Origin of the sequence: Salmonella sp. 741265116_PST (genome assembly GCF_046567715.1) — a bacterium.
GTDB classification, from domain to species: domain Bacteria; phylum Pseudomonadota; class Gammaproteobacteria; order Enterobacterales; family Enterobacteriaceae; genus Salmonella; species Salmonella enterica.
Genome location: NZ_JBKFPH010000003.1, coordinates 56,639 through 113,616 on the forward strand (window position 1 = coordinate 56,639; position 56,978 = coordinate 113,616).

A 56,978-nucleotide genomic window follows, 5' to 3' on the forward strand; every position below is an offset into this window, starting at 1 on the left:
GGCGCGCATACTGGTGCGCGTGCCGCCCGGGTTAATGCAGTTAACACGCAGAGAACGGTTTTGATATTCGTCCGCCAGCACCTGCATCATTCCTTCAGTAGCAAACTTCGAGGTGGCATAGGCGCCCCAGTTGGCGCGTCCCTGACGGCCAACGCTTGATGACGTAAAGACCAGCGAGCCGGCATCGGACTTCAATAATAACGGTAACAGCGCCTGGGTAAGCATAAAGGTGGCGTTAACGTTTACCTGCATGACATCCTGCCAGATCTGCGGATCTTGTTCGCTCATTGGACCGATTTCCCCCAGTAACCCGGCATTGTGCAGGACGCCATCCAGGCGGGGATAGTGCGCGGCGATGCGGTCGGCCACTTGCCGGCACTCTTCAGCGGTGCAGGTCAGCAGATCGAGCGTAAACCACTGTGGTTGAACATGTTGCTCGTCAGCAATGTGCTGCGCGACCCGACGCAGTTTCTCTTCGTTGCGTCCCAGCAGAATCACCGTTGCGCCGTAACGCGCATACGTGAGTGCGGCTTCCCGCCCAATGCCATCGCTGGCGCCAGTGACCAGAATAATGCGGTTTTGCAATAGATCTTGTTTCGGTTGGTAATGCATGGCTACTCCTCAACGGCGTGGTGCGCCGTCCTGCCAGGTTGTCTTATCTTCGCGTTAACTTTTCGGGTTTATGCCTGAAAGCGCCTTTTTTTTCAATCAGACAGGGGCGATAACGCCGTAAAATGAACGCCTTGTCATACTTTTTCTTCCTCAACAGGCATACGGATGAAGAGAGACTGGCTTCGATGCCTGTTGTACACTGAGCGCAAGTCGCGTTATTTAATCAAGGTGGGAGTCGTGGAATTGTTGTCTGAATATGGCTTATTTTTGGCAAAAATCGTCACCGTTGTGGTGGCCATTGCCGTCATTGTGCTGCTGATCGTGAATGCTACCCAACGCAAACGTCAGCGCGGCGAGCTGCGCGTGACCAATTTGAGCGAGCAGTATCAGGAGATGAAGGATGACCTTGCTGCGGCGTTGATGGATGGCCATCAGCAAAAACTGTGGCATAAAGCGCAGAAAAAAAAGCATAAGCAGGAGGCGAAAGCCGCTAAAGCAAAAGCGAAGCTGGGGGAGATTGCGACATCGGACAAACCGCGCGTATGGGTGATAGATTTCAAAGGCAGTATGGACGCTCACGAAGTTAATGCGTTGCGCGAAGAGGTCACGGCGGTGCTGGCAGTGGCGAAACCCGGCGATCGGGCGGTTGTGCGTCTGGAAAGCCCCGGTGGCGTTGTGCATGGCTATGGCCTGGCGGCATCGCAATTGCAGCGCCTGCGTGATAAAAATATTCCGCTGACCGTGACGGTGGATAAAGTCGCGGCAAGCGGAGGCTACATGATGGCCTGCGTGGCGGAAAAAATTATCGCGGCGCCGTTCGCTATTGTGGGGTCAATTGGTGTTGTCGCGCAAATCCCGAACTTTAACCGCTTTCTCAAAAGTAAAGACATTGATATTGAACTGCATACCGCAGGGCAGTACAAACGTACCCTGACATTGTTAGGCGAGAATACGGAAGAAGGGCGGCAGAAGTTTCGTGAAGATCTCAACGAAACGCACCATCTGTTCAAAGAGTTTGTGCAGCGGATGCGTCCGGCTCTGGACATTGAACAGGTCGCCACGGGCGAACACTGGTACGGTCAGCAGGCGCTGGAGAAAGGACTGGTTGATGAGATTAACACCAGCGATGAGGTTATTCTCGGCCTGATGGAAGGGCGCGAGGTGCTGAATGTGCGCTATATGCAGCGTAAAAAACTGATCGATCGTGTTACCGGCAGCGCGGCGGAAAGCGCGGATCGGCTGCTGCTGCGCTGGTGGCAGCGTGGACAAAAGCCGTTGATGTAAACCGCTATTGCCGGATGGCATTCAGCGCCATCCGGCATGGATTAATCCACCAGGTGATACTTCTCAGACAGCACATGCGCCAGGTGTTTAAACATGTTAAACACCGCGGTGCTTTTAGGGGTCGGTAACCCTTGCTCGTCTAAAAAGTAATCGCCGCTGAAAACCAGCACGCCATTTCTCTGCGTTACGCCGGTGGCGACAATACCTGCCATCGTGTCTTCATGTGCCCGAATAATTTTGTTGGCTTCAAGCAACAGTGTTTCGCGATCGATAGGTTGCGTCTCTTTATGCATTTTTTACTCCTTAAACAAGGAGATTAGTCTACTCTGAGCACTTCTGATGGGCAAATATTCTCACAGGAAATTGATGGATTTGTCATGTTGCGTTCACTGGCAAGATTTAGTTTTGCATGCTAATAAAGTTGCGTATCGAATTTTATCAGGTACAGTGTGACGCTTTCGTCAATCTGGCAACAGAATTGCTTGACATTCGACCAAAATTCCGTCGTGCTATAGCGCGTGTGTGCAAAAAAGCCTGTTAACTCAGTCACCTGAGGGTTACATTTCGTACACAAAGCCAGTACAAGGGGTTGATATCCGCAGACGCAGAGACCATATATCGTTGTCTCGTCGCCAGTGGAAGGTGAATCAACGTGCGACGCATTCCTGGAAGAATCAACTTAGGTAAAGGTGAATATGGGTAAAGCTCTTGTCATCGTTGAGTCCCCGGCAAAAGCCAAAACGATCAACAAGTATCTGGGTAATGACTACGTGGTGAAATCCAGCGTGGGTCATATCCGTGATTTGCCGACCAGTGGCTCAGCAGCTAAAAAGAGCGCCGACTCTACCTCCACCAAAACGGCTAAAAAGCCCAAAAAGGATGAACGTGGCGCTCTCGTCAACCGTATGGGGGTTGACCCGTGGCACAACTGGGATGCGCACTATGAAGTGCTGCCCGGTAAAGAGAAGGTCGTCTCTGAACTGAAACAGTTGGCGGAAAAAGCCGACCACATCTATCTCGCAACCGACCTTGACCGCGAAGGGGAAGCCATTGCATGGCACCTGCGGGAAGTGATCGGCGGCGATGACGCGCGCTACAGTCGCGTAGTCTTTAACGAAATAACCAAAAATGCCATTCGCCAGGCGTTTGAACAGCCGGGCGAGCTGAACATTAACAGGGTCAACGCCCAGCAAGCGCGCCGCTTTATGGACCGCGTGGTAGGCTATATGGTCTCGCCGCTGCTGTGGAAAAAGATTGCCCGAGGTTTGTCGGCAGGTCGCGTTCAGTCTGTCGCGGTCCGTCTGGTCGTTGAGCGCGAGCGCGAGATTAAAGCGTTTGTTCCGGAAGAGTTCTGGGAAATTGACGCCAATACGACGACGCCGTCTGGCGAGGCGCTACCGCTACAGGTCACGCATCAGAACGACAAGCCATTCCGTCCGGTAAATCGCGAGCAGACGCTTGCCGCCGTCAGCCTGCTGGAAAAAGCGCGCTATAGCGTACTGGAGCGTGAAGACAAACCGACCAGCAGCAAACCTGGCGCGCCGTTTATCACCTCCACGCTACAACAGGCGGCCAGCACCCGGCTGGGCTTTGGCGTGAAGAGAACCATGATGATGGCGCAGCGTCTGTATGAGGCGGGCTACATCACCTATATGCGTACAGACTCCACCAACCTGAGTCAGGATGCGGTCAACATGGTGCGCGGTTATATTGGCGATAATTTCGGCAAGAAATACCTGCCGGATAACCCGAACCAGTACGCCAGCAAAGAAAACTCTCAGGAAGCGCACGAAGCGATCCGTCCTTCCGACGTTGCTGTCATGGCGGAGTCGCTGAAAGACATGGAGGCTGACGCGCAGAAGTTGTATCAACTAATTTGGCGTCAGTTTGTTGCCTGTCAGATGACGCCAGCACAATATGACTCTACTACGCTTACCATTGGCGCAGGCGAGTTCCGCCTGAAAGCGCGTGGGCGTATTTTGCGCTTTGACGGCTGGACAAAAGTGATGCCGGCGCTGCGTAAAGGCGATGAAGATCGCACATTGCCTGCCGTGAATAAGGGCGATGCGCTGACGCTACTTGAATTGACGCCTGCTCAGCACTTTACTAAACCGCCAGCCCGTTTTAGCGAGGCTTCTCTGGTTAAAGAGCTTGAGAAGCGCGGTATTGGTCGTCCGTCTACCTATGCGTCGATTATCTCGACCATTCAGGATCGCGGCTATGTTCGCGTTGAAAACCGTCGTTTCTATGCGGAAAAAATGGGTGAAATCGTCACCGATCGGCTGGAAGAAAACTTCCGCGAATTGATGAACTACGATTTTACCGCGCAGATGGAAGATAGTCTGGATCAGGTTGCGAATCACCAGGCCGAGTGGAAAGCGGTACTGGATAACTTCTTCAGCGATTTTACTCAGCAGCTCGATAAAGCCGAGAAAGATCCGGAAGAAGGGGGGATGCGTCCTAACCAGATGGTGCTGACCAGCATCGACTGTCCAACCTGTGGCCGTAAAATGGGAATTCGTACTGCCAGTACGGGGGTTTTCCTTGGATGTTCAGGTTATGCGCTTGCGCCGAAAGAGCGTTGTAAAACGACCATTAACCTGGTGCCGGAAAATGAAGTTCTGAACGTGCTGGAAGGCGACGACGCCGAAACCAACGCCCTGCGCGCCAAACGTCGCTGTCAGAAGTGCGGTACGGCGATGGACAGCTATCTGATCGATCCGAAGCGTAAATTGCATGTGTGTGGTAATAACCCGACCTGTGACGGCTACGAGATTGAAGAAGGCGAGTTCCGCATCAAAGGGTATGACGGCCCGATCGTTGAGTGTGAGAAATGTGGTTCCGAAATGCACCTGAAAATGGGGCGTTTTGGTAAGTACATGGCCTGTACTAACGACGAATGTAAAAATACCCGTAAGATCTTGCGTAACGGCGAAGTTGCGCCGCCGAAGGAAGATCCTGTTCCATTACCGGAACTGCTGTGTGAAAAATCGGACGCGTACTTTGTGCTGCGCGATGGCGCCGCAGGGATATTCCTGGCGGCCAATACGTTCCCGAAATCACGCGAAACGCGCGCGCCATTAGTCGAGGAGCTTTACCGGTTCCGCGATCGTCTGCCGGAAAAACTGCGTTATCTGGCGGATGCGCCGCAGCAGGATCCGGAAGGCAATAAAACCGTTGTTCGCTTTAGCCGCAAAACAAAACAGCAGTACGTTGCGGCGGAAAAAGAGGGGAAGGCGACGGGATGGTCAGCGTTCTTCGTCGACGGCAAGTGGGTTGAAGGCAAGAAATAACCCCTGCCAGTCGCCACAATAGTCAATCGGGCCGCGTAAGCGGCCCTTTTTTATATCCCCTTCATATTTCAAGTGGCTTATGTGTTGGCTACGGATTACTCGGCCCATCCATGGGCCCCGCCCTGACGGGCCGTCGCACGCGACGTTCAAATTTGCTCCCGGCAGATTTGTCACTCACCCCAGTCACCTGGTTATCTATGCTCCTGAGAACTCACTCCCTTGTCGCCTTTAAGCAGCTCGAATTATTTTGGGTATAGCGGTCTTATTATTTTATCGCGCTGGCTATACAGTTCAGATATAAATGATATAGTGGTTATAGTTAACACCTTTTTTATTATTAAATCGTATTAGCAGCCCAATGATGTCTGCAGATAAACGATGGCCTGATGGCGCTAATCTGGATGATGTATTATGAAATTGCAGCAGCTTCGTTACATTGTTGAAGTGGTTAATCATAACCTTAACGTCTCCTCTACCGCTGAGGGGTTGTATACTTCTCAGCCGGGGATCAGCAAGCAGGTTAGGATGCTGGAAGATGAGCTTGGCATCCAGATTTTCGCCCGCAGCGGTAAGCATCTGACTCAGGTGACGCCCGCAGGTCAGGAGATTATTCGTATTGCGCGTGAGGTGCTTTCCAAAGTCGATGCCATTAAGTCGGTCGCCGGCGAGCACACCTGGCCGGATAAAGGCTCGCTCTATATTGCCACTACTCATACTCAGGCGCGTTACGCATTGCCAGGCGTGATTAAAGGCTTCATCGAGCGTTATCCGCGCGTTTCGCTGCATATGCACCAGGGGTCGCCAACGCAGATTGCGGAAGCGGTATCGAAAGGGAACGCCGATTTCGCGATTGCCACGGAAGCGCTGCATTTATATGACGATCTGGTGATGTTGCCATGCTATCACTGGAACCGTTCGATAGTGGTGACGCCGGATCATCCATTGGCGGCAACGTCTTCCGTAACGATCGAAGCGCTGGCGCAGTATCCGCTGGTGACGTATACCTTCGGCTTTACCGGGCGTTCCGAACTGGATACCGCTTTTAATCGCGCAGGATTAACGCCGCGGATCGTCTTTACTGCAACCGATGCGGATGTGATTAAAACGTATGTCAGGTTGGGGCTGGGCGTTGGTGTCATTGCCAGCATGGCGGTCGATCCGCTTGCCGATCCTGATTTAGTGCGGATTGACGCGCACGATATTTTTAGCCACAGCACCACAAAAATTGGTTTTCGCCGTAGTACTTTTTTACGCAGCTATATGTATGATTTTATCCAGCGTTTTGCGCCGCATCTGACGCGTGACGTGGTGGATACGGCGGTGGCGTTGCGTTCTAATGAAGAAATTGAAGCGATGTTTCAGGATATAAAGCTGCCTGAAAAGTAATAGCATCGTCGGTTTGTGTCGTAGTGGCATGGCAGACAAAGCCGCCTTTTGCAATATCCCTCGAAGTATTACGGGTAATGATCAGCAAAATAGTGTTGAATTACCCGTCCCGCCAGTTTCTTTTTCCAAATAGTTATCTTGAGTCAAAAGATTGATTTATTCACTGGCAACGATTCGTAAATTGACTGGATTTTTGACTAAAGTTTATTTAGGATTTGTCTCATCTGATGATTAATTGTACCGATTGTTTGGTGCTGAAATGATAAGTGATACCGATAGCATGAGGTTAGTAATGCCTTCTGAAAACCAGGAACCGCGCCGCGACCCTGAGCTCAAACGTAAAGCATGGCTGGCGGTTTTTGTGGGTTCTGCGTTGTTCTGGGTAGTGGTAGCGCTTGTTATCTGGCGTTGGTGGGGCTAAGTGAGCATGACGTCGGAACGCGAGCGCGTGGTCGCGCCCCCGATTCAATCTTGTGACGATGATAACACCCCGGATACGACCGTTTTTCGGTCTGTTCCGCAACACTGGACGCTCACACCGCAGCAGCGGGCATTTATTGATGCTTTTGCTGATGAGGTGTCACAAAAATAATATCCGTCTTTTTATTGGCGTTACTGTTTTATTAACGCTGTCTTATTACACCGCAGCAACCGTGTGCTGAGCGCCTCTCAGTATTGATTAAACACAGTTGGTGTCGCCTATGTTAACGTCAAATATAAAGTATTGGTCATGGACTGGCGCGTTTATATTATCGCTACTGTTCTGGGCCGAGTTAATCTGGATTGCCGTCTAATCTCGTCAAAGCCCGGTAATGCGTTATTTATCGGGCTTTTTCATCTTCGCTCCTCGCCTGTTAGGTTTCTCCTCTTTTAGCAATTTGGGTTGTTATCAAAACGTTACATTTTGTTTGTGTTATCTTTAATACAACCCTGTGGAGAATCAGGGTAACGCAACCCTGTCATTTAAGGAGGAGCTATGTCGTCAACCCTACGAGAAGCCAGTAAGGATACATTGCAGGCCAAAGATAAAACGTATCATTACTACAGTCTGCCGCTGGCTGCCAAATCCCTGGGCGATATCGGCCGTTTGCCCAAATCACTTAAAGTGTTACTGGAAAACCTGTTGCGCTGGCAGGACGGCGAGTCTGTGACTGATGAAGATATTCAGGCGCTGGCCGGTTGGCTTAAAAATGCCCATGCCGATCGTGAAATTGCCTGGCGGCCCGCCCGTGTTCTGATGCAGGACTTTACCGGCGTGCCTGCCGTTGTCGACCTGGCGGCGATGCGTGAAGCCGTTAAACGCCTTGGCGGCGATACGTCGAAAGTGAACCCGTTATCGCCGGTTGATCTGGTTATTGACCACTCTGTGACGGTCGATCATTTCGGCGATGACGATGCGTTTGAAGAAAACGTGCGGCTGGAAATGGAACGTAACCATGAGCGTTATATGTTCCTGAAATGGGGAAAGCAGGCATTCAGCCGTTTCAGCGTGGTGCCGCCCGGAACCGGCATTTGCCATCAGGTTAACCTGGAATACCTGGGTAAAGCCGTCTGGAGCGAATTACAGGACGGGGAGTGGATTGCTTACCCGGACTCGCTGGTGGGGACTGACTCCCATACGACCATGATTAATGGTCTGGGCGTATTGGGGTGGGGCGTGGGTGGTATTGAAGCAGAAGCGGCAATGCTTGGTCAGCTCGTGTCGATGCTTATCCCGGATGTCGTCGGCTTTAAGTTAACCGGTAAACTTCGGGAGGGAATCACCGCTACTGACCTGGTGCTCACCGTCACGCAAATGCTGCGTAAGCATGGCGTCGTGGGTAAATTTGTTGAATTTTATGGTGATGGTCTGGATTCGCTGCCGTTGGCGGATCGCGCGACCATCGCTAATATGTCGCCGGAATATGGCGCAACCTGTGGTTTCTTCCCTATTGACGCCATCACCCTGGAATATATGCGATTAAGCGGACGTAGCGACGATCTGGTCGAGCTGGTTGAAGCCTACGCGAAGGCGCAGGGAATGTGGCGTAATCCCGGAGACGAACCGGTATTTACCAGTACGCTGGAACTGGATATGGGCGATGTCGAGGCCAGCCTGGCCGGGCCGAAACGCCCGCAGGATCGCGTAGCGTTAGGCGATGTGCCGAAAGCCTTTGCCGCCAGCGCCGAGCTGGAGCTGAATACCGCGCAAAGAGATCGCCAGCCGGTTGACTATACGATGAACGGACAGCCATATCAGCTTCCGGATGGCGCTGTCGTCATTGCCGCCATCACCTCCTGCACGAATACCTCGAATCCCAGCGTGCTGATGGCGGCGGGATTACTGGCGAAAAAAGCAGTAACGCTGGGGTTGAAGCGTCAACCGTGGGTCAAGGCTTCTCTGGCGCCGGGGTCAAAAGTGGTATCTGACTATCTGGCGCAGGCCAAACTTACGCCTTATCTGGATGAGCTCGGTTTTAACCTGGTCGGTTATGGCTGTACGACCTGTATCGGGAACTCCGGTCCGTTGCCTGAGCCTATTGAGACCGCGATTAAAAAAGGCGATCTGACGGTAGGGGCCGTGCTTTCCGGTAACCGAAATTTTGAAGGGCGTATCCATCCGCTGGTGAAAACGAACTGGCTGGCGTCGCCGCCGCTGGTGGTCGCGTATGCGCTGGCCGGAAACATGAATATTAACCTCGCGACAGACCCGCTGGGGTACGATCGTAAAGGCGATCCGGTATACCTGAAGGATATCTGGCCTTCAGCGCAGGAAATTGCCCGCGCCGTTGAACTGGTATCATCGGATATGTTCCGTAAAGAGTATGCGGAAGTGTTTGAGGGCACGGAAGAATGGAAATCGATTCAGGTTGAATCTTCCGATACCTACGGCTGGCAGTCGGATTCAACCTATATTCGCCTGTCGCCTTTCTTTGATGAAATGCAGGTCCAGCCTGCGCCCGTCAAAGATATCCACGGCGCGCGTATCCTGGCGATGCTGGGCGATTCGGTAACGACCGACCATATTTCCCCGGCCGGCAGTATCAAGCCGGACAGTCCCGCCGGACGCTATCTGCAAAATCACGGCGTTGAGCGGAAGGATTTTAACTCTTATGGATCACGGCGCGGTAACCATGAAGTGATGATGCGCGGTACGTTCGCCAATATTCGTATTCGCAACGAAATGCTGCCCGGCGTCGAAGGTGGGATGACGCGGCATTTGCCGGGTACGGAAGCGATGTCGATTTATGATGCCGCGATGCTCTACCAGCAGGAAAAAACGCCGCTGGCGGTAATTGCCGGGAAAGAGTATGGGTCGGGATCGAGCCGTGACTGGGCGGCAAAAGGTCCGCGGCTGTTAGGTATTCGCGTGGTGATCGCCGAGTCGTTCGAACGTATCCACCGCTCAAACCTGATTGGGATGGGGATCCTGCCGCTGGAGTTTCCACAGGGCGTAACGCGTAAAACGCTGGGACTGACCGGGGAAGAGGTGATTGATATCGCGGATCTGCAAAATCTGCGCCCTGGCGCGACCATTCCGGTTATGTTAACGAGAGCGGACGGCAGCAAAGAAACGGTGCCTTGCCGCTGTCGCATTGATACCGCCACCGAGCTGACTTACTACCAGAATGACGGCATATTGCACTATGTCATTAGAAATATGCTGAACTAAAGCCGTTTATCGGGCCTGCCGTAAACAGGCAGGCCCGCGCTTTAATACCGGTGGCTTACTTACTTAGCAGGTGGCCCATTTTGGCCGCTTTAGTATCGAGATAATGCTCATTATTTGGATTACGACCCACAATGAGCGGAACGCGTTCCACGATATTAATTCCCGCCTCGGTCAGTATTTCGACTTTCTTCGGATTATTGGTCAGCAGGCGAACTTCATCCACGCCCAGTAATTTGAACATATCCGCGCACAGGGTGAAATCACGCTCATCGGCGGCAAAGCCGAGCTGATGATTGGCCTCCACCGTGTCATAGCCTTGATCCTGTAACGCATAAGCGCGAATTTTATTAAGCAGGCCGATATTGCGGCCTTCCTGACGGTGGTAAATCAGAATACCGCGTCCTTCTTCCGCAATATGCGTCAGCGCGGCTTCCAGTTGAAAACCACAATCACAGCGCAGACTAAAAAGCGCGTCCCCGGTAAGACATTCGGAATGAACGCGAGCCAGTACCGGCGTTTTACCTGAAATATCGCCAAAAACCAGCGCGGCATGGTCGTGTCCGGTTGCCAGTTCTTCAAATCCCACCATCAGAAAGTCACCCAATGGGGTTGGCAGTTTGGCTTCTGCCACACGTTTAAGCTGCATGTATTTCTCCAGATTATGCTGACGCCTGCGGTGTCGTCGCCTGTTGGCTTGTATCCCGCTATTTTGCCATAAGGCGGCGGTCATCACCTAATCACTACCACGTAATTGCTCAGGAATGGCACAAATTTGTCAATTTTCCAGTCCAGCGAGAATTTTCAGTTATGATTGTGATACTTACTTATAAAAGGAGCATCCATGCTTTCAATTGCGAGGCGCACCGCGGCAGGCGCCGCCCTGTTGCTTATCATGCCGCTTGCCGTATGGGTATCAGGCTGGCAGTGGCATCCAGGACATCAGGTCTGGTGGCTAAAAACGCTATTCTGGATAACGGAAACCGTGACCAAACCCTGGGGCGTTATCACGCATGTGATTCTTTGTGGATGGTTCTTATGGTGCCTGCGATTTCGCCTGCGCGCCGCCATTATGCTGTTTGCGATTCTCGGCGGGGCGATTATCGTCGGGCAGGGCGTGAAGTCATGGGTAAAGGAACGCGTACAGGAGCCGCGGCCATTTGTGGTCTGGCTTGAAAAAACACACCATATTCCCGTCGATGAGTTCTACACTTTAAAGCGTACAGAACGCGGACATTTAGTGAAAGAGCAGTTGGCCGGGCAACAGAACATCCCCGTTTTCCTGCGTCAGCACTGGCAAAAAGAGACGGGCTTTGCGTTTCCCTCCGGACACACCATGTTTGCAGCGAGCTGGGCGCTTTTGGCCGTGGGTCTGTTATGGCCGCGCAGACGGACTTTCACCATCGCGTTTTTGTTAGTCTGGGCGACCGGCGTAATGGGCAGCCGTTTGCTTCTGGGAATGCACTGGCCGCGAGATTTAGTGGTCGCCACGCTCATCTCCTGGCTATTAGTTACCCTGGCGACCTGGCTGGCGCAGCGAATTTGCGGGCCGCTTATGCCGCCTCGTGAAGAAGCGCAAGAAATTGCTGAACGCGAGCAGGAAAGCTGACAACGGTTGATTTTCTGACTATTGCCCTTAAATCATCTGATGGCGGGCGCATTTCCATTTCGCGCGAGGCGGGAAAATGGTAATTTAGAAGGCTGGATGCGGTAAGTTGGACACGATTTATTCGCGCAAACCACATAACGGGAAGTAATGTGAAATATTTACTCATTTTCTTACTGGTATTGGCGATTTTTGTTATTTCGGTGACGCTGGGCGCGCAGAATGATCAACAGGTGACGTTTAACTACCTGCTGGCGCAAGGGGAGTATCGTATCTCCACGTTGCTTGCTGTGTTGTTCGCCGTCGGTTTTGCGATTGGCTGGCTGATTTGCGGCCTGTTCTGGCTGCGGGTCCGCGTTTCCCTTGCCCGTGCTGAACGTAAAATTAAACGACTGGAAAACAAGCTTTCGCCAGCAACCGACGTTGCGGTCCCTGCCGATTCGTCGGTTGTAAAGGAATAATCATTTATGTTGGAGTTGTTATTTCTGCTGTTGCCTGTAGCCGCTGCCTATGGGTGGTATATGGGTCGCAGAAGTGCGCAACAAACAAAACAGGATGAAGCTAACCGCCTGTCGCGCGATTATGTCGCAGGGGTTAACTTCCTGCTGAGTAACCAACAAGATAAAGCGGTGGATCTGTTCCTCGATATGCTTAAAGAGGATACCGGCACCGTTGAGGCTCATCTCACTCTCGGTAATCTGTTTCGCTCACGCGGCGAAGTCGATCGCGCCATTCGTATTCATCAAACGCTCATGGAAAGCGCTTCATTGACCTATGAACAGCGTTTACTGGCTGTTCAGCAACTGGGGCGCGACTATATGGCCGCCGGTTTATATGACCGCGCGGAAGATATGTTTAACCAACTTACCGACGAAACGGAGTTTCGCGTAGGCGCGTTACAGCAGCTCTTGCAAATCTATCAGCTAACCAGCGACTGGCAAAAGGCGATCGAAGTAGCAGAACGGCTGGTGAAACTGGGCAAAGATAAACAGCGTATCGAAATCGCCCATTTTTACTGTGAGTTAGCGTTACAGCAGATGGGCAACGACGATATGGATCGCGCGATGGCGTTGCTGAAAAAAGGTGCCGCCGCAGATAAAAATAGCGCCCGGGTGTCTATCATGATGGGGCGCGTTTATATGGCGAGAGGGGATTACGCCAAAGCGGTCGAAAGCCTGCAACGTGTGATCGTTCAGGATAAAGAGCTGGTCAGCGAAACGCTGGAGATGCTGCAAACCTGTTATCAACAGCTCGGTAAAAATGCCGAGTGGGCGGAGTTTTTACGCCGCGCCGTAGAGGAGAATACCGGTGCTGGCGCTGAGTTAATGCTTGCCGATATTCTGGAAGCGCGTGAAGGTAGTGACGCAGCTCAAGTCTATATCACGCGTCAGCTACAGCGACATCCTACCATGCGGGTGTTCCATAAGCTGATGGATTACCATCTCAACGAGGCGGAAGAAGGGCGAGCGAAAGAAAGCCTGATGGTACTGCGTGATATGGTTGGCGAGCAGGTGCGCAGTAAACCGCGGTATCGTTGTCAGAAATGCGGTTTTACCGCCTATACCTTGTACTGGCACTGTCCGTCCTGCCGGGCATGGTCGACCATTAAACCTATTCGCGGACTTGATGGGCAGTAGTATATAAAAAAAAGCCTCACTTTAGTTACAACATACTTAATGACATAAAGAAAGCTAGAAACGACGCTGGCATCGGCAGCCAGGGCTTATCAGGTTGTCAATCGAACCTGTTAATTTCCCTGCGCCGCAGGTAGAATGCACGCCGTTTATCCAATTTGCGCCACTTCCGGTGCCCCTCATCAAGAAGGTCTGGTCATGACGTTTACTGCTTCATCTTCTTCCTGCGCTATTACTGAATCGCCTGTCGTTGTGGCGTTGGATTACCATGAACGCGATAAAGCCCTGGCGTTTGTCGACAAAATCGATCCTTGCGATTGTCGCTTAAAAGTGGGCAAAGAGATGTTCACGCTGTTTGGTCCACAGCTCGTTCGGGATCTCCAGCAACGTGGGTTTGATGTCTTTCTTGATCTAAAATTTCATGATATTCCCAACACCACGGCCCGGGCAGTCGCTGCAGCGGCAGACCTGGGCGTCTGGATGGTAAACGTTCACGCGTCTGGCGGGGCGAGAATGATGGCCGCAGCGCGCGACGCGCTGGTGCCATTCGGTAAAGATGCGCCGTTGCTCATTGCCGTGACCGTGTTGACCAGTATGGAAACCAGCGATCTGCGCGATCTGGGCGTGACGTTGTCACCGGCGGAACATGCGGAGCGGCTGGCGCGCCTGACGCAGCAATGCGGGCTGGATGGCGTGGTCTGTTCCGCTCAGGAAGCGGTCAGATTTAAACAGGCCTTTGGCGCTGCATTTAAGCTGGTGACGCCGGGCATTCGGCCCGCAGGCAGCGAGGCAGGCGACCAGCGACGCATTATGACGCCCGAACAGGCATTATCCGCCGGCGTCGACTATATGGTGATTGGCCGCCCGGTTACGCAATCGGTAGATCCGGCGCAAACGCTGAAGGATATTAACGCGTCACTGAAACGGGAGGCATAATGAGCGATTCCAATAGTCGTCTGGTTTATTCAACACAGACGGGGCGCATTGAAGAACCTAAAACGGCGCCGGTTCGTCCCAAAGGGGATGGTATCGTTCGCATTCAGCGTCAAACCAGTGGCCGTAAGGGTAAAGGCGTATGTTTGATTACCGGTATCGAGATGAATGATGCGGAATTAACCAAACTGGCGGCTGAACTGAAGAAAAAATGCGGCTGCGGCGGGGCAGTAAAAGAAGGGATTATTGAAATTCAGGGTGATAAACGCGACTTGATAAAATCATTGCTGGAAGCTAAAGGAATGAAAGTAAAATTAGCTGGCGGCTAATGAAAACGCCACGGTTGTAAATTACCGTGGCGTAAAAGTCAACTTTGTCTATTTTTGTAATCCTGACCTGAAAAGAATATACCCCAAATAATTCGAGTTGCTTAAAGGCGGCAAGGGAGTGAGTCCCCAGGAGCATAGATAACTATGTGACTGGGGTGAGTGAGCGTAGCCAACACATAAGCGACTTGAAGTATGAAGGGTATAAACGTATTATTTTGAGCCGTTCAATATTTAAACGTCTGGATTATTTTCCGACCTGGTGACCAATCACGCCGCCGACCGCCGCGCCGCCCAGGGTGCCTAATGTACTGCCGTCCGTTAACACTGCGCCGCCTAACGCCCCCGCACCTGCGCCAATAGCCGTGTTGCGATCGCGCTTGGACCAGTTTGAGCAGGCGCTCAGAGACATTGCTACAGTGATTGCCAGCACAGCAGCGGCCATTTTTTTGCTCGTCATAAACATAATACTCTCTCCTGAATTAACGATTCACGGAATTAAGCTCACTATAACTATAGTTAAAATAAAACCTGTTAAGAGATTTTCCGTAAAACCTGATTGCGCAGGGGTATATCACGCAGGTGATAGTCACTTCCTGTTATTTCGCTAATATTAATTTTACGACGTTACGCTCGTTACAACAGGTAAATAGTCTTAATTGGGATGTCAGAAAAGTCTTAGAGAGAGGATGGTTTGCCATAGGGCAAACCATCGGGAAATATTTTAAACGGATGAGCCAATAACATTGACCAGCAGCCCTGCATGTTCTAACTGCATTTGATCGCTGGCGGAAATTCTGGAATCCGTAATGACACGATGGAAGCGAGAGAGCGGGCCCAGGGGATAGGGATGCACACAGCCAAATTTAGAGCTGTCGGTGAGGACAATCGCTTCTGAGCCTTTTTCCAGAACAGCGTTAACCACATCCGATCGCATCATATCGCGTCCGGTAAAGCCGGTATCAGCCTGCCAGCCATCAATACCGATAAATGCTTTGCTGAAATGCACTTGATGGATAAACTGTCGCGTCAACGGTCCTACCATGCTTTCACTTTTTTTCTGATAGATTCCACCGAGGAGAATGACTTCGCAAGGGGTTTCTTTGAGTAGGTGCGCGATATAACTGCTCACGGTGATGATCGTGACATCTTTTTGTTCCGCCAGCGTCCGGGCCAATAGCGCATTGCTGCTGCCATTTTCAATAAAAACGGACTCCCCTGAACTGACCAGAGAGGCGGCGAACTCCGCCAGTCGGCGTTTTAGCGTGTAGTTCGTCATCATGCGAGTCTCTACGTCATCGCTCTCAAGCGAAACGGCGAAACCGTGCGCACGGCGTAAATAGCTCTGCTTTTCCAGGGTATTCAGATCCTGACGAATCGTGACTTCAGATACGCCGGTAATTTTCGCCAGTTCAGCAACGCTCATCTGGCCTTTATCAACTACCATTTGCAAAATTGATTGTTGTCGGGAGTTCATAGTATTAATTTTATACGTTAAGAGGAGTCAACAGACAGTCAGAGAGCCGGGAAGGGCTAGCGGCCATCCCGGACAAATAATCGCTATCAGATTTCCCAGGGCGACCCGGGAGCCTGGGATGGCGGGGTGCCGTCTTTAACCTGATCTAACAGCTCTGCTCTCAATATTTCAAGGTTATTGATGGCCGAGTGGTAATCGCCAGCAACAAGGATATCCAGCACGGTATCAATGCGTGCGGCAATTCGTTGTGCTTCGATATCAGACATGTTTGTTTGTCATCCTTAATGTCAGAAAAGGTTTGAATTCATGATGCAGAAATTAATCTGAAAAGAGAAGGGAAAAATAGGGTTACGCCTGCCTGCACAGGCTGTTTTCTCTATTATCGCCACCATTAACGCATTTTTTTCGTCTGATAACGTTTGTACCAGCGTTCAAAAGAAACGGCGGGCATAGGTTTGGCGAATAAAAAGCCCTGTCGTTCATTGACGCCGTTTTTTGTCAGGAAGGCATCTTCTTTAGCATTTTCTACGCCTTCGGCAATCACTTGTAAATTTAGCGCCTGAGCTACTGCGACAATCGCCCGAACCAGAGATTGCGACAGCGGTTGCTTATGGATATCTCTGACGAAAGCCTGATCCAGTTTAACGGCATCAATAGGGAACCGGGCGAGTTGAGAAAGCGAAGAATACCCGGTGCCAAAATCATCCAGATGAATCTGAGCGCCGAGCTGACTAAATTGCTGGATAACCGATAGCGCCAGCGTGTCGTTTTCAATCAGGCAGCTTTCTGTTAGCTCGACATCGATCGGGCAATACTCAAAATTCAGATCGTACAAAGCCTGTTTAAGCGCAGTAAAAAGCGTCTGGTCGGCCAGTTGTCGCGCCGAAAAGTTAACGGCTACGCGCAAGTTAATCCCTTTATCGCGCCATTTCGCAATCTGGCGAACCACATCCAGAATCACCCAGCGGCCCAGCGGGACGATGAGTCCTGACTCTTCGGCGTATGAGATGAACTCCAGCGGCGGAATTAATCCGCGTTCCGGCGATTGCCAGCGTACCAGCGCTTCTAGGCTACGTACTTCGCCGCGCCAGGTAATTTTGGGCTGATAGTGAATAAGTAACTGGTCGTTTTCCAGCGCTTTTCGCAGGTTTGTATCCAGCCAGTGATAGTCAAATACGCGCTGATTCATTTCCGGCGAAAAAACGCAAAACTGACCGCGGCCGCCTTCTTTGGCGTTATACATTGCGGTGTCGGCAGTGCGAATGAGACTTTCGCTGTCCTGTCCGTGCCGGGGGGCCAACGAAATGCCAATGGCGCATCCTGTGTAAACTTCAATGAGTCCAATACGAAACGGTTGCCGCAGACGGGTAAGGATTCGTGAGGCTACTGCTTCCAGCGCGGCCTGAGATGTATGGGCAGCGAGGACAATGAATTCATCTCCCCCCAGTCTGGCCAGCAATTGATCTTCCTCCAGACAACTCAACAGCGCCAGCGAAACGGCCTGTAAGAGCTGATCGCCAAACATATGCCCATAGGCGTCATTAATTTTCTTGAAGTTATCCAGATCGAGATAAACGATACCCACCTGCGACTCGCCAGCCGAGGCAATAGCATGATTAATAAATTCATGAATAGCATTGCGATTGGGCAGGCCGGTGACGGTGTCTGTATTCGCCAGTATGCGTAAACGCTCCTGAGCCAGCCTTTCTTCGGTGATATCCGTGCCTGCGCAGATCAGGAAAATTTCGTTTTTTCCGCTGCCGTTATGGACGAATTTATTACGAAATAAGAACAGGCGTTGGCCTTTACGGGTCTTTATCCAGCGTTCGATTTCATAGGCATTGCCATTGCGAAAAAAATTCTCAATGTAGTGCCGGGATGCAACCGCCTCCCGGCGACTCATAAATAATTTAAAGACGCTTTGACCCATTACGTCTCGCTCTTTTAAGCCCGTGTACTCTTCGCATAACCGATTAAATCGACAGATTTTTCCCCGACTATCCAGTATCGCAATGACTGAGTTGGCTTCTGATACGATTTGCTCGGCAAAAGAGAGCTCCTGCGCCTGCGTTGGCGCGACGGCAGGCGTATCAGGCCAGGTTGCCAGGCTGCCAGCCCATTCACGGTTATTAACCTTACGGCCTACCAGGTGCACTGCGGTAACCTGTTTTTCTATCAACAACGTTATCAGCAGACTGGACGTAATCGCCGTTATTTCCCGGATACGCCCGGCTTGTTCCGGCGATAGCTCGACCGTTTTTTCTGTATCCGTTTCACCTGTCGGGGAGAGATACAGCACGTTGCGGTCATCAGCCAGACGCCAGTGAGAGTGAAGGGGATTTAGCGCCGTTTGTTCCTGAATCTGTTTCATCATGCGTACCATCCCATTTAAGCGCCAGGTGCCTGAAAAGAAAGGTTAGCCATGTTATAAATAAGGGTAATTATGGCTGAACGTATTGTTTTATCTATGTATTCATATGTAATCCAGATTCTGGAAAAAGCATAGTCGCCAGCTAAAAATAACAAGAAATGGGGCGCTTGAATAAGATTAAACTTAGAGCATGACGGAAGGGAGAAGAAGAAAAGAAACGGCCTTTGCCTTCTCAGCAAAGGCCGTTGAGCGAGCTAAGCGTGGTTACGCTGCCGGTCGGGCAATAATGCTGCGGGTTTCCATGCGAACTTCCGCAATAGTGACATCAATGACATCCGTCACTTTATAAACCGTCTCACCTTTAATCTGTACCGTACCGTTTTCCTGGCTGCATACCAGTTCATCGCGAACGGCGTGCAGGAACGGGGCAGGGATAAAGGCGATAGCGCCGTTATCGACCAGTCGCACACGCATACCACCGCGGCTGACGTCAATAATTTCTGCCGCGAAACGGGTATTTGTTCCCGCCTTATCGTTAAGGAAGCGTGCATATAACCAGTCGCCGACATCGCGCTCAGCCATACGGTTCAGGCGGCGACGTTCCGCCATTTGCTGAGTGATATCTTCCTGCGGACGCGCAATAGCTTCCCCCTTGATGACCGCTTTCAGCAGGCGATGGTTAATCATATCGCCATACTTACGGATGGGAGAGGTCCAGGTGGCGTAAGCCTCAAGACCAAGACCGAAATGCGGCCCCGGCTCGGTGCTGATTTCCGCAAAAGACTGGAAGCGACGAATGCGGCTGTCAAGGAAACCGGAGGGCTGCGCATCCAGTTCGCGACGCAGTTTACAGAAGCCTTCCAGCGTCAGCACCTCTTCGGCATCGACATGCAGACCATGCGTTTTAAGCAGCGCGGCCAGCGCGTCGGCATTCGCGGGATCGAAGCCCGTATGTACGTTGTAAATACCGAAACCGAGCTTATCGCGCAGTACGCGCGCGGCGCAAAGGTTAGCGGCGATCATCGACTCTTCTACGATACGGTTAGCGATACGGCGCGGTTCCGCCACAATATCCAATACTTCGCCTTTTTCGCCAAGCACAAAGCGGTAATCCGGGCGGTCTTTAAAGACTAACGCATGATGATGACGCCACTCACTGCGGCTTAGACAAATACGGTGCAACAGACGAATCTGCTGGGCAATGCCTTCGTTATCCGGCTGCCAGGTGCCGTTATTTTCCAGCCAGTCGGAGACATTGTCGTACGCCAGCTTGGCCTTCGATTCGATCGTGGCCGCAAAAAAGGCGATATCATCGTCAATGGCACCGTCCGCGGCGATAATCATGCGACAGGCGAGCGCCGGACGCACTTCGTTGGCGAGCAGCGAGCACAGATCGTCAGACAGCTCACGCGGCAGCATAGGAATATTGAAGCCCGGCAGGTAGTTGGTGAAGGCGCGAATTTTCGCGGCGTTATCCAGCTTACTGCCTTCGGCAATCCAGGCGGTAGGATCGGCGATAGCCACCGTAAGCTGGAGTCTGCCGTCCGCTAATTCCTCAGCATAAAGCGCGTCATCCATATCCTCAGTGCTTGCGCTATCGATAGTGACGAAATTCAGCGCGGTCAGATCCTGACGCTCCAGCCCTTCGTCAAGCATCTCCGTCGCTACGCCGTTCGGCGCTTCTTTTTCCAGGTTGTGGCGGGCAAGCGTAACCCACCAGGGAACAAAGTGATCGTCGGCAAAGGTGATGTACTGCGTTAAATCGGCGTAAAACGAACGGTCGCCTTTAAGCGGATGGCGGCGCATTTCGGCAACCGCCCAGTCACCTTCTTTGAACTCATGCTGAACGCCGCGCGCGGCGCGGCAGGGAATCGCGTCTTTCAGCAACGGATGATCCGGCACGATGGACAGGCGGTCATTTTTACCCTGAACTTTTCCCACAAAGCGCGTCAGGAACGGTTCGATCAGTTCTTCCGGCTCGGCAGACTCCCGTTCTTTTTCCGTGTGAATGACCGCGACGATACGATCGCCATGCATCACTTTTTTCATCTGCGGCGGAGGAATGAAATAGCTTTTTTGCGCGTCAACTTCAAGGAAGCCAAAGCCTTTTTCCGTGGCTTTTACGACCCCTTCAGCGCGCGGCGTCTGGGAATGCAGTTGCTGTTTAAGCTGCGCTAGCAGCGGGTTGTCCTGAAACATATTCGTCTATTTTCGTAGCCAAAAGAGCGGCTGACAGTTTTACGCGATTCTGCCTGGCGCAGCAAGCGCTCTTTCAGTAATGGATGAGTTAATTGGTTTCGCCCAACGCGATTTTTAAACGATTTAACCATCCGCACACGCCGCACCAGCCTAACATATTAATGGCCTGCTCCGATGAAACTCCCCTGGTGAGTAGCGGGAAAAAATGCGCGGCGCTAAAGCGATCGGGCGCCCTGGTGAGCCATTGTATCGCCTGTGTCAGCGCAGGCTCAAGCTCCCAACGAGCGATATCGTCGTCTTCCTGGCGTAACGTGATAACAGCGCGGCGCCACGCGCCAGATTGGGTTGCCTGTTCGTTAAAGCAGGCGGCGCTGCCGTTGATACGTGATGTGAGGAGCGTGATAAGTGGAAGTAAAGAAGGGGGCAACGCGGTGTGTAATGTGCTGGTCAGTATGCGTTCGAGTAACGCGAATGAAGACGGATCGCGGATGAGTACCGGCGCCATCATTTGGCATTGTGAAGACGAATATTGCCGCCGAACTTTGGTATGGGCGGGAGGATATTCTACCAGACTGGCGGCGGGCCGCCATGTCGTCTGAGGGTTTTGAAACCGCGCGGCCCTGGCAAAGCGCTGCATCTCCTGGCCGGGCAGCTCGCGCACGGGCAGACGGCAAAACGCCTGAAATATCGCCGCTACCCGCGCCTGAAAACCGATAAACCCAATGATCTGATTGATGAGTACGGTATCCCGGGCGGTTAATCCCACCTCTGCAAGCTGTTCGCGGGCTCGCGTATTGATAACGGAGGGGGAGCCGGCAAGCTGACGAGCGTATTGCGTAATTTGCGCCCGCCGTTGATTGCTCTCTCTTGAGGCGTCAGGGCCAGGTAGTGGCGCCAGACGCGCGGCATAATAGCGGCACAAACGCTGAACTCCAAATACCTGAGCGGCGGTCAGGGCGGTGCTCATACGTTCATAGGCGCTAAACGTATGAAGCCGGTCGTTGAGAACCGTGCGGGGAAATAAGACATCCGCCAACTGGTGAGCTGGCTTTAACCATGATTCAAAAGGCGTCAACGCGGTTTCTGCTACCCTTAAATCCAGTAAAAAACGATCGTTAACATACGCGGGTTCCGGCATCAGCGAAAGCGGGGTTTGTGACGACATAGTGGATTGTGTTTCATGATACCAGTGGCTTTTACCCGCTTTTCGGCATTGTTCCATAGGGTTTCCCGAGGATGAAATGGCGATCGATAATGATTCGACGTCGGATCGTTTATGCTGGATTATCCTGGCGTATGCGGGAAAGGGATGAAAGATTGTTAGGTGATAACAAATATCAGAACGCTATATAACGAGATGAGCGGTGAGTGAGGGGAATGGGGCGGCACAGCCGTGCCGCCCGCTAATAAACTTAATGCGCTTACTTCAGTTCCAGTTCATTCATTGCCGCAATGCTGAACCCGCCGTCAACATGGACGACTTCGCCAGAAATGCCTGCCGAGAGATCGGAGCACAGAAACGCCGCTGAGTTACCCACATCTTCAATGGTCACGGTGCGACGAATTGGCGTAACGGCTTCACAATGCGCCAGCATTTTACGGAAGTCTTTAATACCGGACGCCGCCAGCGTGCGGATTGGACCCGCAGAGATGGCGTTGACGCGAACGCCTTCCGGTCCCATAGCATTTGCCATATAACGCACGTTAGCTTCCAGAGAGGCTTTCGCCAGACCCATGACATTGTAGTTCGGGATGGCGCGCTCCGCTCCCAGATAAGACAAGGTCAACAGCGCAGAACCCGGATTCAGCATGGCGCGGCAGGCTTTCGCCATGGCAACAAAGCTGTAAGAGCTAATATCGTGAGCGATTTTAAAGCCTTCGCGGGTAACCGCATTAACATAATCGCCGTCCAGTTGATCGCCAGGCGCGAAACCGATCGAGTGTACGAAACCGTCAAATTTCGGCCAAACGTTACCCAGCTCTGCAAACATAGCGTCAATGCTGGCATCTTCAGCGACATCACACGGTAAAACGATGCTGGAACCCAGCTGGGCAGCAAATTCTTCTACGCGGCCTTTCAGTTTGTCGTTCTGGTAGGTGAACGCCAGTTCAGCTCCTTCGCGGTGCATCGCCTGTGCGATACCGTAGGCGATGGACAGTTTACTGGCCACGCCAGTGACCAGAATGCGCTTACCGGAAAGAAAACCCATAGCTTTAATCCTTATAGTCATTGCTTATTTTTTGCTTTTACGAACAATGGTTAACAGCAACTTTTCAACATTATTCGAAATTAGTCTGAAATTATATCCCACTCCTGGCCCCGTGTGTCACGCTATTTTTCCGCTGCTATCTCCAGCAGGTGACGTTCTAAAACCACACGGTAACGAAGTCCCTGAGGATTTTGAGCGTTCCCCAGGGCCAAACAGGCAAATCAAAGAGTCTAATGGGACAGGCTCTACGGTGCAGTATACCAGCTAGTGTAAGGTTCGCCTCATCCAACCAGAGACACCGGGACGGACAGTAAGTACGATAGCGATGCGCCTTCCACCAGACAAATAAAGGTTCTGTAGGAAGCCAGAATATTCATCCGAATGGTTTTCCTCACCTATTAACGATGTCATGGACATGTAACTTTAACCAGCAAATGCTTAACAAAAATAATTTCTTTTTTAGGTGTTGTAGGTTTTCTCTATTTATTGATACAGAGTAATGCTGAATATGAAAATTTTTGGAAATCAGGTGATTGCAGTAGTTACAAATCGGGTTTTTATATGTTTGCATGTTTATTATAATAAATTTTAGAGGGGGTGATACATATGCCGTTTACATTTCATATCGGAAATCGTAGCTGCCAGATATCAGAAAGGTATTTAAGAGATATCATCGATAATAAAAGAGAGCATGTTTTTTCAACGTGTGAGAAATTTATAGATTTTTTCAGGAATATATTCACCAATCGAAGTTTGATTTCTGATTATAGAGAAATATATAATCTACTGTGCCAAAAAAAAGACCATTCCGATATTAAAGGGCCTTTCTCTCCGGGACCATTTTCGAAGCGAGATGACGACTGTACACGATGGCGACCCCTTCTTGGATATATTAAACTTATTGATGCCTCCAGACCTGAAACAAGAGATAAATATACTGTAGAGGTATTAGCATTTCAAGAGAATATGTTACTGCTAAAACTGTTTTACGATGGAATATTAGTGACCGAGACGGAGTGTTCTGAGCGTTGCGTCGATTTTTTAAAAGAAACGATGTTTAATTATAATACCGGGAAAATAACGCTTGCCGCTTTGGATAATGATAATCTGCCGCCGAACGAAGCAGGTAGTAATGGGATCTATGACACTTTTGAGCAACGTTTGATAGACTTCCTGACCACGCCCGCCACGGCGTCTGGTGATGAGAGCGGCGCTATTGATCAGACGGATACATCACAACCAGCGGCAATAGAGGCGTTTATTAACTCGTCGGAGTTTCAGAAAAATATTCGCATGACTGATATTGAAAAAAATAAAATAGGTAGCGGAAGTTATGGGACTGTTTATCTGTTAAATGATGACTTTGTTGTTAAGATTCCAATTAATGAGCGGGGAATAAATGTGGATGTTACCTCTTCAGAACATCGTAATTGTCATCCTGAGCGAGTCAGTAAGTATTTGAATATGGCCAATGGCGACAAGAATTTTTCTCGTTCGGCCATCATGAATATTAATGGTAAAGACGTTACGGTTTTAGTTTCAAAATATATTAAAGGTCAGGAGTTAGATGTTGAAGATGAAGATAACTATCGCATGGCGGAGGCACTTCTTAAATCCCGAGGGGTTTATATGCATGATATAAATATCTTAGGTAATATTCTGGTTAAAGAGGGGGTTCTTTTCTTTGTGGATGGCGATCAAATCGTGCTGTCACAAGAATCCCGGCAACAGCGAAGCGTTTCTCTTGCAACAGCACAACTGGAAGAGCAAATTAAGACCCATCACATGATAAAATTAAAGCGGGCCGAGACCGAAGGAAATGATGAAGATGTTGAATATTATAAGTCACTTATTACGGAGCTTGATGAATTAATCGGAGAGCAAACACAGGCACCTGCGCCAGGAAGACGTTTTAAACTAGCCGCACCTGAGGAAGGGACTCTTGTGGCTAAAGTATTAAAGGATGAATTAAAAAATAGCCTTTAGTTCCGTTCTTTTCTGCGAATCGCCGGGGGCTCATTCGCTACAGATTTACCGATCAACTATTAAGTAAGAGTTGCTATTCGCTTAAAGGTTGTTCGCGGGATCTGGACAGCCTGCAACGGAGATGCAACTCGCAACCAGGGTTGGCGATGCCGTGCTGCCATAGTGGGTGAAATGCCTCGTGATTACGCATTAACACTCACTCGCCTTGATTTCTCCTCTCTGCCAGGCAAGAAGAACCTGGCTTTACGGATGGTCTCATTCCGTCGTATTAGCATTGTTTGGCGTAGTATGTAAATTTCATTATAGCAAGAGAGGAACATTCTCAAAACATAAAATTAGCAAGTTATCATAAAGTTAACGTATATTGTTTTTTTCGATCATTTTTTATATATTGATCGTTTTTATTGATTGATTTGCGTTAAAAGCGCATTATCAGGGAGTTAAGATCAAGTGGAGTGGTCACATGCGCTATTTTTTTATGGCAGAGCCGATAAGGGCAATGGAGGGGGATTTACTGGGTGTCGAAATTACTACCCATTTTGCATCGTCGCCCGCTCGTCCGCTACACCCTGAGTTTGTTATCTCGTCATGGGACAATTCGCAGAAGCGCCGTTTTCTGCTTGATCTGTTGCGGACAATCGCGGCTAAACATGGCTGGTTTCTACGCCACGGCCTGTTCTGTATCATAAATATCGATCGGGGTATGGCGCAGCTTGTCCTTCAAGACAAAGATATTCGCGCGTTACTACACGCCATGCTATTTGTGGAACTGCAGGTCGTTGAACATTTTTCATGTCAAGATAACGTCTTAGTCGATCCTTTAATACACGCGCTTCATAAACAACCTAATCCATTATGGCTGGGCGACCTGGGCGTAGGGAACGCAACCGCTGCGCCATTAGTTTGCGGGTGTTTTAGTGGCGTAAAACTTGACCGCAGCTTTTTTGTCTCACAAATTGAAAAAATGACGTTTCCGCTGCTTGTCAAACATATCCGGCGTTATTGTGACAAGATCGTGGTGGGTGGCCAGGAAAACACGCGCTATTTGCCGATGTTAAAAACGGCAGGCATTTGGGCAACCCAGGGCACGTTATTTCCTTCCGTTGCGTTAGAAGAGGTGGAAACATTGCTGTTGGGCAGTCGCGTGAACACCCTCAGAGAATCGAACTGAGGGTATTTGTTTCGCTTAGCGATCCTTTCGCCATGCGTCAGCAGTCAGCGCCTCGCCAAAATGACCTGCGATTAAACGGCGGGTAAGCTCATGTAGCGGAGAGGCGAGCACATCGGCGGTGCTGCCGCGTTCAACCACTTCCCCCTGATGCATCACTAATACCTGATCGCTAATATGTTTCATCATGCCGATATGCTGCGTGACATAGATATAGGAGATGCCTTGCTTTTCCTGCAATTCAAGCATGAGATTGATGAGCTGCGAGCGCATGGACATATCAAGCGAAGCCAGCGCTTCGTCCGCGATAATGACTTTAGGGCGTAAAATCAGCGCGCGGGCCAGGCCCAGACGTTGTTTCTGCCCCGGCGCCAGCATATGCGGGTAGTAGCTCACATGATCGGGCAATAGCCCTACCATACGCATCGTCTCGACAATCTGTTTGCGCCGCTGTTCCGGCTCCAGATCGGTATTAAGGCGCAGGGGGAAGTCAAGGATCTGTGAAATACGTTGACGTGGATTCAGTGACGTTGAGGGGTCCTGAAAAATCATTCGAATACGTTGGCTTCGAAACGAATAGTCGCCGTAATGCAGGGGATGATCGTCAATAAGAAGCTCGCCGCTGGTAGGTTCAATCATGCCGGCCAGCATCTTTGCCAGCGTGGATTTGCCGGAACCGTTTTCGCCGATAATGGCCAGGGTCTGACGCTCACGAAGCGTAAAGCTTAATGGTTTCACGGCGTCTACGGTCTGGCGGCGAAACCATCCTGTCCGGTAGCGAAAGGTTTTACTCAGGTTGCGCACTTCAAGCAGAGTTTCCACCATATCACTCTCTCTCCATATTCAGCGGAAAATGACAGGCATAGAGATGATTTTTCGCGCCGGTTAAGCGTGGCGTGATAATGCATTCTCGTTGCGCGTAAGGGCAGCGCGGCCCCAAACGACAACCTATCGGTAACTGCTCCAGTAGCGGGATCGCACCCGGCAGCGTATTCAGACGGCTTTTATGCGGCATCGCGCTGCCAAAATCCGGAATCGCACGGATAAGCGCCTGCGTATAAGGATGATGTGGCATCGTCACCAGATCTTTACTTGGCGCGGTTTCTACCGTCTGGCCGCAGTATAAAACGTTGATTTTGTCAGCCCACTGACTCAGCATTTGCAGGTCGTGGCTAATCAACAGAATGGTGGTATTACTGTTTTGATTCAGTCGGGTCAGCAGGCGAAAAATTTGCGCCTGTGTCGTCGGTTCCATTGAGTTGGTGGGTTCATCAGCGATCAGGAGTCGCGGTTGATTCGCCAGCGCGATAGCGATCATGACTTTCTGACACTCGCCATCGGTCAGCTCATAGGGAAAACTGCGCATCGCGTCTTTATGATCTTTAATTCCCACCCTGTGCAGTAATTCAATTGCACGCCGTTTACGCCAGCCTAAACGCTGCCACCAGCGGCCTTTATAGGTCCAGGCGGGAATATTTTGCATTAACTGGCTGCTGACGCGTTCGGAAGGATCAAGGCACGACTGCGGCTCCTGGAAGATCATCGACACATTATGCCCGACCAGCTTACGCCGTTCACGAGAGGAGAGGCGCAGCAGATCGATATCATCAAAACGCATACGGTCGGCAGTGACTCGCCAGTTGTCTTTCGCGACGCCGCAAATAGCTTTAGCAATCAAGCTCTTTCCGGAACCCGACTCACCTACCAGGCCGCGAATTTCGCCTTCGCTTAATGTCATACTGACGCGATCGACCGCTTTTACCCAGCCTTCGCTGGTTTTAAATTCAATGGTGAGATTGCGGATATCCAGTAACGGCATTATTCCACCCCCGCAATAATCGCACGACGAATCCCATCTCCGAGCAGGTTTACCAGTAAAACACTGAGCGTTATCGCCGCGCCGGGTAGCATAACGGTCCACGGCGCGACATAGATTAGCTCCAGCGCATCTCCCAACATGGCACCCCATTCGGGAGAGGGAAGCTGCGCGCCGAGATCTAAAAATCCCAGCGCGGCGATGTCCAGAATCGCCATCGACAGCGCCCGGGTAATTTCGGTGACCAGACCGGCGGTAATATTCGGTAAAATGGCGAACCACAGAATATTCAGCGTTGTCGCGCCATCCAGACGGGCGGCAATGACGTACTCTTTTTCCAGTTCATCATGCACCATGCTGTAGACGGAACGTACCATTCGCGGCAACAGGGCCAGCCAGACGGCAAACATCGCGTGTGATAGATGTGGGCCGGCAAATGCCACGACGATAATCGCCAGCAAGAGCGAAGGGATGGAAAGCAGCGTGTCCAGAATATGGTTCAGTACGGCAGAGCGTAAACCGTGCGTCGCGCCTGCCACTACGCCGAGGACTAATCCACATAGCGTAGCCGCCAGCGTTACGATAAACGCGCCGCCGACCGTGGGCGCCGCGCCGCTTAACAGGCGGCTCAGCACATCGCGTCCCAGATCGTCAGTCCCCAGAAAAAAGGAGACTTCACCATAGCGTGACCAGGAGGGCGGCAGTAGCTGATAGCCCAGAAATTGCTGATCGATACCATAGGGCGCGATCCAGCCGCCAAAAATACACAGCAACGCCAGACCGGCGCATCCATATAGGCCCACCATCGCAGGCGCGTCGCTATAAAATTTGCGCCAGGCCGTACGCAGGGTGCCTGGCGGGCGCTTTTCGCTGTATACGCTATCGTAAGGCATACCATTCCTTATGTTTCAGAGGGTTAGCCATAGCACCCAAAATATCGGAAATCACATTAACCACAATAACCAGCGACCCAATGACCATCACGCCAGCGGAAATAGCGGCATAGTCCTGCTGACGAATGGCGTGAATTAACCATCGTCCCAGTCCTGGCCAGCTAAAAACCATTTCGGTAATCATCGCCAGCGTTAACATGGTTGAAAACTGCAGGCCAAGACGGGGAATGACCGGCGGCAGCGCATTATGCAACACGTGGCGACGTAAAATCGTAAAGCGCGACAAGCCGCGCGTGGCCGCCGCTTTAACGTAGTTCTGATCGTAGACTTCAATAGTGCTGATTCGCATCAGGCGGATCACTTCTGTGGTCGGCGCGACGGAAAGCGTGAGCACCGGTAAAACCATATGTCGTATGGCGCTCATCACCATTTCATCGCGCCACGGCGAATCTGAAATCCAGGCGTCAATGATGGCGAAACCGGTAACCGGTTTAACTTCATAAAGCAGGTCAAAGCGCCCGGATACCGGCAGCCACCCCAGCGTGAGCGAAAAGAACAGTGTGAGCAGAAGCGCCAGCCAGAAAACCGGAATTGAGAAACCTAATAGCGCCAGCGCGCTGATAAAACGATCCGGCCATTTGCTACGCGTCACGCCAGCCAGCATCCCGACCGGGATGCCGACCATCAGCGCAAAACCAAAAGCGAGAATGCACAGCTCCATCGTGGCGGGAAACACCTCTTTAAGCTGTTCGGAGATCAGCTGGCCGTTAATGCTGGACACGCCAAAGTCCCAGTGCAGCAGACCGTTGAACCAGAAAACCCAGGCATTCCATAATGATGCGCCTTGTAGCGGCGCGTGCGGCGTAAAATAGCTCAGGCTAAAGCCGATAAAGGTCAGGAAGAACAGCGTCACCAGCAACAGCAATAACCGACGCAGGGTGAAGATAATCATGGTTTTTTCACCTCTTCGTGTTTTTCGCGGGAGACGCCGGCAAAAGACGCATTGCCGAACGGGCTTAACACCAGCCCTTTAATATCGTAGCGGTAAGCCTGCAGGCGTAGTGATGATGCCAGCGGCAGTATCGGCAGCTCTTTTTCCAGGATATTCTGCGCTTCCTCATACGCTTCTATGCGCGAAGCCAACTGCTGCGACGACAGTGCCTTACGCAGCACGCTGTCAAATTCAGGGTTACACCAGTGGGCGAAATTGGTTTGCGAATTGATGGCTGCACAGCTTAACAGCGGTCTGAAAAAGCTATCCGGATCGTTGCTGTCCGTGGCCCAGCCGGATAAGGTCAGATCGTGATTCATATCCATCAGGCGCGCCTCCTGAAAGCGGCCTTCAACCGGCACAATGACCACTTTTACGCCAACCTGCGCCATATCCGCCTGAATAAGCTCCGCCGTTTTTAGCGGACTTGGGTTCCAGGCCTGAGAACTGGTCGGCACCCAGAGATGCAGCGTAAGATTCTCAATGCCCAGCGCTTTTAGCTGTTCGCGCGATTTTTGCGGATTGTACTCCGTAATTTTGGCATCGTTATCGTAAGCCCATGAGGCTCTCGGTAAAATGGAGGCTGCGGTTTCTGCCGTGCCGTAATAAATCGACTGCATCAGACGCTGGTTGTTGATCGATAAGGCCAGCGCATGGCGCACTGCGGGATTATTCAACGGCGGCTTATCGGTGTTAAAGGCCAGATAGGCGATATTCATCCCCGGGCGCAACGTCAGACGCAAACGCGGATCGTCGCGTAAAATAGTTAGCTGGCTGGCGGCGGGCCAGGCCAGAACATCGCATTCACCGGTCAGTAATTTCGATAAACGCCCGGTACCGCCAGAGCCTAAATCCACCACCACTTGCGGCATCAGCGGTTTGCCGCGCCAAAACCCATCGTGGCGCTGGAGACGAATAAACTGCCCGGCACGGTACTCCGAAAGCTGGAAAGGCCCGGTGCCGACCGGTTGGCGGTCTAGCAGTTCCTGACGATCTTTTCGGCTAAGCTGCGCGGCGTACTCAGCGGACATGACGGAAGCGTAGTGTGTGGCCAGATGCCATAAAAAGGAGGCGTCTGGCTGCGTCAGGCGAAACTCAACGGTGTTATTGTCCAGCTTACGCACGCTTTTTACATTGTCGGCGAACTGTAGGCTATCAAAGTAGGGGAAGCTACTACCGTTGATGTTATGCCACGGATGTCGACGATCGAAAATTCGCTGAAAGGTAAAGACGACATCATCAGCATTGAGTTTTCGGGTCGGCGTAAACCAGGCGGTTTTTTGAAAGGAAACGTCGCGGCGCAGGTGAAAACGGTACGTTGCCCCGTTATCCAGCACTTCCCAGCTTTCTGCCAGCTCGGGGACTAAACGATAAGTATAGGGATCGACATCCAACAGGCGGTCATATAACTGGGCGGCCAGGGTATCGACGATGAGGCCGCTGCTCGCTTTTTGCGGATTAAAGGTGTTGACCTGCCCGCTGACACAATACACAAAGCCGCTATCGCGAATATCTGCACTCGCGGTTTGTTCGGGCGCAGTCGCAGCCGTAGCCTGACTACTCAGTAGACCCGCTATCACGATCAGAGACGATAAAACCAGGCGCATAATAGTTAAGTTTTTGAAGTTCAATTTGCAAAGTGTATCGCACTTCGGCCCGCCACGTAAAAATGTCGGTGGATAACTGGCGTAAATGTCGTCAATTAGCCGGAGAAATAGCTAAAGCTGATGCTTTTTAAGCAAGGCGCGAAACTGGTGGTAGGTGAGTGCCAGCAAATCGGCGGCTCGTTTCTGGTTAAATTTCGCCTGCTGTAAGCTACGTTGCAGCAGCGCTTTTTCCTGTTGCAGTTGAAACTCACGTAATTTGAGCGGCAGGTCAGGCGTGGCGGATGCCGCTGGCAGGGCGGGCGCGGGCGGTTCGGCGGGATGGCGTTGAAAAGGATCGATAACAATTTCATCCAAAGGATGTTCACTACTGCCGTGGCGATACACTGAACGTTCGACTACGTTTTTCAGCTCGCGGACATTACCCGGCCAGGCGTAATGCAACAACGTTTCTTTTGCCCGATCGGTAAAACCGGGAAATAAGGGCAGACGTAGTTCACGACACATCTGAATAGCAAAATGCTCGGCCATCAGCATGATATCGCTCTGGCGTTCGCGCAGCGGCGGCAGTTGTACAACATCAAAAGCCAGCCTGTCGAGCAGATCGGCACGAAATATCCCTTCCTTCACCATGGCGGGTAAATCGGCATTGGTGGCGCATACTAATCGCACATTAACCTGTAACGGCTGGCTGCCGCCGACGCGCTCTAGCTCGCCATATTCAATCACTCGCAGCAGCTTTTCCTGTACCAGCATCGGCGCTGTCGCCAGTTCATCCAAAAACAGCGTGCCGCCATCGGCGCGTTCAAAGCGACCGGGATGACGTTTTTGCGCCCCGGTAAAAGCGCCCGCTTCATGGCCAAACAGTTCGGAGTCCAGCAGGTTTTCGTTAAGCGCCGCGCAGTTAAGCGAGATAAGCGGCCCCTGCCAGCGTGAAGAGAGATAGTGCAGGCGATTGGCGATAAGTTCTTTACCCGTCCCGCGTTCGCCAATGATCAGAACTGGCTTATCCAGCGGCGCGAGCCGGGAGACTTGTTCCAGTACTTCAAGAAAACGGTTTGCCTCGCCGAGCAGGTTATCTTTAAATTCAGCCATGATGAAAATCGCCACTTGTTAGTGTTTTTCACCACTTTATCCTTTTTTGCTGGCGAGGTAAAGCGAAATAATTCCTTTATTATCAGTGATATGAAAAGTTGGCACGCAAATTGTATTAATCATGTAGCAGGGCATCGCCCGTTATCAGAACATTATGTGAGGATTGAATTATGGGTATTTTTTCTCGTTTTGCCGACATCGTGAACGCCAATATCAATGCGTTGTTGGAAAAAGCGGAAGATCCGCAGAAGCTGGTGCGCCTGATGATTCAGGAGATGGAAGATACGCTGGTGGAGGTTCGCTCGAACTCCGCGCGTGCTTTAGCGGAAAAGAAACAGTTATCCCGTCGTATTGAACAGGCCACGGCTCAGCAGACCGAGTGGCAGGAAAAAGCGGAACTGGCTCTGCGCAAAGATAAAGACGATCTGGCGCGCGCCGCATTGATTGAAAAACAAAAGCTGACCGATTTAATTGCTACGCTTGAACAGGAAGTCACGCTGGTGGATGACACGCTGGCGCGCATGAAGAAAGAGATTGGCGAGCTGGAAAACAAACTCAGCGAAACACGCGCTCGCCAGCAGGCGCTGATGCTGCGTCATCAGGCGGCGAGTTCTTCCCGTGATGTCCGTCGTCAGCTTGATAGCGGCAAACTGGATGAAGCCATGGCACGGTTTGAATCCTTTGAACGTCGTATCGATCAAATGGAAGCGGAAGCGGAAGCGGAAAGCCATCGTTTTGGTAAGCAGCAATCGCTGGACCAACAGTTTGCCAACCTGAAAGCCGATGATGAAATCAGCGAGCAGCTGGCGCAGTTGAAAGCCAAAATGAAGCAAGATAATCAATAATGACAATGGCGGCGCCGGTACGCGCCGTCGCTCATCAGCTTTAGGTGTAAGGAGAACGCATGAGCGCGCTATTTCTGGCCATCCCGTTAACCATTTTTGTGTTGTTTGTGTTACCGATTTGGCTGTGGCTGCATTACAGCAACCGCGCCGGTCGGGGAGAACTTTCGCAAAGCGAGCAGCAACGCTTACTGCAACTCACAGACGATGCGCAACGTATGCGCGAGCGCATTCAGGCGCTGGAAGACATTCTTGATGCAGAGCATCCGAACTGGAGAGAGCGCTAATGGGTGGAATCAATCTGAATAAAAAACTATGGCGTATGCCGCAAAAGGGCATGATGCGGGGTGTTTGCGCCGGGATCGCCGACTACCTTGATGTACCGGTAAAACTGGTACGTATTCTGGTCGTGCTGTCGATTTTCTTTGGGCTGGCGTTTTTTACCGTAGTGGCCTATATCGTTCTGTCTTTTGTACTGGACCCTATGCCGGATAATCTGGCCGCAGGCAAACCGCAGCCGACCAGCGGCGAACTGCTGGATACCGTAGACAGAGAGCTTGCCGCAGGCGAAAAGCGTTTGCGAGAAATGGAACGCTACGTCACGTCAGATACGTTCACACTGCGTAGTCGTTTCCGTCAACTTTAAGTGTTATATCGGGAAGGTGAAGATGAATACTCGCTGGCAACGCGCCGGGCAGAAGGTGAAGCCCGGCTTCAAAATAGCAGGTAAGCTGGTTCTGTTGACCGCGTTACGCTACGGGCCTGCCGGCGTGGCGGGATGGGCGGTAAAATCCGTCGCCCGTCGTCCGCTAAAAATGTTGCTGGCGTTTGCGCTGGAGCCAGTACTTCGTAAGGCGGCGAATAAAATTTCGCAGCGTTACAAATAGCGAGTCTGGTCATAATATTTTGTTAAGCTCTGGCGTATAGTGTATGCGAAATACATTACGTGTCAGGACGGAAGTATGTTGAAAAAAGGAATATTTGCGTTAGCGTTATTCGTAGCCATGCCGCTTTATGCCGCAGAATACTGGATAGATGTCCGCATTCCGGAACAATATCAACGTGAGCATATTCAGGGCGCGATTAATATCCCATTGCAGGAGATTAAATCTCATATCGAAACGGTAGTTCCAGACAGGAACGATACGGTAAAGTTATATTGCAACTCCGGGCGACAGTCGGGCATGGCAAAACAAATGTTGCTTGATATGGGGTATACGCACGCGATGAATATGGGCGGTATCAGTCGTCTTGATATGCCGAAAGTAAAAAAATAGATAATCTATTGCTCAATACTCATACTAACCGCGGCGCTTAATGCGCCGTTGTTGATCTCTCCGGGTAGTTGATAATAACGTTTTTGCACATATCTATAACGCAGGCTCGTTATTATTTTTTCTTCTCTTCAGGCTCAACAGGATGTCAATGAAGCGACTTAAAACTGAACTCAACGCGCTGGTCAATCGTGGGGTAGACAGGCATTTGCGTCTTGCCGTAACCGGGTTGAGCCGCAGCGGTAAAACGGCGTTTATCACGGCGATGGTTAACCAGTTGCTTAATGTCCACGCGGGCGCGCGCTTACCGTTGCTCAGCGCGGTACGCGAAGAACGCCTGCTTGGCGTAAAGCGCGTGCCTCAACGTGATTTTGGTATTCCCCGTTTTACCTACGACGAGGGGATACTTCAGCTTTATGGCAATCCTCCCGCATGGCCCACACCGACGCGCGGTGTCAGTGAGATTCGGCTGGCATTGCGCTATCGCTCAAACGACTCGCTGCTGCGCCATTTTAAAGATACCTCGACATTGTATCTGGAGATTGTGGACTATCCAGGGGAATGGTTACTCGATCTGCCCATGCTGGCTCAGGATTATTTAAGCTGGTCCCGTCAGATGAACGGCTTGTTACAAGGACAACGCGCTGAGTGGGCCGCAAAATGGCGGCAACTTTGCGACGGGCTCGATCCGCTGGCGCCCGCCGATGAAAACCGGCTGGCGGAGATTGCCGCCGCCTGGACGGATTATTTGCATCAGTGTAAATCGCAGGGATTGCATTTTATTCAGCCTGGACGGTTTGTTTTGCCGGGCGATATGGCGGGCGCGCCAGCGTTGCAGTTTTTCCCGTGGCCGGATGTGGACGCCTTCGGCGAGTCAAAACTGGCGCAGGCGGATAAGCAGACCAACGCTGGAATGCTGCGCGAACGCTTTAACTACTATTGTGAAAAAGTGGTCAAAGGGTTCTACAAAAATCATTTTCTACGCTTTGATCGCCAGATTGTGCTGGTCGACTGTCTACAACCGCTTAATAGCGGACCGCAGGCGTTTAATGATATGCGTCTCGCCTTAACGCAGCTGATGCAAAGTTTTCACTATGGCCAGCGGACTCTGTTTCGCCGCTTGTTTTCGCCGGTGATTGATAAATTGCTGTTCGCCGCAACGAAAGCCGACCATGTCACCCTCGACCAACATGCCAATATGGTGGCCTTGCTCCAGCAGCTTATTCAGGATGCCTGGCAAAATGCCGCGTTTGAAGGCATTAGTATGGATTGCCTGGGGCTGGCGTCGGTACAGGCGACCACCAGCGGCGTGATTGAGGTCAACGGTGAAAAAATCCCGGCTTTACGTGGAAACCGTTTGAGTGACGGCGCGCCGTTAACCGTGTACCCCGGCGAAGTGCCTTCGCGTTTGCCGGGGCAAGCGTTTTGGGATAGTCAGGGTTTTCAGTTCGAAGCCTTTCGTCCGCAGGTGATGGATGTTGATAAACCGTTACCGCATATTCGTCTGGACGCTGCGCTGGAGTTTTTAATAGGAGATAAGCTGCGATGAGCGAACCGTTAAAACCGCGTATTGATTTTGCAGAACCGCTAAAGGAGGAGCCTACGTCGGCCTTCAAAGCGCAGCAAACTTTCAGCGAAGCGGAGTCGCGTACATTTGCGCCTGCGGCTATCGATGAGCGTCCGGAAGACGAAGGCGTGGCAGAAGCGGCGGTCGATGCCGCGCTGCGCCCCAAACGCAGCCTGTGGCGTAAAATGGTGATGGGAGGACTGGCGCTGTTTGGCGCGAGCGTGGTCGGGCAAGGCGTACAGTGGACAATGAATGCCTGGCAAACTCAGGACTGGGTCGCTTTAGGCGGCTGTGCCGCAGGCGCGCTGATCATTGGCGCTGGCGTGGGATCGGTGGTCACGGAGTGGCGGCGATTATGGCGCTTGCGCCAGCGGGCGCATGAACGCGATGAAGCGCGTGAACTGTTACATAGCCATAGCGTCGGGAAAGGTCGCGCATTTTGCGAAAAACTGGCGCAGCAGGCGGGGATTGATCAATCACATCCGGCATTACAACGTTGGTATGCCGCTATTCACGAAACGCAAAACGACAGGGAAATCGTCGGTTTGTATGCGCATCTGGTACAGCCGGTACTTGACGCGCAGGCGCGACGTGAGATTAGCCGTTTCGCCGCGGAATCGACTCTGATGATCGCCGTCAGTCCGTTAGCGTTGGTGGATATGGCGTTTATTGCCTGGCGTAATTTACGCCTGATTAACCGTATCGCAACGCTGTATGGCATTGAACTTGGTTATTACAGCCGCCTTCGTCTGTTCCGTCTGGTGTTGCTGAATATCGCATTCGCGGGAGCCAGTGAGCTGGTGCGTGAAGTCGGTATGGACTGGATGTCTCAGGATCTGGCCGCACGTTTGTCCACGCGCGCGGCGCAGGGGATTGGCGCAGGCCTCCTTACCGCTCGACTGGGAATAAAAGCGATGGAGCTATGTCGACCATTGCCGTGGATCGATAACGATAAACCACGTCTCGGTGATTTTCGTCGTCAGCTTATCGGTCAGCTAAAAGAGACGTTACAAAAGAGTAAGTCGTCGCCTGAGAAATGACCTTTCACAGGGCGTTGACTGCCTGCCTTTACGCCGCAGCGCCCGTTTTTCCGCCATGCTGTCAATATTTGTTGACAGAATCCTTCCTGCCAGCCGAATAGTGGCTTATCATCTATTTAATGGTTCATTATTCAGGTGAAGGTTCCCATGCGTCTGGAAGTCTTTTGTGAAGACCGACTTGGTCTGACCCGCGAATTACTTGATTTACTGGTGTTACGTAGCATTGATTTACGCGGAATCGAGATTGATCCCATTGGGCGAATTTATCTTAATTTTGCTGAGCTGGAATTCACCGACTTTAGCAGCCTGATGGCCGAAATCCGCCGTATTTCCGGCGTAACGGATGTCCGTACCGTTCCCTGGATGCCGTCCGAACGTGAACATCTGGCCCTGAGCGCGCTGCTTGAGGCGTTGCCGGAGCCGGTGCTCTCATTGGATATGAAGAGTAAAGTGGAGATGGCGAACCCGGCGAGTTGTCAGCTTTTTGCCCAGAGCCAGGAGCGAATGCGGCACCATACCGCCGCACAATTAATTAACGGCTTCAATTTTCAGCGCTGGCTGGACGGTAACCCGCAAAGCTCCCATAACGAGCATGTCGTGATCAACGGGCAAAACTTCCTGATGGAGATTACGCCGGTACATTTACAAAACGAAAATGACGAATACGTGTTGACCGGGGCGGTAGTGATGTTGCGTTCCACGATTCGTATGGGGCAGCAGCTACAGAATTTGTCCACGCAGGATCTGAGCGCGTTTAGTCAGATTATTGCCGTGAGCGCAAAGATGAAGCACGTTGTTGAGCAGGCGCGCAAACTGGCGATGCTCAGCGCGCCGCTGCTGATTACCGGCGATACGGGAACCGGCAAAGATCTTTTCGCCTATGCCTGTCATCAGGCAAGCCCTCGTTCAGCGAAACCGTATCTGGCGCTCAACTGCGCTTCAATCCCGGAAGATGCGGTAGAAAGCGAACTATTTGGCCATGCGCCGGAAGGTAAAAAAGGCTTTTTTGAACAGGCGAATGGCGGTTCGGTGCTGCTGGATGAAATTGGCGAAATGTCGCCGCGTATGCAGGCGAAGCTGCTACGTTTTCTCAACGATGGTACGTTCCGTCGCGTCGGCGAAGATCACGAAGTTCATGTTGATGTCCGCGTTATCTGCGCCACGCAGAAAAATCTGGTGGAGCTGGTGCAAAAAGGACTGTTCCGCGAAGATCTCTATTATCGACTTAATGTTCTTACGCTTAATTTGCCGCCGTTGCGCGATTGTCCGCAGGATATTATGCCGTTGACCGAACTATTCGTGGCGCGTTTTGCCGACGAACAGGGCGTTCCGCGACCGAAACTGTCTGCCGATCTGAGTACGGTCCTCACTCGTTACGGCTGGCCGGGTAACGTTCGCCAGCTTAAAAATGCGATTTACCGGGCGCTGACGCAACTGGAAGGGTATGAGCTGCGTCCGCAGGACATCCTGTTGCCTGACTACGATGCCGCGACGGTGGCAGTCGGCGAGGATGCGATGGAAGGCTCGCTGGATGACATTACCAGTCGTTTTGAACGTTCTGTCCTTACTCAGCTTTATCGTAGCTATCCGAGTACGCGTAAACTGGCGAAACGGTTGGGGGTATCGCATACCGCGATTGCCAATAAGCTGCGTGAATATGGTCTGAGCCAGAAGAAGGGTGAAGAGTAGACAATAAATATCCTCCGGCATAGCCGGAGGTTTTTCTGATGCGCCTGTAAGGCTCTCTTACCAGCCGCGCCCTAACAGGCGCATACGATCTGACATTTGCATCAAACTTCGTTACTTACGGCCCGTAAACGGGCTGCCCGGATAAGGGATCGATAGTTGCTCACCCATTTTATCCTCTTCAAGCTGGTGCTTTATGTAGGCCTGTATCTTCGCCGTGTTCTTACCCACCGTATCGACATAGTACCCTCTGCACCAGAACTCCCTGTTCCTGTATTTGAATTTTAGATCCCCAAACTGCTCGTAAAGCATCAGACTACTTTTACCCTTCAGATATCCCATGAAGCTCGACACACTCATCTTCGGCGGGATCTCCAGAAGCATGTGAATATGATCTGCACAACATTCTGCTTCCAGAATTCGTACGTTTTTCCATTCACACAATTTTCTTAATATGCTGCCTACTGCCCTACGCTTCTCTCCATAGAACGCTTGTCTTCGGTATTTGGGCGCGAAAACTATGTGATATTTACAGTTCCATCGGGTGTGCGCTAAGCTCTTTTCGTCCCCCATTGGGACCCCCTTTTGATTTCTTGTTGAACTTTTGCAGTTGCCAGACCGCAAGATGTTTTAACAAATCAAAAGGGGTTTTAATAACTGGCTTAAAGCTGAAAGCTTTCCGGAACCCCCAGCCTAGCTGGGGGTTTTCCATAGACAAAAAGAAGGCCTCCGGATAGAGGCCTTCTTGTGACAAAAGAGCACCGCCTGTAGCACTGACAAACGTAGCGCCAGCAGGTGCCGGCTTATGCCTTCAGGACATTAAGCGCGGCGTCGTAATCCGGCTCGTGGGTGATTTCATCCACCAACTGGCTGAAAATAACGTTGTCGTTTTCGTCAAGCACGATGACTGCGCGCGCCGCCAAACCTTTCAGCGGGCCGTCAACGATTTCGACGCCGTAGTTTTTCAGAAACGCGTTATTACGCAGAGTGGAAAGCGTAATAACGTTGCTCAGGCCTTCCGCGCCGCAAAAACGCGACTGCGCAAAAGGCAGGTCAGCAGAAACGCACAATACGACGGTATTCTCCACTTCTGTGGCCAGTTGATTAAACTTACGAACTGATGCGGCGCATACGCCAGTATCAATGCTTGGGAAAATATTCAGCACTTTGCGTTTGCCTGCATATTGGCTGAGGGAAACGTCAGACAAATCTTTTGCGACAAGAGTAAAAGCCTGTGCTTTGCTACCAGCCTGCGGAATAACGTTGGCAACGGTGACCGGGTTACCCTGGAAATGTACAGTCTGTGACATAATAATGTTCCTATTTACTTATAGTTAACGTCGAAATCCAGTTTAAGTCATTATTCATTAACACGGCAAATACTATTTGTAGCAAGCCGCGTCCGGCGCTATCAGAGGGGAAGAGATGAGATCTGTTAAGGTATATGAGGAAACCTGGCCGTTACATACGCCTTTCGTTATTGCGCGTGGTAGCCGAAGCGAAGCGCATGTTGTCGTTGTCGAACTGGAAGAAGAGGACGTAAAAGGCATCGGGGAATGTACGCCATATCCACGTTATGGTGAAAGTGATGCCTCGGTCATGGCGCAAATCATGAGTATTGTGTCTCAGTTAGAAAACGGGCTGACTCGCGAAGCATTGCAGAAACTGTTGCCGGCAGGCGCGGCGCGCAACGCGGTGGATAGCGCCTTATGGGATTTGCAGGCCCGCCAGCGGCAGCAAAGCCTTGCCGGGCTGCTCGGCGTGACGCTGGCCCCGGTTGTTACTACCGCGCAAACGGTAGTGATAGGCACGCCGGAACAGATGGCGGCCAGTGCGGCGGCACTATGGGAAAAAGGGGCGACGTTGCTGAAAATTAAACTCGATGCTCGTCTGATTAGCGAACGTATGGTGGCGATCCGCTCGGCGGTGCCGGAGGCGACGCTCATTGTGGACGCCAATGAATCGTGGCGTCCGGAGGGGCTGGCGGCGCGTTGCCAGTTACTGGCGGATCTGAATGTCGCGATGCTGGAGCAACCGCTGCCCGCGCAGGATGACGCCGCCCTGGAAAATTTTATTCATCCGTTGCCCATCTGTGCAGATGAGAGCTGCCATACTCGCAGTGGTCTGAAAACCCTGACGGGGCGCTACGATATGATCAACATTAAGCTGGATAAAACCGGCGGTCTGACCGAGGCGCTGGCGCTGGCAACGGAGGCGCGGGAGCAAGGATTCGGCCTGATGCTGGGCTGTATGCTCTGTACATCAAGAGCGATTAGCGCCGCGCTGCCGCTTATGCCGCAGGTGAGCTTCGCCGATCTTGATGGCCCAACATGGCTGGCGGTTGATGTTGAGCCCGCGCTACGCTTTACGACGGGTCAACTCCATCTTTAGGATGCCAGCGAAGCAGATTCGACATAGCCAGCAGGTATTTTTCGCTGGCTTCATCGGCGGAAACAGGGGGAAACTCGGCGGTAATGCAGTGCAGGTTGAGGTCGGCGCACCAGCTGCCAAACGAACCGGGCGTTTCGTAACCTACGCTGGTCACCAGCGGCAACGCAAACGCATCGGCCAGCCACTCGCCTAGCTCGCTGCGACGTGGATCTTCAATGCAGGCTAGCGGATCGTGAAAAGAGACGACCCAGGCGGGTTGGAGTCGATGTATTAACTGGCAAAGCGCCTGGGTTTCCGGTTCTGAGCCGGGATGGTCGCCGGTTAGCAGCACGACATCACGCTCTTGCGCGCGGCTATTCCAGCGATAAACTGTCTCACCCGCTTTCCAGTTGGCGGCGGGAAAGTTACGGTTTAGATCAATGCCATTCGCATTTGCCCTTAACCCCAGTTGACAGCCATCAGGATTAACGGCAAGTATGACATGATGACGGCGAAGGGACGGATTTAAGGTGCGTAACGCACAGGAGAGCGTCACCACGGATGAGGTTTCATCCCCGTGGGTGCCAGCCAGTATCAGGCCACTTTCGCGATCGGCGGCAGGCGCCGGAAACCAGATTAGCGGCGCGCCAAGTAGCGAATGTCCATAATGTTCAGTGCCTGGCGGAAATGCGCCGCGCTCGGCACGGGGGCGGGTGACAGTCATGCGCGTTTCCCGAAGCTGAGACCAGTAGGGTAATCATCGTAGTGTTGTGTAAAACCCGCCGATTATCAAATGGTTTTTATTTACCTTCTCGTATGGTGCGATATCAACTTTCTGGCGGAAGATAATTGCATTCCTTTCTGCTGAAACAAATAATTACGTTGTCATTTAACTCATCTTTGAGGAACTTCTATGAGGCATTCTGTTTCAGTAACCTGTTGTGCGCTATTGGTTAGCAGCTTTTCCCTGGCATATGCTGCGGATGTTCCCGGCGGAACGGTACTGGCAGAGAAACAAGAACTGGTGCGTCATATCAAAGATGAGCCCGCTTCGTTAGATCCAGCGAAAGCCGTTGGGCTGCCTGAAATTCAGGTGATCCGCGATCTGTTTGAAGGGCTGGTTAACCAGAACGAAAAGGGTGAAATTATCCCGGGCGTCGCCAGCCAGTGGAAGAGCAATGATAATCGTATCTGGACGTTTACGTTGCGGGATAATGCGCAATGGGCCGATGGAACGCCGGTGACCGCCCAGGATTTTGTCTATAGCTGGCAACGCCTTGTTGATCCCAAAACGCTTTCCCCCTTCGCCTGGTTTTCCGCTCTGGCTGGCATCACTAATGCGCAAGCCATTATCGACGGTAAAGTCACGCCGGATCAGCTTGGCGTCAGTGCCGTGGACGCGCACACTTTGCGTGTTCAGCTTGACAAGCCGTTGCCCTGGTTTGCCAGTCTGACCGCCAGTTTTGCCTTTTATCCGGTCCAAAAAGCGAATGTCGAAAGCGGCAAAGACTGGATGAAGCCGGGAAAACTGATCGGCAATGGCGCGTATGTGCTTAAAGAGCGCGTGGTAAATGAAAAACTGGTGGTCATGCCTAATACGCATTACTGGGATAACGCGAAAACGGTACTGCAAAAAGTGACATTTTTACCCATTAACCAGGAGTCGGCTGCGACGAAACGTTATCTTGCCGGTGATATCGATATCACCGAATCTTTCCCTAAAAATATGTACCAGAAATTATTGAAGGATATTCCAGGGCAAGTTTATACGCCGCCGCAATTAGGGACTTATTATTATGCGTTTAATACGCAGAAAGGGCCGACGGCGGATTCCCGCGTTCGTCTGGCGCTAAGTATGACCATTGATCGCCGTTTGATGGCGGAAAAAGTCTTAGGTACCGGTGAAAAACCGGCCTGGCATTTTACACCGGATGTCACGGCAGGATTTACGCCAGACCCTTCACCGTTTGAACAAATGAGCCAGGAAGAACTTAATGCCCAGGCGAAAACATTGCTGCGTGCAGCAGGCTACGGATCGCAGAAGCCGCTTAAATTAACCCTGCTTTACAATACCTCAGAAAACCATCAGAAAATCGCGATTGCGGTGGCGTCAATGTGGAAGAAAAATCTGGGAGTGGATGTGAAATTGCAAAACCAGGAGTGGAAAACGTATATCGACAGCCGGAATACCGGTAATTTTGATGTTATTCGCGCCTCCTGGGTGGGTGATTACAACGAACCGTCGACTTTCTTATCTTTATTAACGTCCACGCATACGGGGAATATTTCACGCTTTACTAATCCGACTTATGACAAAATCCTGACACAAGCGACGATGGAAAATACCGCCGAAGCGCGTAACGCGGATTACAATGCAGCGGAGAAAATTTTAACGGAACAAGCGCCTATAGCGCCTATTTATCAGTATACCAATGGCCGGTTAATTAAACCGTGGGTAAAGGGATACCCCATTACTAACCCGGAAGATGTGGCCTATAGCCGTACGATGTATATCGTGAAGCACTGATGCGTACTGGTTTCTTGTTAACGCAAGGTAGCCAAGCCCGCCGCCTGATGCTGGCAGAAGGCATGGGGATTAAGCGAGCGCCTGATGCCGCCGTTCTCATTGCTGTGTTTTCAGCCAGGCGGCAATATCCTGTGTCGGCAGATGATGTTGTGCATTCCAGGTGTCACTCATCGGCCACCACATACCGTCACCACGCGCGAAGGCGACGCGATAGCGCAGCATTGGATCATGCGGATGTAAACGGAGTTGCTCCTGTAAGTCAGGTAGCGTCAATACGCCTCGGGTAAAGGTTTGCTGCGTCACGCGTTCGACCGTTTCCGCCAGTTTTGCATAAGAGGTCGTTTCCCCCGCGACAAAGACGACTTCGTTAGTGATACGCGGCTGATGCAGATAAATTTCAGTGGTCAGGCGACCAATATCCGCAGGCGACGTGACGGTGACCTGCATTTCCCATCCGCCGAGGGCATTGATGGTTTTTTGGGCTAAGTTGACCACACCAAAGGCCGGTTCGAAGAGAAAAGAGATAAATATGCCGGTTGAAACAATCACCCACTCTGTGGCGTTTTGCTCGCGCAAAAGTGTCCTGACGTCATACTGTTCGTCCCACACCGGCTGGCCGCTGCCTTTGCCGACCACATCGTAATTCACGCCAAACTGCCAGGGGAAATAGCGCTTAACGCCCGCCTCCAGTACCGCGCGGGTGATTTTTATCTGGGTACCTGCATCGGCGACAAACCCCATACAATTGATGATCGTATCAAAACCGCGGAATTGATCTTTTAACGCTGCAACCGAACTGCCCGCGATGTCGACCGGGATAAACCGCGCACCGGCATCCGCCAGTTGTTGATGAATGCTGGAACGTCGTTTGCTCTGTTTATCCCTGGATCGCCCTGACACAATAACGCTAACGGAACCATTACGCTGTGTGACCGCCGGAACCAACGACGCCAGCACTGACGCCCCCAGTTGTCCCGCGCCCAGCACCAATACTTTTTCACCTACCTGATTATTGGATTGTTTCATTTGCCCCTCTCTGTGTTAATTCACCTGTAGGTAGAGATTACGTCAGGGATCTGCGTTCGATAAGACGCCGAAGACGGGTTAGACTGTTCTGATAAATGGGATAATTGGTGGGGGGAAAATGGATAAGCTGGAAGCGATGCAGGTCTATGTTTGCGTGGTGGATACCCATAGTTTTATCAGAGCCGCCGAAGTGCTGGGCGTGCCGCGCTCAACGGTATCGCGGGTGGTTAAAGAACTGGAATCCTGGCTTAAGATTCAACTTTTGCAACGTACAACCCGCAAACTTAGCGTGACCGCAGAGGGGCGGCGTTACTACGAAGAGTGCAAAAGAGTGCTGGCAGATATCGCGGCCATGGAGTCGTCATTTCCCGGCCGGGCGGCACAACCCAAAGGGCGTTTTAAAGTGGGGATGCCGCAATCTCTCGCCCGGCATTGCATTATTCCCACGCTCCCGGCCTTTTTGCGCCAGTATCCGGAGCTGGAGCTGATACTTTGTTCCAGCGATAGCGTGGAGGATATTATCCTTCAAGGGTATGACTGCGTGATTCGGGCCGGCAGGATCGATGATTCCACCACGCTGGTTGCCCGTCCGCTCGCCAGTTTTAACTGGGTGATAGCAGCATCGCCCACTTACATTGAGCGTTACGGTAGCCCTGAAAATTTAGATGATCTGCAAAAACACCATGCGGTCGGCTACCTGAACCACCGCACCGGGCGTACCACCGACTGGTTTTTTACGCGTGAGGGGGAGGATTACGCGATGCGGATGCAGGAGACGCTGGTTGTCGATGATACGGACGCTTATATTCAGGCCGGAATACAGGGGCTGGGGTTAATTCGCGTCGCCAGCTATCTGGTTGCGCCGTATCTGCACAGCGGGGCGCTGGTGACCTGCATGGACAACCATTCTTATGATTTGCCGCTTGCGCTGGTCTATCCGCAAAACAGGTTTCTGCCGCCTTCGGTACGCGCTTTTTATGACTGGTGCAAAACGGCGCTGAGCCAGTCGGAGCCTCTTCGCTAAAAAATATTATTCCGGATATCGCATTGCCTGTTCAGAAAACTTTTCCACAGACGTTCAAAATGACGGTACTGGTTTTGACGCATAAGAAAAAGGCATTATCAAACAGGGGGCTACACGGCGAGGATATAGCAAGCACAGAACGTTTGGATGCAATAAAAAATCTGTACAACTGTTATTAATGAACTTTTGTATAAATATAATCGGATTTAACAATACTCATTGTACCTGTATTTTGCTCTTATCATGGCGTCTTTACGACGAAAGGGTGCTTTAGCGTGGAATATTCAATATTAAGTAACAACCTTAAAATGCCTATGGTGGGTTTTGGCGTTTTTAAGGTAACCGACAAAGAAGAATGTCAGCAGTCAGTGTTAAGCGCTATTCGCAGCGGTTATCGTCTTATCGATACCGCTGCGGTATACGGCAATGAAGATGCTGTTGGTGACGCTGTTAGTGAAGCCATCGCGACAGGTCTGTGTACCCGTGAGGAGTTATTTATTACTTCTAAACTGTGGGTGCAAGATATGGCTAACTACGATCTGGCCAAAGCAGGTATTGAAGCGTCGCTGAAAAAATCCGGGTTAGATTATTTTGATCTCTATTTATTGCATCAGGCAATGGGCGATTATTTTAGTGCGTGGCGCGCGCTGGAAGACGCTTATGAAGCCGGTAAACTAAAAGCCATTGGCGTGTCCAACTTCTATGCGCATGTGTTAGCCAACTTCTGTGAAACCGTCAGAATTACGCCAATGGTAAACCAGGTCGAATTGCATCCATACTTTGCACAACCCGCCGCGCTGGAAACCATGAAGCATTATAACGTTCAGCCTGAAGCGTGGGCGCCGTTAGGCGGCGGGAGACATAAACCGTATGAAAATGTCATGCTTCAAAGGATTGCCGATGCCCATCAAAAAACCATCGCGCAGGTTGTCCTGCGTTGGAACGTGCAGCGTGGCGTCACGGTTATTCCTAAATCCACTCGACAGGAACGCATTGAAGAGAACTTTGCTATCTGGGATTTCTCACTAACGGATAACGAAATGGCTCAAATCAACGCCCTTGATTTAGGCTACGTTGGCGAAGCGGTGAAGCATTTTAATCCTGAATTTGTTCGCGGTTGTCTTGGCGTTAAAATCCACGATTGATCGCAGCGCTTGCGGATGTTTTCTCGCATGAACAGCTTCTAACACGGTTGCCAGAGCGTAGACGGCAACCGTGTGATATTCGCCTGGCCGTCAGGCGCCGAAGGCACCATCAATGGTGTGCATCGCGCCGGTGACGAAAGAGGCTTCCGGGCCGGCAAGCCATGCCACCATTCCAGCCACTTCTTCAGGTCTTCCGTGTCGTTTGATCGCCATGAAACTGTGCATCAGCTCTTTCATGGGGCCATCTTCCGGATTGATGTCAGTATCAATGGGGCCTGGCTGCACCACATTTATCGTAATTCCGCGGGGGCCAAAATCACGGGCCAGGCCGCGCGCCAGCCCTTGCAGGGCTGATTTACTGGCGGCGTACGCGGCCATTCCCGGTACGGGCATCCGATCGCCATTCACGGAACCGATAATAATAATGCGTCCACCTTCCGGCATGTTGCGGGCTGCTTCGACTGACGCATGGTAAGGCGCATGGATATTAATGCGGAACAAACGATCTATTGCATCGCTATCTTGTTCCAGCGCATCGCCGAAGAGAGCGACGCCCGCATTGACGACCAGAATATCCAGCGGTCCGTACTCACGCACGAGGCTGATGACGGCATCACGATCGGCGCTATCCGTCTGGATGGCGGTGCTTCCGGTTTCCGCTGCCAGTTTTTCGGCGGCTTCACGCGATCCGGCGTAGCTGAAAACGACCGATGCGCCGTCAGCGCTAAAGCGTCGTACAATAGCCGCGCCGATACCACGACTTCCCCCTAAAACCAGTACAGATTTGTTGCGAAATAGCGTCATCAGGATGTCCTTTATGATATTGTAGTAACCACTACAATATGCGTAATGAAATCATGCCGTCAAGGAGTTATGTAGTAATGACTACAAAACATAGCCGAACGCCGGGTCGCCCTCGCCAGTTCGATCCGGAGCAAGCCATTGAAACCGCTCAACACTTATTTCATTCGCGCGGCTACGACGCGGTGAGCGTAGCGGATCTGACAAAAGCGTTCGGGATCAATCCTCCCAGTTTCTATGCGGCGTTTGGCAGCAAGCTGGGGCTGTATACTCGCGTATTAAAGCGTTACAGGATGACCGACGCGATTCCGCTCGGGGCGCTTCTGCGTCACGATCGCCCGACCGCGAAGTGCCTTATCGATGTGCTGATGGAAGCGGCAAGACGTTACGCTGCCGATCCTGATGCCACTGGGTGTCTGGTTCTGGAGGGCGCTCATTGTAACGATAAACCGGCACGAGAGGCCGCCTGCGAGTTTTACATCGCTGCTGAAAACCTAATTCGCACTTATGTCGCCATGCGGTATCCGCAAGAGGCTGACCGGACGACGGACTTTATGGGGACGCTAATGGCGGGGCTTTCCGCCAAGGCGCGAGCGGGGTATAGCCTGGAGCGTCTTCAGGAGAGCGTGCTTCTGGCTGGGGATGTGCTGGAGCGATTACTGCCGGATTAACGCAGCGCATCAAAAAACCTGAGCCAATCAGATACGGGCAAACAGAGAGCAATAGCCCTAATCATCCATCTTGCCGTTGCGGCATTCGGTAAAGTACATCAAAAATAGAAGTGTCAGGGAAACGAGAAATGCAAAAATGTAGTCTTATTACGGTACTTAGCTTATCAGTGTTGATGCTAGCCGGATGTACAACGACCTATACCATGACGACCCGGACGGGAGAGATTATTGAAACGCAGGGTAAGCCGGAGGTTGACACCGCAACCGGAATGACGAAATACGCTGATGCTTATGGTTATCATCGCGTCATTAAAACCAGTGAAATAGTGCAGACGACAGAAGGCGCATCGAAGCTGGACTGGTAATGCGCTAAAGCAGTTGGGAGGCCGTGTCCAGTATGGGTACCGGACTGTTTCTGGGCCTGAATTGAATAGAGCGCCTGTATAGCCGAATATAGGGTCTCGGCTTGATTTGTGTCGTCAGTTATTTGGTTTTTCCCTGTATAGTGAAGATAAACAGTACTCATGGCTAACGGTCTGTTTTGGATTGTTAACTATCCCGGATTCTGCGCGTTTTATTTAGTCACAATCATGGTTAAGAATATTTTGGGTCAGACTTACACGCCGGGTATTAAGATAATCCGTCGCATAGAGAGCTTGATCGGCATCATTCGGTTCAAGAAGAAATGGTGTGACTTTTGGTATGAGATCAGCAAACAGGTTATATTGATCCACAGAGGCAAAATGCTGGGTAGCGCTGGCCCAGGGCATTCGCATCAGCTCCGCGTAAGAAGGGGATAGTTGAACAGGCAAATCAAATTCTTTCAGATTAGCAAGCATCTCCTTACTCATATAAAATGTGACCCTGTTTCGCGAAAAGGTGTTAAGTACTGCCTTCAGTCGTTTAACTTTTGCTTCTTTACTCATGCTATTATCAAAAAAACGTGGTGAAAGCATAATAGCAATCGATGCATTTGATGAAATAACATTATGTAGTGGTTTCAGGGCTACAACAATCTAATCGTTTGTGAAGATACGCTACGTACCAGAGGAGGTAGTATAGTTTCCACCCAGCCAGATCACATAATCTGTTGTTTTGAGGGGAAGAGCTTTTTCCGGTATATTACCCCTGTCAGGTGCCACTGTTTCAATTGCTAGTGAGTCTTGTCCCCCAGACATTATTTACTTTAGAACTCAAAAAATTATATTCTGAAATGTTCCTTAGTTTTAGTAGAGTTATCTGTGAGCGGGTAAAAAAGAGATTGAATCTCACTTTGTTCTGCAATTGCCGAAGTAATCTGAGCGTGTTCTGATCGATCAGATGACTATACAGACCAACAGTTTTTCCGGAAAGTATTGCTGAGGCATTGTTCGCAAGAAGCATCTCTTTTATAGCTCCTTGCCCAATAATCAGTACGCAACTGTATTTTTCTGGTCTGATTTTATCTATGGGGATATCGGTAAGATTGACCAGATCAGGAGTGCCATGCCGCCAATTATCATGAATGACTGTGGCTCCGGAGGCGTCTCCTCCGGCTCCCCTGGTAATAATAAGAGGAGGGTGGGTACTGGCTTGTGCGATATACGAAAAACAAGCTACCATTGCTAGCGCTGTGTTTATGATGGTTGTATACATATCGTCTGCCCTGATTTCGAAAATATGAATAATGTCTCCTCTTATAATGTACATCAAAAAGAGAACATTTTAATTAAATGTTATCTCAACGAGATAAAAGGTTAGCACAGTAAAGTATAGAGAGAATGTAATCATACCAACATTATAGATGTGGGAGCATGAAGGCCCCGCAAGCCGCCCGGCCAGCATACTCCCATTAATAGTTAAAGTATGGACTTTGCTTTTATCGTAAACTGTAGCCAATATTACCTGATCACTACACCGTACAATACTGTCAGAAATCTGTCCCCGGTGTCGCGTGCACGCAATTTATTTTTTCAATTCTTTCAAAACGTTAACTATATTTAATGGCCACTTATTTTACCAGAATCAATACTGAGAGTTTTATTACCGTTCTGAAAAGAGAAGACTTTTCAGATGAAATGCGTGGATGGTACGAAGTCATTACAGTACAGGGATGTAATAATAAAGATCGACAATGGATTCATTATTCTGTTGCTTTTGGACAGATGCCAAATGGAAGTATTCAATATCTTCTCCTTCTCTCCTGATAAGATTCAGTTTTGGCAATATACACATATATATTGTATTGGAAAATTGTTGATATTGTTCCTTATGACCAACGAAATGGAATTTTGCATATTTACCACATTTTATTACCCTGGACATGGGTATTTTGCCTCCATCAACGGAATTATGTTCCATACCAAAAAAACTGCTTACGGCGATGACCTGGTCTTTGGTATTATCCGGCTTAAAAGACGAGAGACAATACACATTTTTGCCCCACGTTCTGAGCGTCTCATGAATGATTTTCCATTTTATAGGCGACGCTTTTTTAGGAAGGTCATTTGTTGCGATCTGATGAGATGTTTGAAATCCGAAAATTTCTTTTGACGTAAGCTGACAAATTTCGAACTGATAATGTTCATCACAGTCAAGCCAGTAGGGAGGCCGTAGGTTTCTGAGATCCCAGAAATCAGCCTTGCGATAGTTATTGGGATTGACGCCAAATGTTTTTTTGAACTCTCGACTATAGGACTGTACTGAATCAAACCCCATTCTGAACGCGATATCTGTAACCGACTGAGAGGTCAACTTTAGCAGAGTGGCGCTTCTGCTCAACTTGCGTTGTCTGATATATTTTCCGATAGACACCCCACACTTTTTTTTAAAAAAATCCTGCAAACTCCTTCGCGAATAACCTGTTATAACAACCAGCTTTTCAATATCAATCCTCTCCTCAAGGTTTTTTTCTATTTGCTCTAATACTGAGTCTATTATGGCTTTTTTCATCATCATTCCTCTTTGTTGAAGCCTTAAATATAAATATTTAAGGTGTTTGACATACTGTGTTATTAAACTACTGAGGGTTGTTAGCTTTTCTGGCAAAACAAGGAAGATTTAAATTGCTTGACGTTTCTGAATAAACTTTACACTTGGAGATCGGCTTTTGCCAGTAAAGCTAAGTAATTAGCATGGCGAAGGGCATAATTTCACAGGCGGTTAAAATGATTGAATAACTCTGAATTTTTAGCCCGTGAGATTATAAATCTCGTAATTATTTCTAATGATTTAATAAAAGGGAATTGTTTTGTACTTAAAAAAATCTTTATTAGCGTTAGCGATTTGTGCATCCGTGGTCTCAGTAGAGGCGGTGGCGAATACCAGAGCCAATGATATGGCTTCTTCTGCTACACCTGCTTCTGTTGGTCACCGTCCTGTGGCAACTACTAATGCAAAAAAGATAGAAGTGTCTGGGGAACTGACGACCGGTTCAACCCTCCAGATAGCGGATGTTTTTATTAGGGATGAGGATGGGGATCCCTTATCGCTGGATAAAATGAATAATGCCGACGATATTAAATGGTATCTGGTGGATAATGAGGCCGCCGATCCTTCTGGAACCCCGGCGGCAACCGGGACGGCTTTTACCATTCCTGCTGATGCAGGCGGTAAAAAAATTAAAATCGTTTACCGGATTAAGACGGCAACGGGGACGCCGGATAGTGCATTCTTGCCTGCCACTGTCTTATTAACTTCTGCATCTTCTGGGGTGGGCGGCGACTCCGCCGCAGACGGTACAATTTCTAATAAGCTACGTTCTGTCACTATCAATGTGGTGAATGAAAGTGGTAAACCAACTGATGAACTCAACGGTACCAATGACGCCAACACCCCAGTGGTGGGCGGCACCCTTGAAGCGGTACTGGAATGTGCCGCCACAGCGGCGGCTGAGTGTGAGGTCAGTAATTATAACTTTACCTGGCAGATGGCGGATGCCGGGACACCAGATAAGTTCACCGATCTGAATAATACCAACGCTGAAAAACATAAATATATTATTAAGGGAACTGAGCAGAATAAACTGTTCCGTGTCCACGTTACGCCTAAAACGACGAAAGCCACGCCGGAGAATAAACGCGCTATCCGTCGCTGATGGTTACCGCCAAATAAACATCTTATTTAAATACTCCCTCTGCCAGGCAGGGGGATATAGCAGGAGACAATAAAGTGGTTTTTTCTAAAAAACCCATTACTAAATATATAACCTGGGCCATTGTTACCAGTCAGATTTCACTCCCGGTCATCGCTGATAGCGATAATGAAATTCAGTCATGGATTGCAGGAACGGCATCGTCTATTTCTCCGCATCTGCAGGAGGGGACGCTGGAGGATTATGCCAAAGGAAAAATAAAGGCATTGCCAGGGCAAGCCGCTAATCATCTGGTGAACGAGGGGATGAAGAGCGCTTTTCCGGAGATTATTTTCCGTGGTGGCGTCAATCTTGAAGATGGCGCGAAATATCGCTCATCAGAGTTCGATATGTTTATTCCCACCCAGGAAACGACATCGTCTTTACTCTTTGGCCAGCTTGGCTTTCGCGACCACGACAGCAGCAGTTTCGATGGCCGCATCTATGCTAACGTTGGTGTGGGTTACCGTCAGGAGGTCAATGGATGGCTGCTCGGCGTCAATACGTTTCTGGATGCCGACATCCGTTATTCCCACTTACGTGGCGGCATTGGCGGGGAAGTCTATAAAGACAGTCTGGCCTTTTCCGGCAACTATTATTTCCCTCTCACCGGCTGGAAAACGTCAGCAGCGCATGAATTACATGATGAGCGTCCGGCATATGGCTTTGATCTGCGAACAAAAGGCACGCTTCCCGATTTTCCCTGGTTCAGTGGCGAGCTGACATATGAACAGTATTACGGGGATAAAGTTGATCTATTGGGTAACGGTACATTAAGCCGGAATCCCCGCGCCGCAGGTGCGGCTCTGGTCTGGAATCCTGTCCCCTTGCTTGAGGTCAGAGCAGGATATCGGGACGCCGGTAAAGGCGGATCGCAGGCAGAGGGCGGTCTGAGAGTCAACTATTCCTTCGGTACGCCGTTACATGAACAGCTTGATTACCGCAACGTTGGGGCGCCCTCAAATACGACTAATCGGCGTGCCTTTGTCGATCGTAATTACGATATCGTCATGGCGTATCGGGAGCAGGCCAGTAAAATCCGCATTACGGTAATGCCGGTGTCAGGCCTGTCCGGGACGCTGGTGACATTAATGGCGACGGTAGATAGCCGTTACTCGATTGAGAAGGTTGAGTGGTCGGGTGATGCGGAGCTTCTCGCCGGACTCCAGCTTCAGGGGAGTCTGGGCAGCGGCCTTATCCTTCCACAACTTCCGCTGACGGCGAGCGACGGTCAGGAGTATAGCCTTTATTTAACGGTGACTGACAGCCGGGGTGCTCGCGTGACCTCCGAGCGTATCCCGGTAAGGGTGACACAGGATGAGACCAGTTTCCGTTCATGGATAAATGTTATCAATGACGATGTTCAGGTTGAGAACGGCAACTTTGTTATCAGTACGCCGCTTCCTGCCGGAGAAGAGGGGAAGGTTATTGAGTGGCACTACGTGCGCGAGCGTTCTGAAGAGGAGTGGGCGTCGCTCAAACCACGTAATATTAAGTATCAATCAGATACGCCGGGTCTGGCATTTAAAGCGCTCGGCGGTACAGAGCGTGACGGCCATTGGGTTGAACGGGTTCTGGTGACCCATATCGGCGATGATGCCCGCTCGCTCAAATTACATATCGAAGCAAGCGGACCAGACGATAAACATCCGGTGAAGGGTACAGTACTACTACAAGCTCAGTCAGGCAGTATTGCGCAGAAGGTCACTTCTGTAGAGGTGCTTTTTACGCCGGGTACTGAAGAAGCCAACGGAAGCGTTACTGCGCCAGTCGTCGGAACGGAAATGCGAGCCAGAACGCTTTGTGTAAATAACACGGACTGTACTGATGCGTTTAATTATCAGTGGGAAATCTCGGATGAAATGAAATCCTGGCAATCCGTACCGGGGGCGACAAAAGCCACCAGGCTTATCCCTTATAGCCTTAACGGGGAATCGCTACAGAATAAATATATCCGCGTCAGAATTATTTCTGATAAAGAAAATGCTAAGAGTTCTACCGCAGCATCTGATGCGAATTAATGTTTTAAAAAGGATCAACAGTGCGTATGTCGAAACATAATCTTATTATCTATAGCCTGCTTCTGGCGGCTGTGTCAATAAGCGTCTCGGCGGGTTCGTCGACAACGTCCGCAGCAACCGTCGGGATGCTTTCTCCTCCTACGGCGCCGAGCGTTGGGCACAGACCTGAGAAACCGAGAGTTGTCTTCAAGTTCGAAAATGAGAAGGGGCAAGCTCTAGTGTATGACACTGATTATGCGCCCGTTTCGGGAACTACGCTAAACAAATATCTACTTTGGGACGCCAGGGACCCTGATACACATTACTTTCAGGCTAGTGAAACATCTACTATGACATGTACATATTATCTGGTTAATCGAGATGGTTCTCAGCATAAAGTTAAACGTGAAAAACCATGTGAATATAGATTTGACTTCAAGGAGGAGCATGTTGGTTCAAAACTAAAGTTGGAACTTTATAACGAAACGGATATGGCTTCAGCATCAGGCTACACGCCGGTGCCTACAGTCTCTGCTCCCTTCTACGTTGAGACAAAGGTCATAGTCAATATGCCTCCAGACTTAGCTATCGTGGATATAGATAAACCTGTTCTTTTACCGGGAGAAAGCGCTATCGTAAAACTTATTTTCAAGGACAAAGATAACAATCCTATAAATGATCTTGAGATAATGAGATATAGGGACTATAACCATGATGGGGAATGGGATATTTCCTTTGTCAAAAAGGGTTCTAACCCCGGCGAGTATATACATACGGTAACCTATAAAGGTGCTAATGGTAGTAGAGACCCAAAGGTATTCTTAGAATACAAACATTTGGGTGTATTTCTTTTGTCTAAAAAGATTATGATTACAGGGAAATAATTATGACGCCAACAACAACACAGGATTATATCTCATTGGGGCAGGAGTACTCAGTGACCTTTGGCAAAACACAACTGACCCTCAAACCTGGTATACTGGCTGAAGGCGAACCATTACCCTGTACAAAGGGGCTGGTGAGCCATGATTTATTGCCGGGTTACTGTATCCCGGGGATAAAAAAGCGGATTATTGTCGTTCCGTCACTGGATACGCCGGTTTGTGAATGGCAGGTAAAAGAATATAGTGACCGCCTTAAATCAGCGGGTAGCCACTCAAACCGGGCGGTATATGTGTTGAGTATGGATACGCCATTTGCTCAGGCCCGTTTTATTCGGGAACATGATATTCATCCCGGCATAATTTTTGTTTCTGACTACGCTTGCCGCCAGTTTTTGGATAATTCCGGGCTGAAAATTAATGAGCTCAGTATTTTTGCCAGAGCGTTGATAGAGTGCGATGAAAACAATGTGGTTACGCGTGTTATTGTACCACGAGATATCACTCATCTTCCTGTTTACTAATCACTTATATCAGCACCGCCCCTGCACAGAGAACCGAATAACCGGCAATGCAGGGGCGCAGGCATTCTCTTGTGTGCCCCCACATTTAATATATATACTATTGCATCACGCATAAGGAACTGAAAATGATGCCAGCGGATGGGGCAGGTTAACGTTATGGCACCACTGAATTTCTGCAATAATCGTCTGGTAACCGGAAAGCCACTTATGGCTTTGTGATTTGGCCTGCTGGTGCTGTAAATTATTTATCAATAGCTCCATTGATTCGCGGGTCTGCCAGTAATAATTATTAACTATTCTTCCGCTGGCGGCATCGGTATAGCTTTCCATCCCAATATAGCCATCAATAGACTGCGTATAGCGCTCAATCCAGCCATCCAGTTGATAAAACTCTTCGTCGTACTCTTTTTTTTCGAAAATAAAACTTGTCAGAAACAGCGACATAGTATTTCTCCTGTTACGCAATATCAATCAAACACCTATCAACGTGGATTCAAAACGTAAACCTGGCATCATTTTTTCAAGGCCGTCAGTCAGCATGTTTCCTGCCGCGTACAATTCATCAACCGGCATTTCCGGCAAGCTTTCAAGGATAAACCACATCGCTTTATCTGAAGCGCTTAGTCGGGTACGTACTCCCTGACGCCAGTTCCAGCGCCGACAGGTGACGCCTCTGTCATCGCGCCAGATAACTTCGCCCGGTTCTGGCGACTCGGTGACGGGTTGTCCTTCTTTCAGGGTATCAAATGTTTCACTACCGTCTGCGAAAACCAGCCGCGGCGATCCACAATAAGCCGCGCTATTTTCGCCGCCTACCGGTACGGCATAGCGCAGGCTCACGGCGTTATAAAGATCAACGACCGGGTCTAGCGCCGCCATTGTTCCATCCTTCAACACGCGTTTTCGTAGCGCTTCAGCCGAGCAGGGGGTGCGCTTTGGTTTTGCGCCGAATGCTT

At 50.7% G+C, this 56,978-nt stretch carries 56 protein-coding genes and 3 pseudogenes (2 of these 59 running past the window's edge); 32 read left to right on the forward strand and 27 right to left on the reverse strand.

The features are described 5' to 3' along the window. Positions 1-612, reverse strand: partial view of a YciK family oxidoreductase gene (locus ACLD11_RS03040; protein ID WP_000559310.1) — the 5' portion only. The gene continues 150 nt to the left of window position 1, outside the view; 612 of the gene's 762 nt are visible here — the first part of the coding sequence; the start codon lies at positions 610-612; the stop codon falls past the left edge of the window. 237 nt (positions 613-849) lie between these two features. Between ACLD11_RS03040 and sohB the strand changes: the two genes are divergently transcribed. Beyond that, complete coding sequence (gene sohB, locus ACLD11_RS03045; protein WP_368371840.1) at positions 850-1,896, forward strand: protease SohB; 1,047 nt, start codon at positions 850-852, stop codon at positions 1,894-1,896. A 41-nt stretch (positions 1,897-1,937) separates the two neighbouring features. Here the strand turns inward: sohB and ACLD11_RS03050 are convergent, their stop codons facing one another. After that, complete coding sequence (locus ACLD11_RS03050) at positions 1,938-2,189, reverse strand: YciN family protein (RefSeq protein ID WP_411014513.1); 252 nt, start codon at positions 2,187-2,189, stop codon at positions 1,938-1,940. Between the two features lie 402 nt (positions 2,190-2,591). On the opposite strand from ACLD11_RS03050, the gene topA reads away from it, so the two are divergent. From topA to acnA, 6 genes are all read left to right on the forward strand, one after another. Next, positions 2,592-5,189 carry a type I DNA topoisomerase gene (gene topA, locus ACLD11_RS03055; RefSeq protein WP_411014514.1) on the forward strand — a complete coding sequence of 866 codons (2,598 nt, stop codon included), beginning with the start codon at positions 2,592-2,594 and terminating at the stop codon, positions 5,187-5,189. Positions 5,190-5,600: 411 nt separating this feature from the next. Continuing rightward, positions 5,601-6,575 carry an HTH-type transcriptional regulator CysB gene (gene cysB, locus ACLD11_RS03060; RefSeq protein WP_000776233.1) on the forward strand — a complete coding sequence of 325 codons (975 nt, stop codon included), beginning with the start codon at positions 5,601-5,603 and terminating at the stop codon, positions 6,573-6,575. 280 nt (positions 6,576-6,855) lie between these two features. Next, a complete protein-coding gene (locus ACLD11_RS03065) occupies positions 6,856-6,996 on the forward strand; it encodes a YmiA family putative membrane protein (protein WP_411011335.1) in 141 nt (46 codons plus the stop codon). Between the two features lie 6 nt (positions 6,997-7,002). Continuing rightward, entirely contained in the window at positions 7,003-7,167 is a 165-nt protein-coding gene (locus ACLD11_RS03070; RefSeq protein WP_411014564.1) for a hypothetical protein, read from the forward strand. Between the two features lie 109 nt (positions 7,168-7,276). Further along, positions 7,277-7,369: a small membrane protein YmiC gene (gene ymiC, locus ACLD11_RS03075; RefSeq protein WP_223148964.1), complete on the forward strand. Its 93-nt coding sequence runs from the start codon at positions 7,277-7,279 to the stop codon at positions 7,367-7,369. Between the two features lie 182 nt (positions 7,370-7,551). After that, positions 7,552-10,227 carry an aconitate hydratase AcnA gene (gene acnA, locus ACLD11_RS03080; protein ID WP_411014515.1) on the forward strand — a complete coding sequence of 892 codons (2,676 nt, stop codon included), beginning with the start codon at positions 7,552-7,554 and terminating at the stop codon, positions 10,225-10,227. A gap of 55 nt (positions 10,228-10,282) precedes the next feature. Here the strand turns inward: acnA and ribA are convergent, their stop codons facing one another. After that, positions 10,283-10,873, reverse strand: coding sequence for a GTP cyclohydrolase II (ribA, locus tag ACLD11_RS03085; RefSeq protein ID WP_001176284.1), 591 nt, complete (start codon positions 10,871-10,873; stop codon positions 10,283-10,285). Between the two features lie 195 nt (positions 10,874-11,068). On the opposite strand from ribA, the gene pgpB reads away from it, so the two are divergent. The 5 genes from pgpB to yciH all read left to right on the forward strand — a co-directional run bounded on the left by pgpB (position 11,069) and on the right by yciH (position 14,726). Further along, on the forward strand, positions 11,069-11,833 hold the full coding sequence (pgpB, locus tag ACLD11_RS03090) for a phosphatidylglycerophosphatase B (protein ID WP_183059646.1): 765 nt from the start codon (positions 11,069-11,071) through the stop codon (positions 11,831-11,833). 149 nt (positions 11,834-11,982) lie between these two features. Next, positions 11,983-12,291, forward strand: coding sequence for a LapA family protein (locus tag ACLD11_RS03095; RefSeq protein WP_000876301.1), 309 nt, complete (start codon positions 11,983-11,985; stop codon positions 12,289-12,291). A 6-nt stretch (positions 12,292-12,297) separates the two neighbouring features. Then, positions 12,298-13,467: a lipopolysaccharide assembly protein LapB gene (gene lapB / locus ACLD11_RS03100; protein ID WP_000891378.1), complete on the forward strand. Its 1,170-nt coding sequence runs from the start codon at positions 12,298-12,300 to the stop codon at positions 13,465-13,467. A gap of 195 nt (positions 13,468-13,662) precedes the next feature. Beyond that, entirely contained in the window at positions 13,663-14,400 is a 738-nt protein-coding gene (gene pyrF / locus ACLD11_RS03105; protein ID WP_411011265.1) for an orotidine-5'-phosphate decarboxylase, read from the forward strand. Beyond that, positions 14,400-14,726 carry a stress response translation initiation inhibitor YciH gene (gene yciH, locus ACLD11_RS03110; protein ID WP_001285199.1) on the forward strand — a complete coding sequence of 109 codons (327 nt, stop codon included), beginning with the start codon at positions 14,400-14,402 and terminating at the stop codon, positions 14,724-14,726. Before pyrF ends, yciH begins: the two co-directional genes overlap by 1 nt. A 244-nt stretch (positions 14,727-14,970) precedes the next feature. Here yciH and osmB read toward each other — a convergent pair whose 3' ends face one another. The 9 genes and pseudogenes from osmB to ACLD11_RS03155 form a co-directional block, all read right to left on the reverse strand. Next, positions 14,971-15,189 (reverse strand): osmotically-inducible lipoprotein OsmB, encoded by a 219-nt coding sequence (gene osmB / locus ACLD11_RS03115; protein WP_000481166.1) that lies wholly within the window; start codon positions 15,187-15,189, stop codon positions 14,971-14,973. 258 nt (positions 15,190-15,447) lie between these two features. Further along, positions 15,448-16,200, reverse strand: coding sequence for a DNA-binding transcriptional regulator YciT (locus ACLD11_RS03120; protein WP_127175450.1), 753 nt, complete (start codon positions 16,198-16,200; stop codon positions 15,448-15,450). A gap of 86 nt (positions 16,201-16,286) precedes the next feature. Further along, positions 16,287-16,466 carry a hypothetical protein gene (locus tag ACLD11_RS03125; RefSeq protein ID WP_080108322.1) on the reverse strand — a complete coding sequence of 60 codons (180 nt, stop codon included), beginning with the start codon at positions 16,464-16,466 and terminating at the stop codon, positions 16,287-16,289. Positions 16,467-16,591: 125 nt separating this feature from the next. Beyond that, complete coding sequence (gene pdeR / locus ACLD11_RS03130) at positions 16,592-18,574, reverse strand: cyclic di-GMP phosphodiesterase (protein WP_411014516.1); 1,983 nt, start codon at positions 18,572-18,574, stop codon at positions 16,592-16,594. A 261-nt stretch (positions 18,575-18,835) separates the two neighbouring features. Then, positions 18,836-20,770, reverse strand: a complete 1,935-nt coding sequence (locus ACLD11_RS03135; protein ID WP_411014517.1) for an exoribonuclease II — start codon at positions 20,768-20,770, stop codon at positions 18,836-18,838. 244 nt (positions 20,771-21,014) lie between these two features. After that, a pseudogene (locus ACLD11_RS03140) lies at positions 21,015-21,992 on the reverse strand (CMD domain-containing protein); the annotation flags it as partial. Positions 21,993-22,191: 199 nt separating this feature from the next. Continuing rightward, the gene (gene fabI / locus ACLD11_RS03145; RefSeq protein WP_000506498.1) at positions 22,192-22,980 is read right to left on the reverse strand and encodes an enoyl-ACP reductase FabI; all 789 of its coding nucleotides are present in this window, start codon (positions 22,978-22,980) and stop codon (positions 22,192-22,194) included. A gap of 117 nt (positions 22,981-23,097) precedes the next feature. Continuing rightward, positions 23,098-23,397 (reverse strand): annotated as a pseudogene (locus ACLD11_RS03150) (hypothetical protein). Beyond that, positions 23,372-23,551, reverse strand: coding sequence for a hypothetical protein (locus ACLD11_RS03155; RefSeq protein WP_411014518.1), 180 nt, complete (start codon positions 23,549-23,551; stop codon positions 23,372-23,374). Before ACLD11_RS03155 ends, ACLD11_RS03150 begins: the two are co-directional and overlap by 26 nt. Positions 23,552-23,586: 35 nt before the next feature. Between ACLD11_RS03155 and steC the strand changes: the two genes are divergently transcribed. Together steC and ACLD11_RS03165 are read left to right on the forward strand one after the other, a co-directional pair. Further along, on the forward strand, positions 23,587-24,966 hold the full coding sequence (steC, locus tag ACLD11_RS03160; RefSeq protein ID WP_411011268.1) for an SPI-2 type III secretion system effector kinase SteC: 1,380 nt from the start codon (positions 23,587-23,589) through the stop codon (positions 24,964-24,966). A gap of 463 nt (positions 24,967-25,429) precedes the next feature. Then, positions 25,430-26,137 carry an EAL domain-containing protein gene (locus ACLD11_RS03165; RefSeq protein WP_411011269.1) on the forward strand — a complete coding sequence of 236 codons (708 nt, stop codon included), beginning with the start codon at positions 25,430-25,432 and terminating at the stop codon, positions 26,135-26,137. 15 nt (positions 26,138-26,152) lie between these two features. On the opposite strand, the gene sapF is transcribed toward ACLD11_RS03165, so the two are convergent. The 6 genes from sapF to pspF form a co-directional block, all read right to left on the reverse strand. Then, complete coding sequence (sapF, locus tag ACLD11_RS03170; RefSeq protein ID WP_000230462.1) at positions 26,153-26,959, reverse strand: peptide ABC transporter ATP-binding protein SapF; 807 nt, start codon at positions 26,957-26,959, stop codon at positions 26,153-26,155. Position 26,960: 1 nt separating this feature from the next. Further along, positions 26,961-27,953, reverse strand: coding sequence for a peptide ABC transporter ATP-binding protein SapD (gene sapD, locus ACLD11_RS03175; protein WP_183059638.1), 993 nt, complete (start codon positions 27,951-27,953; stop codon positions 26,961-26,963). Then, entirely contained in the window at positions 27,953-28,843 is an 891-nt protein-coding gene (sapC, locus tag ACLD11_RS03180) for a peptide ABC transporter permease SapC (protein ID WP_001146150.1), read from the reverse strand. Before sapC ends, sapD begins: the two co-directional genes overlap by 1 nt. After that, a complete protein-coding gene (sapB, locus tag ACLD11_RS03185; protein WP_000583298.1) occupies positions 28,830-29,795 on the reverse strand; it encodes a peptide ABC transporter permease SapB in 966 nt (321 codons plus the stop codon). Before sapB ends, sapC begins: the two co-directional genes overlap by 14 nt. Further along, entirely contained in the window at positions 29,792-31,441 is a 1,650-nt protein-coding gene (gene sapA, locus ACLD11_RS03190) for a peptide ABC transporter substrate-binding protein SapA (protein ID WP_001241629.1), read from the reverse strand. The genes sapB and sapA overlap by 4 nt, the downstream gene beginning before the upstream one ends. Before the next feature lie 111 nt (positions 31,442-31,552). Continuing rightward, the gene (gene pspF / locus ACLD11_RS03195; protein WP_411011270.1) at positions 31,553-32,533 is read right to left on the reverse strand and encodes a phage shock protein operon transcriptional activator; all 981 of its coding nucleotides are present in this window, start codon (positions 32,531-32,533) and stop codon (positions 31,553-31,555) included. 170 nt (positions 32,534-32,703) lie between these two features. Here pspF and pspA point away from each other — a divergent pair, with 170 nt between their 5' ends. The 8 genes from pspA to tyrR all read left to right on the forward strand — a co-directional run bounded on the left by pspA (position 32,704) and on the right by tyrR (position 38,945). Continuing rightward, positions 32,704-33,378, forward strand: a complete 675-nt coding sequence (gene pspA / locus ACLD11_RS03200) for a phage shock protein PspA (protein WP_411014519.1) — start codon at positions 32,704-32,706, stop codon at positions 33,376-33,378. 59 nt (positions 33,379-33,437) lie between these two features. Next, on the forward strand, positions 33,438-33,662 hold the full coding sequence (gene pspB / locus ACLD11_RS03205; protein ID WP_001274953.1) for an envelope stress response membrane protein PspB: 225 nt from the start codon (positions 33,438-33,440) through the stop codon (positions 33,660-33,662). Continuing rightward, complete coding sequence (gene pspC, locus ACLD11_RS03210; protein WP_023202035.1) at positions 33,662-34,021, forward strand: envelope stress response membrane protein PspC; 360 nt, start codon at positions 33,662-33,664, stop codon at positions 34,019-34,021. Before pspB ends, pspC begins: the two co-directional genes overlap by 1 nt. Positions 34,022-34,043: 22 nt before the next feature. Beyond that, positions 34,044-34,262, forward strand: a complete 219-nt coding sequence (gene pspD / locus ACLD11_RS03215) for a phage shock protein PspD (RefSeq protein WP_001097607.1) — start codon at positions 34,044-34,046, stop codon at positions 34,260-34,262. Between the two features lie 75 nt (positions 34,263-34,337). Further along, complete coding sequence (gene pspE / locus ACLD11_RS03220; protein ID WP_001615721.1) at positions 34,338-34,652, forward strand: thiosulfate sulfurtransferase PspE; 315 nt, start codon at positions 34,338-34,340, stop codon at positions 34,650-34,652. Between the two features lie 148 nt (positions 34,653-34,800). Beyond that, positions 34,801-36,198: a YcjX family protein gene (locus ACLD11_RS03225; protein WP_000825860.1), complete on the forward strand. Its 1,398-nt coding sequence runs from the start codon at positions 34,801-34,803 to the stop codon at positions 36,196-36,198. Beyond that, entirely contained in the window at positions 36,195-37,256 is a 1,062-nt protein-coding gene (locus ACLD11_RS03230) for a YcjF family protein (protein WP_001294463.1), read from the forward strand. Before ACLD11_RS03225 ends, ACLD11_RS03230 begins: the two co-directional genes overlap by 4 nt. Before the next feature lie 147 nt (positions 37,257-37,403). After that, positions 37,404-38,945 (forward strand): transcriptional regulator TyrR, encoded by a 1,542-nt coding sequence (gene tyrR, locus ACLD11_RS03235; protein WP_411014520.1) that lies wholly within the window; start codon positions 37,404-37,406, stop codon positions 38,943-38,945. Positions 38,946-39,056: 111 nt separating this feature from the next. Here tyrR and tnpA read toward each other — a convergent pair whose 3' ends face one another. Both tnpA and tpx read right to left on the reverse strand, forming a co-directional pair. Further along, on the reverse strand, positions 39,057-39,515 hold the full coding sequence (gene tnpA / locus ACLD11_RS03240; RefSeq protein WP_411014521.1) for an IS200/IS605-like element IS200F family transposase: 459 nt from the start codon (positions 39,513-39,515) through the stop codon (positions 39,057-39,059). Positions 39,516-39,745: 230 nt separating this feature from the next. Further along, a complete protein-coding gene (gene tpx, locus ACLD11_RS03245) occupies positions 39,746-40,252 on the reverse strand; it encodes a thiol peroxidase (protein WP_183059634.1) in 507 nt (168 codons plus the stop codon). 115 nt (positions 40,253-40,367) lie between these two features. Here tpx and ycjG point away from each other — a divergent pair, with 115 nt between their 5' ends. Then, positions 40,368-41,333 (forward strand): L-Ala-D/L-Glu epimerase, encoded by a 966-nt coding sequence (gene ycjG, locus ACLD11_RS03250; RefSeq protein WP_183059633.1) that lies wholly within the window; start codon positions 40,368-40,370, stop codon positions 41,331-41,333. On the opposite strand, the gene mpaA is transcribed toward ycjG, so the two are convergent. Further along, positions 41,308-42,036, reverse strand: a complete 729-nt coding sequence (gene mpaA / locus ACLD11_RS03255) for a murein tripeptide amidase MpaA (protein ID WP_411011273.1) — start codon at positions 42,034-42,036, stop codon at positions 41,308-41,310. The two genes, ycjG and mpaA, sit on opposite strands and share 26 nt — an antisense overlap. A 189-nt stretch (positions 42,037-42,225) precedes the next feature. On the opposite strand from mpaA, the gene ACLD11_RS03260 reads away from it, so the two are divergent. Continuing rightward, positions 42,226-43,839, forward strand: a complete 1,614-nt coding sequence (locus ACLD11_RS03260) for an ABC transporter substrate-binding protein (protein WP_411014522.1) — start codon at positions 42,226-42,228, stop codon at positions 43,837-43,839. A gap of 96 nt (positions 43,840-43,935) precedes the next feature. Here ACLD11_RS03260 and ACLD11_RS03265 read toward each other — a convergent pair whose 3' ends face one another. Continuing rightward, positions 43,936-44,865, reverse strand: a complete 930-nt coding sequence (locus ACLD11_RS03265; protein WP_411014523.1) for an aromatic alcohol reductase — start codon at positions 44,863-44,865, stop codon at positions 43,936-43,938. A 118-nt stretch (positions 44,866-44,983) separates the two neighbouring features. On the opposite strand from ACLD11_RS03265, the gene ACLD11_RS03270 reads away from it, so the two are divergent. Together ACLD11_RS03270 and ACLD11_RS03275 are read left to right on the forward strand one after the other, a co-directional pair. Then, positions 44,984-45,889, forward strand: a complete 906-nt coding sequence (locus tag ACLD11_RS03270) for a LysR family transcriptional regulator (protein WP_411014524.1) — start codon at positions 44,984-44,986, stop codon at positions 45,887-45,889. A gap of 275 nt (positions 45,890-46,164) precedes the next feature. Further along, complete coding sequence (locus ACLD11_RS03275; RefSeq protein ID WP_411014525.1) at positions 46,165-47,034, forward strand: aldo/keto reductase; 870 nt, start codon at positions 46,165-46,167, stop codon at positions 47,032-47,034. A 90-nt stretch (positions 47,035-47,124) separates the two neighbouring features. Here the strand turns inward: ACLD11_RS03275 and bdcA are convergent, their stop codons facing one another. Next, complete coding sequence (gene bdcA, locus ACLD11_RS03280) at positions 47,125-47,838, reverse strand: SDR family oxidoreductase (RefSeq protein WP_020839314.1); 714 nt, start codon at positions 47,836-47,838, stop codon at positions 47,125-47,127. A 77-nt stretch (positions 47,839-47,915) separates the two neighbouring features. On the opposite strand from bdcA, the gene ACLD11_RS03285 reads away from it, so the two are divergent. Together ACLD11_RS03285 and ACLD11_RS03290 are read left to right on the forward strand one after the other, a co-directional pair. Next, positions 47,916-48,506: a TetR/AcrR family transcriptional regulator gene (locus tag ACLD11_RS03285; protein WP_000208474.1), complete on the forward strand. Its 591-nt coding sequence runs from the start codon at positions 47,916-47,918 to the stop codon at positions 48,504-48,506. Positions 48,507-48,634: 128 nt separating this feature from the next. Beyond that, positions 48,635-48,871, forward strand: a complete 237-nt coding sequence (locus tag ACLD11_RS03290; RefSeq protein WP_001168016.1) for a YgdI/YgdR family lipoprotein — start codon at positions 48,635-48,637, stop codon at positions 48,869-48,871. Between the two features lie 213 nt (positions 48,872-49,084). Here ACLD11_RS03290 and ACLD11_RS03295 read toward each other — a convergent pair. Next, positions 49,085-50,195: pseudogene (locus ACLD11_RS03295) on the reverse strand (hypothetical protein). Between the two features lie 390 nt (positions 50,196-50,585). Next, positions 50,586-51,443, reverse strand: coding sequence for a GyrI-like domain-containing protein (locus ACLD11_RS03300; RefSeq protein WP_411014526.1), 858 nt, complete (start codon positions 51,441-51,443; stop codon positions 50,586-50,588). A gap of 292 nt (positions 51,444-51,735) precedes the next feature. On the opposite strand from ACLD11_RS03300, the gene zirU reads away from it, so the two are divergent. From zirU to ACLD11_RS03320, 4 genes are all read left to right on the forward strand, one after another. Continuing rightward, positions 51,736-52,581, forward strand: a complete 846-nt coding sequence (gene zirU / locus ACLD11_RS03305) for a two-partner-like secretion system exoprotein ZirU (protein ID WP_131046055.1) — start codon at positions 51,736-51,738, stop codon at positions 52,579-52,581. A gap of 74 nt (positions 52,582-52,655) precedes the next feature. After that, positions 52,656-54,638 (forward strand): two-partner secretion translocator ZirT, encoded by a 1,983-nt coding sequence (zirT, locus tag ACLD11_RS03310; RefSeq protein ID WP_411014527.1) that lies wholly within the window; start codon positions 52,656-52,658, stop codon positions 54,636-54,638. Between the two features lie 26 nt (positions 54,639-54,664). Then, a complete protein-coding gene (locus ACLD11_RS03315) occupies positions 54,665-55,501 on the forward strand; it encodes a ZirS family two-partner secretion-like system exoprotein (protein ID WP_411014528.1) in 837 nt (278 codons plus the stop codon). Positions 55,502-55,503: 2 nt separating this feature from the next. Further along, complete coding sequence (locus ACLD11_RS03320; RefSeq protein WP_411014529.1) at positions 55,504-56,022, forward strand: redoxin family protein; 519 nt, start codon at positions 55,504-55,506, stop codon at positions 56,020-56,022. A gap of 105 nt (positions 56,023-56,127) precedes the next feature. Here the strand turns inward: ACLD11_RS03320 and ACLD11_RS03325 are convergent, their stop codons facing one another. Next, positions 56,128-56,466 carry a hypothetical protein gene (locus ACLD11_RS03325; RefSeq protein ID WP_411014530.1) on the reverse strand — a complete coding sequence of 113 codons (339 nt, stop codon included), beginning with the start codon at positions 56,464-56,466 and terminating at the stop codon, positions 56,128-56,130. Positions 56,467-56,493: 27 nt separating this feature from the next. Continuing rightward, positions 56,494-56,978, reverse strand: partial view of a B3/4 domain-containing protein gene (locus ACLD11_RS03330; protein WP_183059623.1) — the 3' portion only. The gene runs 202 nt beyond the window's last position; only the last 485 of its 687 coding nucleotides appear in the window; the start codon falls outside the window, past its right edge — the gene reads right to left on this strand; its stop codon occupies positions 56,494-56,496.

Bases quoted from the DNA above. Each gene is read 5' to 3' on its own strand.
- ACLD11_RS03050 (WP_411014513.1), bottom strand. From the start codon at position 2,189: ATGCATAAAGAGACGCAACCTATCGATCGCGAAACACTGTTGCTTGAA.
- topA (WP_411014514.1), top strand. From the start codon at position 2,592: ATGGGTAAAGCTCTTGTCATCGTTGAGTCCCCGGCAAAAGCCAAAACG.
- cysB (WP_000776233.1), top strand. From the start codon at position 5,601: ATGAAATTGCAGCAGCTTCGTTACATTGTTGAAGTGGTTAATCATAAC.
- ACLD11_RS03065 (WP_411011335.1), top strand. From the start codon at position 6,856: ATGAGGTTAGTAATGCCTTCTGAAAACCAGGAACCGCGCCGCGACCCT.
- ACLD11_RS03070 (WP_411014564.1), top strand. From the start codon at position 7,003: ATGACGTCGGAACGCGAGCGCGTGGTCGCGCCCCCGATTCAATCTTGT.
- ymiC (WP_223148964.1), top strand. From the start codon at position 7,277: ATGTTAACGTCAAATATAAAGTATTGGTCATGGACTGGCGCGTTTATA.
- acnA (WP_411014515.1), top strand. From the start codon at position 7,552: ATGTCGTCAACCCTACGAGAAGCCAGTAAGGATACATTGCAGGCCAAA.
- ribA (WP_001176284.1), bottom strand. From the start codon at position 10,873: ATGCAGCTTAAACGTGTGGCAGAAGCCAAACTGCCAACCCCATTGGGT.
- pgpB (WP_183059646.1), top strand. From the start codon at position 11,069: ATGCTTTCAATTGCGAGGCGCACCGCGGCAGGCGCCGCCCTGTTGCTT.
- lapB (WP_000891378.1), top strand. From the start codon at position 12,298: ATGTTGGAGTTGTTATTTCTGCTGTTGCCTGTAGCCGCTGCCTATGGG.
- pyrF (WP_411011265.1), top strand. From the start codon at position 13,663: ATGACGTTTACTGCTTCATCTTCTTCCTGCGCTATTACTGAATCGCCT.
- yciH (WP_001285199.1), top strand. From the start codon at position 14,400: ATGAGCGATTCCAATAGTCGTCTGGTTTATTCAACACAGACGGGGCGC.
- osmB (WP_000481166.1), bottom strand. From the start codon at position 15,189: ATGTTTATGACGAGCAAAAAAATGGCCGCTGCTGTGCTGGCAATCACT.
- ACLD11_RS03120 (WP_127175450.1), bottom strand. From the start codon at position 16,200: ATGAACTCCCGACAACAATCAATTTTGCAAATGGTAGTTGATAAAGGC.
- ACLD11_RS03125 (WP_080108322.1), bottom strand. From the start codon at position 16,466: ATGTCTGATATCGAAGCACAACGAATTGCCGCACGCATTGATACCGTG.
- pdeR (WP_411014516.1), bottom strand. From the start codon at position 18,574: ATGATGAAACAGATTCAGGAACAAACGGCGCTAAATCCCCTTCACTCT.
- ACLD11_RS03135 (WP_411014517.1), bottom strand. From the start codon at position 20,770: ATGTTTCAGGACAACCCGCTGCTAGCGCAGCTTAAACAGCAACTGCAT.
- fabI (WP_000506498.1), bottom strand. From the start codon at position 22,980: ATGGGTTTTCTTTCCGGTAAGCGCATTCTGGTCACTGGCGTGGCCAGT.
- ACLD11_RS03155 (WP_411014518.1), bottom strand. From the start codon at position 23,551: ATGCAAACATATAAAAACCCGATTTGTAACTACTGCAATCACCTGATT.
- steC (WP_411011268.1), top strand. From the start codon at position 23,587: ATGCCGTTTACATTTCATATCGGAAATCGTAGCTGCCAGATATCAGAA.
- ACLD11_RS03165 (WP_411011269.1), top strand. From the start codon at position 25,430: ATGCGCTATTTTTTTATGGCAGAGCCGATAAGGGCAATGGAGGGGGAT.
- sapF (WP_000230462.1), bottom strand. From the start codon at position 26,959: ATGGTGGAAACTCTGCTTGAAGTGCGCAACCTGAGTAAAACCTTTCGC.
- sapD (WP_183059638.1), bottom strand. From the start codon at position 27,953: ATGCCGTTACTGGATATCCGCAATCTCACCATTGAATTTAAAACCAGC.
- sapC (WP_001146150.1), bottom strand. From the start codon at position 28,843: ATGCCTTACGATAGCGTATACAGCGAAAAGCGCCCGCCAGGCACCCTG.
- sapB (WP_000583298.1), bottom strand. From the start codon at position 29,795: ATGATTATCTTCACCCTGCGTCGGTTATTGCTGTTGCTGGTGACGCTG.
- sapA (WP_001241629.1), bottom strand. From the start codon at position 31,441: ATGCGCCTGGTTTTATCGTCTCTGATCGTGATAGCGGGTCTACTGAGT.
- pspF (WP_411011270.1), bottom strand. From the start codon at position 32,533: ATGGCTGAATTTAAAGATAACCTGCTCGGCGAGGCAAACCGTTTTCTT.
- pspA (WP_411014519.1), top strand. From the start codon at position 32,704: ATGGGTATTTTTTCTCGTTTTGCCGACATCGTGAACGCCAATATCAAT.
- pspB (WP_001274953.1), top strand. From the start codon at position 33,438: ATGAGCGCGCTATTTCTGGCCATCCCGTTAACCATTTTTGTGTTGTTT.
- pspC (WP_023202035.1), top strand. From the start codon at position 33,662: ATGGGTGGAATCAATCTGAATAAAAAACTATGGCGTATGCCGCAAAAG.
- pspD (WP_001097607.1), top strand. From the start codon at position 34,044: ATGAATACTCGCTGGCAACGCGCCGGGCAGAAGGTGAAGCCCGGCTTC.
- pspE (WP_001615721.1), top strand. From the start codon at position 34,338: ATGTTGAAAAAAGGAATATTTGCGTTAGCGTTATTCGTAGCCATGCCG.
- ACLD11_RS03225 (WP_000825860.1), top strand. From the start codon at position 34,801: ATGAAGCGACTTAAAACTGAACTCAACGCGCTGGTCAATCGTGGGGTA.
- ACLD11_RS03230 (WP_001294463.1), top strand. From the start codon at position 36,195: ATGAGCGAACCGTTAAAACCGCGTATTGATTTTGCAGAACCGCTAAAG.
- tyrR (WP_411014520.1), top strand. From the start codon at position 37,404: ATGCGTCTGGAAGTCTTTTGTGAAGACCGACTTGGTCTGACCCGCGAA.
- tnpA (WP_411014521.1), bottom strand. From the start codon at position 39,515: ATGGGGGACGAAAAGAGCTTAGCGCACACCCGATGGAACTGTAAATAT.
- tpx (WP_183059634.1), bottom strand. From the start codon at position 40,252: ATGTCACAGACTGTACATTTCCAGGGTAACCCGGTCACCGTTGCCAAC.
- ycjG (WP_183059633.1), top strand. From the start codon at position 40,368: ATGAGATCTGTTAAGGTATATGAGGAAACCTGGCCGTTACATACGCCT.
- mpaA (WP_411011273.1), bottom strand. From the start codon at position 42,036: ATGACTGTCACCCGCCCCCGTGCCGAGCGCGGCGCATTTCCGCCAGGC.
- ACLD11_RS03260 (WP_411014522.1), top strand. From the start codon at position 42,226: ATGAGGCATTCTGTTTCAGTAACCTGTTGTGCGCTATTGGTTAGCAGC.
- ACLD11_RS03265 (WP_411014523.1), bottom strand. From the start codon at position 44,865: ATGAAACAATCCAATAATCAGGTAGGTGAAAAAGTATTGGTGCTGGGC.
- ACLD11_RS03270 (WP_411014524.1), top strand. From the start codon at position 44,984: ATGGATAAGCTGGAAGCGATGCAGGTCTATGTTTGCGTGGTGGATACC.
- bdcA (WP_020839314.1), bottom strand. From the start codon at position 47,838: ATGACGCTATTTCGCAACAAATCTGTACTGGTTTTAGGGGGAAGTCGT.
- ACLD11_RS03285 (WP_000208474.1), top strand. From the start codon at position 47,916: ATGACTACAAAACATAGCCGAACGCCGGGTCGCCCTCGCCAGTTCGAT.
- ACLD11_RS03290 (WP_001168016.1), top strand. From the start codon at position 48,635: ATGCAAAAATGTAGTCTTATTACGGTACTTAGCTTATCAGTGTTGATG.
- ACLD11_RS03300 (WP_411014526.1), bottom strand. From the start codon at position 51,443: ATGATGATGAAAAAAGCCATAATAGACTCAGTATTAGAGCAAATAGAA.
- ACLD11_RS03315 (WP_411014528.1), top strand. From the start codon at position 54,665: ATGTCGAAACATAATCTTATTATCTATAGCCTGCTTCTGGCGGCTGTG.
- ACLD11_RS03320 (WP_411014529.1), top strand. From the start codon at position 55,504: ATGACGCCAACAACAACACAGGATTATATCTCATTGGGGCAGGAGTAC.
- ACLD11_RS03325 (WP_411014530.1), bottom strand. From the start codon at position 56,466: ATGTCGCTGTTTCTGACAAGTTTTATTTTCGAAAAAAAAGAGTACGAC.